Raw genomic sequence first — 57,671 nt, 5'->3', positions numbered from 1 at the left:
CACCGTCAACAAGATGTGCGGCTCCGGCATGCGCGCGGCGATGTTCGCGCACGACATGCTGGCCGCGGGCTCGGTCGATGTGATCGTCGCGGGCGGCATGGAGAGCATGACGAACGCGCCGTATCTGTTGCCGAAAGCGCGCAACGGCATGCGCATGGGCCACGGCCAGGTGATCGACCACATGTTCTACGACGGCCTCGAAGACGCCTACGAAAAAGGTCGTCTGATGGGCACCTTCGCCGAGGAATGCGCGGCCTCGTTCGACTTCACGCGCGAAGCGCAGGACGCGTTCGCCGTCGAGTCCCTGAACCGTGCAAAGCGTGCGAATGAAGACGGTTCGTTCACGTGGGAAATCGCTCCGGTAAAGGTGGAAAGCCGCAAGGGTGACGTGACCATCGATCACGACGAGCAGCCGTTCAAGGCGAACCTCGACAAGATTCCGACGCTCAAACCGGCGTTCAGCAAAACCGGCACGGTGACGGCAGCGAATTCGTCGTCGATTTCGGATGGCGCCGCAGCGCTCGTGATGATGCGTGAATCGACCGCGAAGCGTCTCGGCGTCGAACCGCTTGCCCGCGTGGTCGGCCACTCCACCTTCGCTCAGGAGCCCGCGAAGTTCACCACCGCACCGGTCGGTGCGATTCGCAAGCTGTTCGAGAAGAACGGCTGGCGCGCCGACGAAGTGGATCTGTACGAGGTCAACGAGGCGTTCGCAGTGGTCACGATGGCTGCAATGAAGGAACATCACCTGCCGCACGACAAGGTCAACGTGAACGGCGGCGCCTGCGCACTCGGTCATCCGATCGGCGCATCGGGCGCGCGGATTCTCGTCACGCTGATCGGTGCGTTGAAAAATCGCGGTCTGAAGCGCGGTGTCGCGACGCTGTGCATCGGCGGCGGCGAAGCGACCGCAATGGGCATTGAACTGGTTTAACGCGCTGCTATCAGGCGTTTGCAAGCTTGAGGTGATTCGATGAAGACAGTGTTGATCGTCGGTGCATCGCGCGGCATCGGCCAGGAGTTCGTGCGGCAGTACGTGAAAAGCGGCTGGCGCGTGCTCGCCACCGCGCGCGACGGCGCCGCGCTCGACGCGCTGAAGGCGCTCGGCGCTGAAACCTTTTCACTCGACGTCACCGCGCCCGAAGAAATCGCCGCGCTCGGCTGGAAGCTCGACGGCGAACGGCTCGACGCGGCGGTGCTGGTGTCCGGCGTGTACGGGCCCCGCACCGAAGACATCGAGACGATTACGGCGGAAGACTTCGACCAGGTCATGCATACCAACGTGCGTGGTCCGATGCAGTTGATGCCGATCCTGCTGCCGCTCGTCGAAGAAGCGGGCGGTGTGTTCGCGGTGATTTCGAGCAAGATGGGCAGCATCGGCGACGCAAGCGGCACGACCGGCTGGCTGTATCGGGCGAGTAAGGCCGCGCTGAACGACGCGCTGAAGATCGCTTCACTGGACGCCACGCGCGCAACCTGTATTTCGCTGCATCCTGGTTGGGTGCGCACCGACATGGGTGGCGCGCAAGCGGCGATCGATCCGGCGCGCAGCGTCACTGGCATGCGTGAAGTGCTCGCGCAGGCCGCAGCCGCACATGAAGCATTCAACGGCCGCTTCTACCAATACGACGGCACGGCGCTCGACTGGTGAAGACAGGCAAAAAGATTGGTGAAGAGACAGGTGGGGAGACTAATGAGGAGACCGAGCCATGGTGCTTGATCAGGATCATCTGATGGTCCGCGACGCGGTGCGCACGTTCGTCCGCGAAGCCGTTACGCCGCATGCGGCGCAATGGGACCGCGAGCGCACTTTTCCGAAGGACGTGCATCGTCAGCTCGCCGAGCTTGGCGCTTACGGCGTGCTGGTGCCCGAAGCGTATGGCGGCGCCGGCATGGACGCGCTGGCGCTCGCGCTGATCCTCGAAGAAATCGCTGCGGGCGACGGCGGCACCTCGACCGCGATCTCGGTCAACAATTGCCCGGTTTGCAGCATTCTGCTGACCTATGGCAACGACGCGCAGAAACGCGACTGGCTCACGCCGCTCGCGCGCGGCGAGATGCTCGGCGCGTTTTGCCTGACCGAACCGCAAGCGGGTTCGGACGCCTCCGCGCTACGCACCACCGCAACACGCGATGGCGACAGCTACGTATTGAATGGCGTCAAGCAGTTCATCACGAGCGGCAAGAACGGCAACGTCGCGATTGTGATGGCCGTGACCGACAAGGCGGCGGGCAAGCGAGGCATCAGCGCGTTTATCGTGCCCACCGATACGAAGGGATACGTCGTCGCACGCGTCGAAGAAAAGCTCGGTCAGCATTCGTCGGACACCGCGCAGATTATTTTCGAAGATTGCCGCGTGCCGGCCGCGAACCTGATCGGCGCGGAAGGCGAAGGTTATCGGATTGCGCTATCGGGGCTCGAAGGCGGGCGCATCGGTATCGCGGCGCAAAGCGTCGGCATGGCGCGCGCCGCGTTCGAGGCGGCATTGGGGTATGCGAAAGAGCGCGAGAGCTTCGGCCAGCCGCTGTTTTCGCATCAGGCCGTGCAATTCCGCCTCGCCGATATGGCGACCCAGCTCGAAGCCGCGCGCCAGTTGATCTGGCACGCCGCTTCGCTGAAAGACGCCGGGCAACCTTGCCTGACCGAAGCCGCGATGGCCAAGCTGTTTGCCTCCGAAGCCGCTGAGCGCATCTGCTCGGCTGCCTTGCAGATTCATGGCGGCTACGGCTATCTGAGCGACTTCCCCGTCGAACGCATCTACCGCGATGTACGCGTTTGCCAGATCTACGAAGGCACCAGTGACATCCAGAAAATTTTGATCGCGCGCGGTCTTGCCTGAAAGTCTGATGAATAAGACATTGTTGTCAACGCAACGACCGTCCGACTGCCCCTGCGGCGGCGCTGCGCCCGATCAGCGCAGTGGCGCCAAACCACCGCGCTTCGCGCAATGCTGTGGCCGCTATATCGATGGCGGTGAAGCAGCGCCGCGCGCGCTCGAACTGATGCGCTCGCGTTACAGCGCGTATGTTGTGGGCGCAACGGATTATTTGCGCGCAACCTGGGCGCCGCACACCTGCCCCGCGGATCTCGACGCCGACCCTGCCGCCCCCGACGCGCCGCGTTGGCTCGGACTGCAGATCAAAGCCTTCGCTGAAACCGGCGCCGATCAGGCGACTGTCGAATTCGTCGCACGATACAAGGTAGGTGGCCTCGCCCACCGGCTGCACGAACTGAGCCGCTTCATACGCGGTGAGGACGGACGCTGGCGCTATGTCGACGGCGACGTAAGCGAATAAGCCGCACCTTCGAAAGCCTTACATCGCTTGGCGGCGCGCAATATCACCGAGATCACATATGGCCCTCAAACGAGGGCTTTTTTTCGTGTTGGCTCGACGCCACAGCGCGCATATTTCGACAAATTACTTCGTGCAGCCAGGCGCTGCGAGGCAGGCTCTTTCGGCCTTCCGGCGGGACGAACACGCCCTGATTCGCACCCGGCAATTATTGCGTCGCGGGTTCTCCTTTATTGCACAAAACAAAATTGTCGTGCCAGGATGAGGCCGTAGGTTTGTGACGTCACGTTGCGAGAACAGGTCCATACCGCTTCCGCAAAATGCGCAGGTAGCTGCCGATAGCCCACCAGTAAGGGTTCGGCGGCGGTTCCGGGCAGCATGTGTGGCGCTCATCATCGGCGCGTGGGGTCGCGTCGGCCGTTTGGGTTCATCCCGTGCGATCTCGATCAGCGTGCGTGCGCTTGCCGCACTACGTACGCGAGTGTGTTTTTGTTTGTCGAAAACGCCGATGAAAGGCAATTGTCAGCGACGATATTCGACAGACAAAACGTCACGGTGTTAAGGGCAGGTCTTTGAGGCAGGTGCGTCAATGGTGTTCAGCAAGGTTCTGACGAAGTATGCGGTGACGTTTGCAACGGCGATGTGCGCCGTCGCACTCGCGCATGCAGAGCCGCTCGCCGACACCCAGGCAGGGCCTCTCACTCGCGCGCACGTGCCGCGTATCGCACTCGACGACGACGTCTATCTGCCCACCGCAGGCCTCAACGAACAGATCATCCGCGTGCCGGTTAACGCTTCCGGCACCGTCACACTCGAAACCACGATTTACAAACCGGACGGCGCAGGTCCGTTTCCGATGATCGTGTTCAACCACGGCAAGATTCCCGGCGACCCACGCACGCAGGAACGCAGCGACCCGCGGCCGTTCGCGCGCGAATTCGTGCGCCGCGGCTACGTGGTGGTGGCGCCGAACCGCCAGGGCTTCGGCCATTCGGACGGCACATATCAGCAGGACGGCTGCGACGTCGAACGCAACGGCATCGGCCAGGCCGGCGACGTGGCCGCGACGATCGATTTCATGTCGAAGCAGCCGTACGTGGATGCCACGCACATCGTAGTGGCCGGCACCTCGCACGGCGGTCTCGCCACGATTGCTTACGGCCCTGAGGCTGCATCGGGCGTACGAGCCTTGATCAATTTCTCGGGCGGTTTGCGGCAGGACGCGTGCGCCGACTGGCAGGGCAACCTGACGCGTGCATTCGGCGCGTACGGCGAGAAGACGAAGGTGCCGTCGCTGTGGTTGTACGGCGATAACGATTCGGTGTGGACCGCGCCGCTGGTGGCCGGCATGTATGCCGCGTATGCCGCGCACGGCGCGAGCGCGAAGATGGTGGATTTCGGCAACTACAAGAATGACGCGCATCGGCTCGTGGGTGATCGCGATGGTGTGCAGATCTGGTGGCCCGCTGTCGAGGCGTTTCTTGCGCGCGTAGGGATGCCTACGGGTGTGCAGTATCGGGTTGATGATCCTTCGGCGCCGAAAGCGAGCGGTTTTGCTGCCGTCGATGCGGTCGACTCTGTTCCGTTTGTTGATGAAGCCGGGCGTAATGGTTATCGCAACTTCTTGCATCAGTACCCTAGCCGGGCTTTTGCTGTGTCGGATTCGGGGGCATGGTCCTGGGCGGAAGGTGGTGATAATCCGATGTCTGTTGCTATTGCTAATTGCCAGAAGCAGAGTTCGGCGCCTTGCCGGTTGTATGCGGTGGACAACTCCGTTGTATGGGGGAGTGGGTCTTCGCAGACGGCGGAATCTGATTCTTCTTCCGCGGGGCGGCGGGCTATTGCTAGCCGGAATTGACGGTTTTTGATTTGGGTTTGCGGCGGTTGTTTTGGGTGCCTGTGCGGCGCTTTTTGTACTTGTTCTTAGGGTTTTGGGCTTGCCTTGATCTGGCTTTGATGCCTTTCCTTGTTCTGGCTTTCGTGCCTTTCCTTGTTTTGTTAGTGGTCTATTAGCGTTGCCCCTGTGCGGGGCGGCACCTACTTTTCTTTGCTTGCCGCAAAGAAAAGTAGGCAAAAGAAAGCGGCTCAAACCGCTAATGCTAAGTGGGCGCCGTAGCCTGCTACGGGTAGTGGTGCATCTGGAATCTGGGTTCGTGCACCTACACACGCCAGTGACAAGGGCGTCATACTTCCAGCGGCGCTCCGCGCGCCGACGAGTTCTTCATAAAACCTCCCTCTACGTTTCAACTCCCCCCGTTTCGCTCGGCACTACTGCCGCCAATACACGTCCAAAGGCACACGCACACGCACACGCACACGCACACGCACACGCACACGCGCTGCTACTGCTACTGCTACTGCTACTGCAACCGCAACCGCAACCGCAACCGCAACCGCAACCGCAACCGCAACCGCAACCACAACCACAACCGCAACCGCAATGGCAATGGCAATGGCAATGGCAATGGCAATGAGCATTGCAACGCACCGACGTGTCATTTGAAGTGGGTGTTCTTGCGTGAATGCAGAGGCGCGTCGCCGAGGCGAAGCCGACGGCCCCCACGGACCTCAACCGAAGCCGGCGGTTTCCCATGCAGACCCATCCGCGACGCACGCAGTGCGGAGTGGGAGCTGATGAGTCCTTTGTCACTAGCGCGGAATGTGCGAGAGCACGGATTCCAGTCGCACCACTACCCGCAGCAGACAACGGGACCCACTTAGCATTAGCGGTTTGAGCCGCTTTCTTTTGCCTACTTTTCTTTGCGGCAAGCAAAGAAAAGTAGGTGCCGCCCCGCACAGGGGCAACGCTAATAGACCACTAACAAATCAAGGAAAGGCACCAAACCCAGAACAAGGAAACGCACCAAACCCCAAATCCCCGCCCGAAGGGCACAACTACTTTGACGTCGTCAACTCCCCCCATCAGCGGCCTTCAAGCCAAAACAGAAACCACCTGCCGCGAACAGCGCCCAACCCCACCGCCGCAGGCAAAAACCCACCCTAAGCCCCTGATGCACAACAAGAAATAAACCGCTAATCTCGACCCCGCAAGCCTCCCCAAAGGCCGCGCGCAGCGCAAGAAACAACCGCGCCGCGAATGAAATGGCCCTAAAAAAGCCAGCCGTGCAACGGCAAAAAAAGCACCTCGGAGTACCTTTTGGAAAAGTCAGCATCCCCTGAAGACTGGATCACCCGCAGCCTGCGTGCCGTCTGGCACCCCTGCACCCAGATGAAACACCACGAACGTCTGCCGCTCATCCCGGTCGCGCGTGGTCAAGGCGCGTGGCTCTACGACCGCGCAAACAACCGGTATCTGGACGCGATCAGCTCCTGGTGGGTCAACCTGTTCGGCCACGCCAACCCGCGCATCAACGCGGCATTGAAAGATCAACTCGACACGCTCGAACACGCCATGCTCGCCGGCTGCACGCACGAGCCAGCCATCGAACTCGCGGAGCGCCTCGGCGCGCTCACCAACAACACGCTCGGTCACGCGTTCTTCGCGTCCGATGGCGCATCCGCCGTTGAAATCGCGCTGAAGATGAGCTTCCACTCGTGGCGCAATCGCGGCTTCGCGGACAAGCAGGAATTCGTTTGCATCGCCAATAGCTATCACGGCGAAACTATCGGCGCGCTCGGCGTCACCGACGTCGCGCTCTTCAAGGACGCCTACGATCCGTTGATCCGCAACGCGCACGTCGTCGCGTCGCCCGATGCGCGCCTCGCACAAGCAGGCGAAACCGCCGCCGACGTCGCACGCCGGGCGCTCGACCAGGTTCGCTCGTTGTTCGAAGCACGCGCCACGAAAATCTCGGCGCTGATCGTCGAGCCGCTCGTGCAATGCGCGGCCGGCATGGCGATGCACGACGCGTCGTATATCGCCGGCTTGCGCGCGCTGTGCGATCAGTACGGCGTGCATCTGATCGCCGATGAAATCGCCGTCGGTTGCGGTCGCACGGGTACGTTCTTCGCGTGCGAACAAGCCGGCATCTGGCCGGACTTCCTGTGTCTGTCGAAAGGAATTAGCGGCGGATATCTGCCGCTTTCGATCGTGCTATCGCGCGATGAAATCTTCGAGGCCTTCTATCACGACGACACCGCGCGTGGCTTCCTGCACTCGCATTCGTACACAGGCAATCCGCTCGCGTGCCGCGCGGCGCTCGCCACGCTCGATCTGTTCGCGAGTGACAACGTGCTCGCCGTCAACACGCAAAAATCCGCGAAGCTGAAGGCTGCGCTCGCACCGCTCGCCGAACATAAGCACGTGCGCAATCTGCGTCAGTGCGGCACGATCTTCGCGTTCGATGCAGTGATCGACGACGCTCAGCAAGCCAAAACATTCTCGCGCCGCTTTTTCGAAAACGCGTTGCAGCGCGAACTGCTGCTGCGCCCTATTTCGACCACGGTGTATCTGATGCCCCCTTACATCCTCGACGACGAAGAGATCGCGCTGCTCGCCTCGCGCACACGCGAAACTTTTGAAGCCACGCTCGCGGAGACGCGCTAATGCATCTGCTCGACACACTCACCGAAGGCCTCAAGGAAATCGACGAGCGCGGTCTGCGCCGCCGTCGCCGTACCGCCGACACGCCGTGCGCCGCTCACATGACGGTCGACGGACGCGCGATCATCGGCTTCGCGAGCAACGACTATCTCGGGCTCGCCGCGCATCCGAAACTGATCGCCGCTATCGCTGAAGGCGCACAACGCTATGGCGCCGGCAGCGGCGGTTCCCATCTGCTCGGCGGCCATTCACGCGCACACGCGCAACTCGAAGACGATCTGGCCGAATTCGTCGGCGGCTTCGTCGACAATGCGCGCGCGCTCTACTTCAGCACCGGCTACATGGCGAATCTCGCGACGCTCACCGCGCTTGCGGGACGCGGCACGACGCTCTTCTCCGACGCGTTGAATCACGCATCGCTGATCGACGGCGCGCGTTTGTCTCGCGCTGACGTGCAGATCTATCCGCACTGCGATACGGAAGCGTTGAGCGCGATGCTCGAGGCCTCGGACGCCGAAGTCAAAGTGATCGTCTCCGATACGGTCTTCAGCATGGACGGCGACATCGCGCCCCTGCCGCGTCTGCTTGAACTTGCAGAACGGCACGGCGCATGGCTGATCGTCGACGACGCGCATGGTTTCGGCGTGCTCGGTCCGCAAGGCCGTGGCGCGATTGCAGAAGCCGCGCTACGCTCGCCGAATCTGATTTCGATCGGCACGCTCGGCAAGGCCGCGGGCGTGTCGGGCGCATTCGTCGTCGCTCACGAGACCGTGATCGAATGGCTCGTGCAGCGCGCACGCCCGTACATCTTCACGACTGCGTCGGTGCCTGCTGCGGCGCATGCAGTGTCGGCGAGCCTGCGTATCATCGGCGGCGAAGAAGGCGATGCGCGCCGTGCGCACCTCCAGAAACTGATCGAACGCACGCGCGCGATGCTAAAAGCGACGCCGTGGCTGCCGGTCGATTCGCACACTGCCGTGCAGCCGCTGATCATCGGCGCGAACGATGCCACGCTCGACATCGCTGCTACGCTCGATCGTGCCGGTCTGTGGGTGCCGGCAATCCGTCCGCCGACCGTGCCCGCGGGTACGTCGCGGCTGCGCATTTCGCTTTCAGCCGCGCATTCGCAAGCGGATCTGGACCGGCTCGAAGCGGGCTTGCAACAACTCGGAGCGAAGGCGGCATGAGTAGCTCGAGTCAAAGCGCGCTGTCCCTGTTCGTCACCGGCACCGATACGGAAATCGGCAAGACCTTCGTTTCCGCTGCGTTGCTGCGCGGTTTCGTTCGCGAAGGCCGGCAAGCCGCCGCCATGAAGCCGATCGCCGCAGGCGCGTTCGAAGTGGACGGCGTGCTGCATAACGAAGACGCGGATCAACTCGACGCCGCGTCGAGCGTTCTGCTGCCGCCGAAGATTCGCACGCCGTATCTGCTGAAGGAACCGGCCGCGCCACACATCGCCGCCGCGCTGGAAAATGTTACGTTCGATATCGATCACATCGTCGATTGCCATGCGCAGGCTTTGAAGCAAGCCGAGATCGTTGTGGTGGAAGGCGTCGGTGGCTTTCGCGTGCCGCTGACCGCAACGCAAGACACTGCCGACCTCGCCGTCGCGCTGAAGCTGCCGGTTGTGCTCGTGGTCGGCATGCGCCTCGGCTGCATCAGCCATGCACTGCTCACCGCCGAAGCGATCGCCGCACGTGGCCTCACGCTCGCCGGCTGGGTGGCGAATCGCATCGATCCGGACATGACGTTCCCTGACGAAAACATCGCTTCGATTCGCGAGCATCTTGCGCGTGAATACGACGCCCCCTTGCTCGGCATCGTGCCGCATTTGAGCCCGGCTTCGCCTGAGCTCGCGGCGGATCAACTCGACATCAACCGACTCCTGCAGACGCTGCGCCACGCGCAGCGCTGAAAACCCATTACATCCATCCATGAGGATTGACGACATGACGCAACTGAACATCGCTCCGACGCCAGCCGACGCGGCCGCCGCCCACAACAACGCTGCAGCAGGCGCCAAGCCGATGGCCAAGTGGCGCGTCGCCGACATCGTCGCGTTGTACGAACTGCCGTTCAACGACCTGATGTTCCGCGCGCAGCAAACCCATCGCGAACACTTCGACGCCAACACCGTGCAACTGTCGACGCTGCTGTCGATCAAGACCGGCGGTTGCGAAGAAGATTGCGCGTACTGTCCGCAGTCGGTACATCACGACACGGGGCTGCAAGCCGACAAGCTGATGCCGGTCGATGAAGTATTGGCCGCCGCCAAGGTCGCCAAGGAAAACGGCGCGACGCGCTTCTGTATGGGCGCGGCGTGGCGTAATCCGAAGGACCGCCACCTCGAGCCGATCAAGGACATGATCCGCGGCGTGAAGGCGATGGGCCTCGAAACCTGCGTGACGCTGGGCATGCTGGAAACGCATCAGGCGCAAGGGCTGCGCGAAGCGGGTCTCGATTACTACAACCACAACCTCGATACATCGCCGGAGTTCTACGGTCAGATCATTTCGACGCGCACGTATCAGGACCGTCTCGACACGCTGGAACGCGTGCGCGATGCGGGCATCAACGTATGCTGCGGCGGGATTGTCGGTTTGGGGGAATCGCGCCGTGAGCGCGCCGGCCTGATCGCGCAACTCGCGAACATGGAGCCGTATCCGGAATCGGTGCCTATCAACAACCTGGTGCAAGTGGAAGGCACGCCGCTGACCGGCACCGAAGCGATCGATCCGTTCGAGTTCGTTCGCACGATCGCTGTTGCGCGTATCACGATGCCGCGCGCGATGGTGCGTCTGTCGGCGGGCCGCGAGCAGATGGACGAAGCGTTGCAGGCGCTGTGCTTCCTCGCCGGTGCGAACTCGATTTTCTACGGCGACCAGTTGCTGACCACCAGCAACCCGCAAGCCGAAGCGGACCGCAAGCTGCTCGAACGCCTCGGCATTCGCGCGGAAGCGGCACAGCAGATGCCGTTGGATCAGAGCGGTTGCGAGCATGGCTGTGCGCATGATCAAAACGCGCACGCTGCGCCGAACTAAATCTCGGCGTACGAAGCGCATGCGATAAATCGCACGCAATAAAAAAGGCCACCTCGTTTCCGAGGTGGCCTTTCTACTTTCAGGCAAAGATTTACTTCTTGTCGACGATGATCTGATCGAACGTCCCGCCATCGGAGAAATGCGTTTGCTGCGCTTTCTGCCAGCTACCGAACATCTCTTCGACCGTGAAGGTCTTGATCGGTTTGAACTCGCCTGCATGCTTCGCGAGCACGTTCTTGTCACGCGGGCGCAGGTGGTGTTGCGCAATGATTTCCTGCGCAGCCGGCGACCACAGATAGTCGAGGTACGCTTGCGCTTCCTTGCGCGTACCGCGCTTGTCGACCACCTTGTCGACGATCGACACCGGCGGCGCAGCTAGCAGGCTCACCGACGGATACACCGCTTCGAAATTGCCCGCGCCCACACCCGTGTCGATCAACGACACTTCGTTTTCGAACGTCACCAGCACGTCGCCGATACCGCGTTGCGTGAAGGTCGTCGTCGCGCCGCGGCCGCCCGTGTCGAGAATCGGCACGTTCTTGAAGATCGCCTTTTCGAAATCAATCGCCTGCGCATCGGTGCCGCCGTGCTGCTTGCGATAACCCCATGCGGCCAGATACGCGTAGCGGCCGTTACCCGAGGTCTTCGGATTCGCGATCACCACTTGCACGCCGGGTTTGGCGAGGTCGTCCCAGTCCTTGATGTGCTTCGGGTTGCCCTTGCGCACGAGGAACACCATCGTCGTGGTGTACGGAGCGCTGTCGTCCGGCAGACGCGCGCGCCAGTTGGCGGGCACCAGTTGGCCCTTTTCGGCGAGCAGGTCGATGTCGTTCGGCTGGTTCATCGTCACGACGTCAGCCTGCAATCCTTGCAGCACGGAAAGCGCTTGTGCGCTCGATGCGCCATGCGACTGGCGAATCGACACGGTTTCGCCACTCTTCTCTTTGTATGCCGTGATGAAGCCGGCGTTGATGTCCTTGTACAACTCGCGCGTCACGTCGTACGACACGTTGAGCAGCGACGTATCTGCGTGCGCCGTCGAGATGCCGCCGAGCGCGAGCGTGATTGCCGTCATGCCGGCTGCGAACCAGCGCGATGTCCCCGTCTTGCCTGCCATCTTGTCCCCGCCTATCGATGATGAAAACCGGTGGCCGCACAAGCGTGCAGCGTGAAGCGGGATTCTAACGGATCGCTTACTGGTTCACTTATGCTCAAACAAACGCGTGCTGCGCGACTTCGAACGACTCCTCGCGAAAACGCAGCGGCGCCGCGCAATGCACCAGCGTATCGACGAAATACTTGGCACGCGGCCACGGGCCGAATCCCGCCGCCGTGTTGATATGCCCTGCGTCGCCGAGATTGACGAATGCGCTGCCGAAACGCTGCGCGAGATCGCGCGAACCGGCAAGCGGCATCCACGGATCGGTTTCGCTGCCGATCAGAATCGACGGCACGCCGAGACGCCGCGCGTCGAACGGTCCGGCGAAGGCGAACTTCTCCGGGCTAGCAGGCGCGACGAACAGCACGCCGACCACATCGTTCGCATACGACGCCTGCTGCAACGCGTGCGCAGTCGCGAGGCAACCGAAGCTGTGAGCGGCCAGCACGAACGGCCCGCGTTCGCGGGCGAGCAGATCGCGCAGCGACTTCGCCCAGATGGCGACGTCGGGGGCGTCCCAATCGGCCTGTTCGACGCGCAGCGAACGCGCGAATTGCCGTTCGAGCCATGTTTGCCAGTGCGCGCCCTCGCTGCCGTGCAGGCCGGGAACGGTGACGAGCCGCGGCGGCCATGTCGATTTGGTGCATGAAAGCATGTCTGTCCCTCGCTGCCGGAATCCGGGAAATGATTGTCCTGCCGGGCGTCGCAAGGGCGAACCAAGTTTTTGTGCTTTGTTTATGGGGCAAACGCGCGGCCATGTCGCAGGGGAAATCGCACGCCCGTGCGCAAACGCGCGCGAATGGCGGCGAAAAAGTAGAATGAAGCCTATCCGTAAAAGGAGGAGGCCCATGCCGCAAGCGTCGTCTGAAGCGCGGCGGGCGTTGCAGCCGTTCTACCGGGCCTCTCCCGTCATCCGACTCGACAACGCACGCGCCTTCCGGACCGTATGAAAATCCTCTTCTACATGCCGCATTCCGACGCCGCCGCGTGGCTTCACGACTTCGCCCGTGCGCTGCCGGAAGCCGATTTGCGGGAATGGCAACCGGGCGACACCGAACCCGCCGATTTCGCGGTCGTGTGGCGCCCGCCGCGTGAGATGCTGGCCGGCCGCGAAGATCTGCGCGCGATCTTCAATCTCGGCGCGGGCGTCGATGCGATTCTCGGACTCGAACACGAGCAGCCCGGTACGTTGCCGCGCAGCGCCCAGTTGATCCGGCTCGAAGATACCGGTATGGCCCTGCAGATGGCCGAATATGTGACGCATGCGGTGCTGCGCTACCTGCGCCGTTTCGACGAATACCAGACGCTGCAAAGCGAACGCCGCTGGGAAGTGCTCGATCCGCATCCGCGCGAGACCTTCACGGTTGGCGTGCTCGGCCTCGGCGTCCTCGGTACGCATGTCGCGCAGGCAGTCGCGGCGTTCGGCATGCCGGTGCGCGGGTATAGCCGCAGTGCGCGGCAAATCGACGGCATCACGACCTTTGCCGGCGAAGCACAGTTCGACGCGTTTCTCGATGGCGTGAAAGTGCTCGCCAATCTGCTGCCGCATACGCCGGATACGGGCGACGTGCTGAACACGCGCACCTTCTCGAAGCTCGCGAAAGGTGCCTATCTGATCAACGTCGCACGCGGTGGCCATCTGGTCGAACAGGATCTGCTCGAAGCGTTGGCAAGCGGCCAGATCGCCGCCGCGACGCTGGACGTATTCCGCGAAGAGCCGTTGCCGCCCGATCATCCGTTCTGGCAGGAGTCGCGTATTACGATTACGCCGCATATTTCCGCGCTCACCTTGCGCGAAGAAAGCGTCGCGCAGGTCGCGCGGAAGATGACGGCGCTGATGCGCGGCGAAACGGTGAGCGGTGTGGTCGATATAGAGCGGGGATACTGAGTGCGGATACCGAGCAAAAATGTCGGGCACGGATTTGAGCACCACCGAATTCATCTGAAGGAGCGCCGCCACGCGCGGGCTCGTTGCATGGGACCGAAGTAAGCGCTAAAGCGCAAACTCCGGTCGACCGCTTTGCATGGGACCGGAGTAAGCGCTAAAGCGCAAACTCCGGTCGACACAGGAGACACATCATGGCTTTGCCTCAACGCGTCAAAATCGTCGAAGTCGGTCCGCGTGACGGACTGCAGAACGAAAAAGAATTCGTCCCCACCGCGATCAAGATCGAGTTGATCAACCGCTTGTCGGCGGCCGGCTTTCGTAACGTCGAAGCCGCCTCGTTCGTCTCGCCGAAATGGGTGCCGCAGATGGCCGACGGCGCCGACGTGATGGCCGGCATCGAGCGCCGCGCCGGGGCGATCTACTCGGTGCTGACGCCGAATCTGCGCGGTTTCGAAGGCGCACTCGCTGCGCGGGCGGACGAGATCGTGATCTTCGGCGCCGCCAGCGAAGCGTTCTCGCAGAAGAACATCAATTGCAGCATCGCGGAAAGCATCGATCGATTCGCGCCGGTCGCGCAGGCGGCGAAGGAAAATGGTCTGCGGATTCGCGGCAGCGTGTCGTGCGCGCTCGGCTGTCCGTATCAAGGCGAAGTGCCGGTCGCGTCGGTGGTCGATGTGGTCGAGCGTTTCGCGGCGCTCGGTTGCGACGAGATCGATATCGCGGACACGATCGGCGTCGGTACGCCGAAGCGCACGCGCGAAGTGTTCGAGGCCGTCACTAAGGCGTTTCCGCGCGAACGCCTGTCGGGGCACTTCCACGACACCTACGGTCAGGCGCTCGCAAACATCTACGCGGCCTTGCAGGAAGGCATCGAGATCTATCACGCGTCGGTGGCGGGGCTCGGTGGCTGCCCGTATGCGAAGGGCGCAACCGGCAACGTCGCGACCGAAGACGTGCTGTATCTGATGAACGGCCTCGGCATCGAGACCGGCGTCGACCTCGCGCAAGTCGTCGCGATCGGTGATTTCATTTCGACGTCGATCGGCCGGCCCAATGTCTCGCGCGCCGGCAAGGCCTTGCTTGCCAAAGCCCGTAGCGAACAGGCCAACTGCGTTTGACGCAGGCCACACATTTAGCCAAATCATTCAGGACCTGAACCGATGACGGATCACGCCTCCCTCGACGCCGACGATCTCAACGCATTGCCTGACTCCGCACGCCGCGTCGCGCTGTTGTTGCGCGAACGCGGCCACGCTGGACGGATCGTGATGCTGCCGGAAACCGGCAAGACTTCCGCCGAAGCCGCGGCCGGCCTTGGCTGCTCCGTTGCGCAGATCGCCAAGTCGATCCTGTTTCGCCGCCGCGAAGACGACGCGCCGGTGCTGGTGGTCGCGAGCGGCGCGAATCGCGTCGACGAAAAGAAGGTTGCGGCGCAAGTCGGTGAGATCGGCCGTGCGGATGCGAAATTCGTCCGCGAGAAAACGGGTTATGCGATCGGCGGCGTTTGCCCGATCGGCCACGCCACGGCGCCCGTCACGCTGATCGACGCCGATCTGCTGGAACTCGACAGCCTGTGGGCTGCCGCGGGTCATCCGCATGCGGTGTTCAATCTGACGGCGCAGGAACTGATTGCACTGACGGGCGCACCGGCACTCGACGTGGCGCTGCGCGAGACAGCGTGAAGCGATGACAGCGGGCATCGATAACGAAGACGACGAGGCTGCCGTGCCGTCACCGTGCATCAGCGTGTGCAGGATGGACGCCTCGACCGGCTGGTGCGAAGGCTGCTTGCGCACGATCGACGAGATCGCCAGCTGGTCGTCGTTCGACGACGACGCGAAGCGCGCCGTCTGGGACGCGATCGAGGAACGCCACGCGGAGTTCATGGCCAGGCAGGCAAAGGTGCAGCGGTGAACGCCGCGCCGCGCATCGTAACGATCGGCGAGACGTTCAGCTCGACGCTCGAGCTATCGGCGGAATCGGTGAAGTCGTTCGCCACGCTCGTCAACGATTTCAATCCCTTGCATCACGACGACGACTACGCCGCGCAAAGCCGTTTCGGCGGATTGATCGCGTCCGGCACGCAACCCACAGCGCATTTCATGGCACTGCTGGCGACCCATTTTTCGAAGTACGCGCAGCCGCTCGGCCTCGAGTTCGATATCAAGCTGAAGAAAGCCGTCCACGCGCACGACACGTTGACGATCACGTGGCGCGTGCGCGACGCGTACTGGAAGCCGAGTCTGAACGGCGATCTGACACATCTCGAAGGAAGCGTGGTGAATCAGCGCGGCGACACCATGTTGATCGGCACGTCGACAATCCTGGTGATGCCGAAACCCGAAGCATCGGCGAATGCTCACGCCAGCACAAACCCGGACACAGGCGCACCATGATCAACCTACCCGTATCGGTCCGGGTGTTCGAACGCGGTTGGCTTTCCTCGAACAATGTGCTGCTGGTCGATGAGACGTGTGCCGCTCTTGTCGACACCGGCTACGCGACGCACGCGCCGCAAACCGTCGCGCTCGTACGGCAAACGCTCGGCGCGCGGCCGCTCGATCTGATCGTCAACACTCATCTGCATTCGGATCACTGCGGCGGCAACGCGCTATTGCAGTCGACATGGCCTTGCCGCACCGCGATTCCCGCATCCGAAGCGGACGCGGTGCGCGATTGGGACGAAACCCGTCTGACGTTTCGCGCTACCGGCCAGACCTGCGAGCGCTTCACCTTCACGGAGACGATCGCACCCGGCGCGCAACTGCGGCTCGGCGCGCTCGATTGGCAAGTGCTCGGCGCACCTGGCCACGATCCACATTCGTTGATGCTGTATTGCGCGGACGAGCGCCTCCTGATCAGCGCGGACGCGTTGTGGGAAAACGGCTTTGGCGTGATCTTTCCGGAACTGGAAGGTGAAAGCGGTTTCGCCGAAGAACAGGCTGTGCTCGAAGCCGTCGCGAAGCTCGACGTGCGGCTCGTGATTCCTGGCCATGGTGCGCCCTTCACGAACGTCGAGCAGGCGCTGGAACGGGCGTTTTCACGCGTCGCGTGGCTACGGGCCGATCCGGCACGTAATGCGAAGAATGCGTTGAAGGTGCTGATCGTGTTCAAGCTGCTCGAAGTCCGCGCGATGAGCTTCGACACTTTGCTACGGATGCTCGACGATGCCGCCGCGATGCGCGCCGCCGCGACCATGCTCAAGCCGCGCGGCGAATGGTCCACATTGGTGCACGCGATCGTCGAGGAGCTGGCGGCCAAAAACGGGCCATTGGAGATCGATGGCGAGCGCATCGTCGCCCGCCAGGCTTGACGCACGCGGGGCCGACGGCCGCGCCGCTGGCAGCACGCGGTAAGCACAACACCAAAACCGTCGCCCCAAAAAGAAAGCCGCTCGACCATTACGGCGAGCGGCGGAAATTCTGTCGGACGTGATCAGCGTCGATATGAATGATACGCGTGCCGGTTTTTTGACCGCATCAGTGATTTCCCTACAGAAGCTTGACACCGCCTTTTAAACCCGCATACAGACAACATTACGAAGCTTCGTAGCTGCGCGCGTTGGGCGTCATTGGTCCGTCCATATGAACAATGTAACGCGCCGATTGCTCCGGAATCCGTACTATTGCCGGCTGATCCAGCGACATCTCAGCCATTGCCTCAGGTCGAAGACAGGCGTTTCTGCGGCACGATCCGCCAGCCGAGATTCACGCCGGCGGCCGCGAGCAGGATCAGCGCCGCACCGAGCACCTGAATCCACGCGAGTGTCTGCCCGAACGCAACCCGGTCGACGATGATCGCCACCACGGGATAGATGAACGACAACGCACCGGTCATCGAAGTCGGCAGCTTCTGGATCGCGCCGTACAGCAGCACGTACATGAGCCCCGTATTGACGATACCGAGCACGATCAGTTCGAGCCACTGCACGCCGTTGGTCGGCAGCGCATCGAAGCGCACGAACGGCGCCAGCATCACGACGCCGAGCGACACCTGGATCAGCGCGATCAGGTGCGGCGGCGTACCCTTCAGGCGCTTCGTGATAATCGACGAGACCGCGTACATCGCAGCGGCGCCCACGGCATAGGCGACCCCGACCAGATACTGGCCCGGCACCGCCAACACCGCCGGCTCGACCTTCACCACGAACACGAGGCCGATAAACGCGACCACCAGCCAGGCCACCGTCGACGCGCTGACGCGCTCGCGAAACACCAGCGCGCCAAGCGCGACCAGCATGAACGGCTGCGTGTTGTAGACGGCGGTCGCCATCGAGATCGACGCGCGCGAATAGGCCGCGAACAGCAGCACCCAGTTGATGACGATCGCTGCGCCGCCCAGCAGCGCGAGGCCGAGTATCTTCCACGAAAAGAGCTTGCGCCTGAACAGGCCGAGCACGGCGCACACGAGCGCCAGCGTCGCGCCGCCGAAAATGCAGCGAAAGAACACCACGTTGAACGGACTCTGCTGCGACGACACCACCAGCCAGCCGATGGTGCCGGACATCAGCATGGCCATGGTCATTTCCGCCGCGCCGCGGCGAATCTCATTTGACGCCATGATTCGATCCTCGAATTGATTCCTGCATGAGAAGCAGTGTAATTAATCCGATCGCCCGAATACAGGGCTAAACTTAAGTCTTCCCGCGAAGAAACCTAATAATCGAAGGCCGTCATGACCAAACGCCTTGCTCCCGCCACACCTGCGACGCTCGATGAAACCGACCGCGCGCTGCTCGCCGCGTTGGCGGCGGACGCCCGCCAGCCGGTCAGCGAACTGGCGCGCCGGGTTGGCCTCTCGGCGCCGAGTACGGCCGAACGCGTCCGCAGGCTCGAAGCGCAAGGCGTGATCGAGCGCTTCACCGTGCAGATCGATCCGCGCGCGCTCGGCTTCACGCTACAGGCAATCGTGCGCGTGAAGCCCTTGCCCGGGCAGTTGCATCTGGTGGAAGACGTGATCCGGCGAATTCCGGAGTTTGTCGAATGCGACAAGGTGACGGGCGACGACTGCTTCATCTGCCGCCTCTACCTGCATTCGATCGAACAGCTCGACGAGATTCTCTCGAAGGTGACCGAGCGCGCGGAGACCAGCACCGCCATCGTCAAGTCGACGCCGGTCGCGCGCCGCCTGCCGCCGCTAGGCTAGGCGGAACGTGCGGCAGAGCCGCGTCATCTCGCACGTCATCTCGCACGTAGACGAACGGCGGCCGCGCCGCGCGCTGCCCGAAACCACTTACTGCTCGACCGCCTCGAAAAACGACAGCATTTCCGTGACCAGTTCGTCCGACGCCTCTTCAGGAATGTAATGCCCGCACGGCAATGAGCGCCCGCTCACGTCCCGCGCGACGTGACGCCATTCCGCCAGCGCGTCGAAGCACTTCTCGATCACCCCCTGCTCGCCCCACAACACACGCAGCGGGCAGCCGATCTTGTGGCCACGCTCGATGTCGGCACGGTCGTGTTCGAGGTCGATGCTCGCGGACGCCCGGTAGTCCTCGCACATCGCATGCACGGCGCCGGGTTGCGCCAGCGCGCTGCGATACGCGTCGAGCGCTTCGGGCGCGAATGGCGCAAGACCCGCGTGACGGCTGCCCATCACCGCATCGACATACGCGGCCGGGTTCGCACCAATCAGCGTCTCCGGCAGCGGCTCCGGCTGGATCAGGAAGAACCAGTGGAAGTAATGCGTGGCGAAGGCACGGTCGGTGGCTTCGTACATTGCGAGCGTCGGTGCAATGTCGAGCAGCATCAAACGCTCGACGGCGTCGGGATGATCGAGCGCCATCCGATGCGCGACGCGCGCGCCGCGATCATGGGCACACACGAGGAATCTTTCGAAGCCGAAGTGGCGCATCACCGCGACCTGATCGGCCGCCATTGCACGCTTGGAATAGGGCGTGTGGCTGGGGTCGCTGGGCGGCTTGCCCGAGGCGGCGTAGCCGCGCAGGTCGGTGGCGATGACGGTGAAGTGCTCCACCAGTTGCGCCGCGCACCGCTGCCAGATCAGATGCGACTGCGGGTGACCGTGCAACAACAGCAGGGGCGGCCCTGACCCGCCCTTCACTCCGAAAATATCGACGTCGCCCACGGCGACACGAAAGGGCGTGAAATCCTCGAAGGCCATAGCGGGTCTCTTGTCGTTTGGGAGTCAAACCATTGTAGGAGCGCAATGTGTCGATGCGGGGTGGGATAGCCCACGCAAGCATAGAACCTGAACACTCCTTCCAACTGTTCTAAACGGACACGATCCGCCAGCTTCGCCTATAATCGAACGATCGTTCTTAAATTTTTGGGCGGCCATGGCAAACACCTGGCAAGTGCGTAGTGGGATCGTGGCGGCAGCACGGCTGCTGGCCGGTTTCGACGCACCACAGGTCATGTGCCGCTAAACTCATTATCGCCGGGCGCTCTACACCGCACCGGTCCGTTCCTCAGGAGACTCGCACCATGGCATTGCCCGCCGTCCTGCAAAAACTCGCGCTGCCCGTCGTCGCTTCGCCGATGTTCATCGTCAGCTATCCCGAACTCGTGTTGGCTCAATGTAAGGCCGGTATCGTCGGCTCATTCCCCGCGCTGAACGCGCGCCCGGCCGAACTGCTCGACGAATGGCTCACGCAGATTCAGGCACAGCTCGCCGAACACAAGGCGGCCAATCCCGACGCAATCATCGGGCCGATCGCTGTCAACCAGATCGTCCATCAGTCGAATACGCGGCTCGAGCACGACGTGCGCGTGTGCGTCGAACACAAGGTGCCGATTTTCATCACCAGCCTGCGCGCACCGGCGCGTGAGATCGTCGACGCGGTGCATAGCTACGGCGGCATCGTGCTGCACGACGTGATCAACCTGCGGCATGCGCAGAAGGCCCTGGAAGCAGGCGTCGATGGTCTGATCCTGGTGGCGTCGGGCGCGGGCGGCCATGCGGGCACGACCTCGCCGTTCGCGCTGGTCGGCGAAGTGCGGCGCATGTTCGACGGCCCGATCGTGCTGTCCGGCTCGATCGCCAACGGCGGCTCGATTCTCGCCGCGCAGGCCATGGGCGCCGACCTCGCCTATATGGGCACGCGTTTCATCGCGACCAGGGAAGCGCACGCGGTCGACAGCTACAAGCAGGCGATCGTCAATTCAACGGCTTCGGACATCATTTACACGAACCTGTTCACCGGTGTGCATGGCAACTACATCCGCGAAAGTATCCTGAACGCGGGACTGGATCCGGATGCGTTGCCGGAATCGGACAAGACCGCGATGAACTTCGGCAGCGACAAGGCGAAGGCGTGGAAAGACATCTGGGGTGCAGGCCAGGGCGTCGGTCTGATGGACGACGTGCCGAGCGTTGGCGAGCTGGTTCAGCGTTTGACGAAGGAATATGACGACGCGAAAACGCGGCTGGGAATCGCACGTTAAATGCGCGGTTAAGGCATTGTGCTGCGGCTCCCGGTTCTGGAGCCGCAGCATGTCCGGCACTTACATATTGCGGCGGTACTGTCCGCCCACTTCAAACAACGCGTGCGTGATTTGCCCAAGCGAGCAGACGCGCACGACGTCCATCAGCACCGCGAACACATTGTCATCGTCGATTACTGCGCGCTTCAGGCGCTCAAGCGCTGCGGGTGCGTCGTCACGGTGCTGCGCCTGAAAATCGCGCAGGCGTTTCAACTGGCTCTGTTTTTCTTCGTCGGTGGAACGGGCCAGCGCGATCGGCTGCGGCGCTTCATGCAGATGCGCGCTCAAGAACGTGTTCACGCCCACGATCGGATACGAGCCGTCGTGCTTTCGGTGCTCGTACAGCATCGACTCGTCCTGAATGCGCCCACGCTGATAGCCCGTTTCCATCGCGCCTAGCACACCGCCGCGCTCCGTAAGCCGATCGAATTCCGCCAGCACCGCTTCTTCCACCAGATCCGTCAGCTCCTCGATCACGAAGCTGCCCTGATTCGGATTCTGATTCTTCGCCAGCCCCCATTCGCGGTTGATGATCAACTGGATCGCCACCGCACGGCGCACCGAATCTTCGGTGGGCGTGGTGATCGCTTCGTCGAATGCGTTGGTGTGCAGCGAATTGCAGTTGTCGTAGATCGCGATCAGCGCCTGCAGTGTGGTGCGGATATCGTTGAAATCGATCTCCTGCGCATGCAGGCTGCGGCCTGAGGTTTGCACGTGGTACTTGAGCTTCTGGCTGCGTTCGTTCGCGCCGTAGCGTTCGCGCATTGCAATGGCCCAGATGCGTCGCGCGACACGGCCGAGCACCGTGTACTCCGGGTCCATGCCGTTAGAAAAGAAGAACGACAGATTCGGCGCGAAGTCGTCGATCGACATACCGCGCGCAAGATAGGCCTCGACATAGGTCAAGCCGTTCGCGAGCGTGTAGGCCAACTGCGAGATCGGATTCGCGCCCGCCTCGGCGATGTGATAGCCGGAGATCGACACCGAGTAGAAATTGCGCACGCCATGGTCGACGAAGTACGACTGAATATCGCCCATGACTTTCAGGCTGAACTCGGTCGAAAAGATGCACGTGTTCTGGCCTTGATCTTCCTTCAGGATGTCGGCCTGCACCGTGCCGCGCACGTTTTCCAGCGCTGTGCGGCGCGCGGCCGCGAGTTCTTCGCTGGTGGGTTGGCGTCCTTCCTGTTGCAGCCTGTCGTTCAGACACGCGATCTGCTGATCGATCGCGACGTTGAAGAACATCGCGAGAATCGTCGGCGCCGGGCCGTTGATTGTCATCGATACCGACGTCTCCGGAGCGCACAGATCGAAGCCGTCGTAGAGCGTTTTCATGTCGTCGAGCGTTGCGACAGAGACGCCCGAGTTGCCCACCTTGCCGTAGATATCGGGGCGCTCGTGCGGCTCTTCGCCGTAGAGCGTGACCGAGTCGAAGGCCGTCGAAAGACGTTTGGCCGGCATGCCTTCAGAGAGCAACTTGAAACGGCGGTTGGTGCGGAACGGATCGCCTTCGCCGGCGAACATCCGTGTCGGGTCTTCGTTTTCGCGGCGGAATGGAAACACGCCCGCCGTGAAGGGGAAGTAGCCTGGGAGATTGTCGAGCATCAGCCAGCGCAGGATTTCGCCATGGTCGACGAATTTCGGCAGCGCGACTTTGCGCACCTCGGATCCGGATAGCGTCGTGACGGTGAGCGCGGTGCGGATTTCGCGCTCGCGTATGCGGACGATGTGTTCGTCGCCGGAATAGGCGGCCACGGTGTGCGGCCACGCGTCGAGGAGTTTGCGTTCACGCTCGCCGAGGGCGGCGGTGCGTTGGGCGATGAGTGTGTCGAGCTGGGTTTGAGGCGTGTTCGCGGAGTTGGCCAGAGCATTGGAGTCTGAGCCTGCCGAGGTGGCGGCAGCGGCATCAAAGGATGCTCCTGCACCTGCATCACCTTCGGCGAGCATGCGGCGCGCTTCCGTAAGTTGCCAGCGCTCACGCGCCACCCGCGCTTGCGCGTCGGCACGCTCGCGGTACGCGTGAACAGTCTGCGCGACATCCGCCAGATAGCGCACGCGTGCCGGCGGCACGATGGCATTTCGACCGCTCGAAAAGCGCAACTCATCAAGCACAGGCAGACGGCCGCCGCCTGCGCGCAGGCCGTGCGTGCGCAGCGCCTCGGCGACGTGCTGATACAGTGCGGTAACGCCGTCGTCATTAAAGCGTGAGGCGATCGTGCCGAACACCGGCATCGCGTCGGGCGCCTTCGCGAAGTCGCCACGATTGCGCTGCACCTGCTTCGCGACATCGCGCAACGCATCCGGTGCACCTTTACGGTCGAACTTGTTGATCGCGACGAAGCTGGCGAAGTCGAGCATGTCGATCTTTTCCAACTGACTCGCGGCGCCGAATTCAGGCGTCATCACATACAGCGATTCGTCGACGAACGGCACGATCGCCGCATTGCCCTGCCCGATCCCGGACGTCTCGACGATGATCAGATCGAAACCCGCGGCCTTGCACAGCGTGAGCACATCGGGCAACGAATCGGTGATTTCACTTGATGCGTCGCGCGTCGCCATCGAACGCATATAGACGCGCGCGCCGCCACCCCAATCACCGATCGCGTTCATGCGAATGCGGTCGCCGAGCAGCGCGCCGCCGGATTTTCGACGCGACGGATCGATCGCCAGCACGGCGATGGTGAGGGCGTCGCCGTAGTCGAGTCGGAAACGGCGAATCAGTTCGTCGGTGAGCGAGGATTTGCCGGCACCGCCTGTGCCGGTGATGCCGAGGACGGGGACATCGATCGCTTCAGCGAGGACCGATAGTATTTCCTGTTCGGCTGATTTGACGCGGCCCGCTTCGTACGCGCTGATCAGTTGCGCGAGCCGTCGGAAGGTGGAGGCTGCGGGGTCGGGTTGTTCAGTGGTGTTTGCAGTGCTGGCGATGCCGGCGATCTCGCTGCCGTGAAGCGCTCCATCCGCCTGCCGTGCCTTGCCAGAAGAATGACGCGCGTTGGCGTGATCGTCAGCCCGCGTCTCGACGTGCGACGCAGCATGCGGCTTGAAACGCGGCAGTCCACTCGCCGACAAATCGGCCACCCACTCGCCCACCGGACTCTCCCGAACGGCGGCAGCGGCGCGCACCACTTCAGCGCAGCGCGAAATCATGTCGTCGATCATGCCTTGCAGGCCGAGTCGCTGGCCGTCATGCGGCGAGTAGATCTTTTCGACACCGTAACGCTCGAGCTCGGCAATCTCGTCAGGAACGATCACGCCCCCACCGCCTCCGAACACCTTGATACGCTCGCCGCCGCGCGCACGCAGCAGGTCGACGAGATAGCGGAAGTATTCGTTATGGCCGCCCTGATAGCTGGACACGGCGACGCCGTCGGCGTCTTCATGAAGCGCGGCGGTAGCCACTTCATCGACGGAGCGGTTGTGGCCGAGGTGGATCACCTCGACACCGCTCGCTTGCAGGATGCGCCGCATGATGTTGATCGACGCATCGTGGCCGTCGAACAGGGCAGCAGCGGTGACAAAACGCAGGCGCCGGCCCGCGGGCAGCTTGTGGCCACCGGCGCGCTGCGGCGTGGACAGATCGGTCATGTCTCCCCCAGATCGTTACGCGTATGGGTGCTGGCAACCAGTATAGCTAAATGGGTAGGAGCGGCTCGACCGGGCCGCCTACCGCACCGCGAGCGCCTTGATCTGCTCGAGCGAAGGCCACAGCGATTCGTTCGCGAACCGCTCAGCCAGGAAGTCGACAAACGAACGCACCTTGGCCGACAAATGCCGGCGGCTCGCGTAGACCACATGGATCGGTAGCTCACGCGGCGGCACGTCGTCCACCAGCAGCGGCACGAGGCGCCCCGTGGCCAGATCGTCGCCGATCACTTCGGTGCCGAGCATCGCGATGCCCGCGCCTTGCAGCACGATCACGCGCTGCGCCTCAAGGTGGTTGACGATCAGATTGCCGGACAGACGCACGCGCGGTGAGCTTTCGCCGGTTGTAGGTGCGATTTCGAGCGCGGACACGCCCGCGTACTGCAGGTAATTGTGGCGCGCGAGATCGGCGACAGTCTTCGGCGTGCCGTGCCGGCGCAGATAGGCTGGCGACGCGCACAGCACCAGATGGGCAGTCGCAATCTGCCGCGCAATCAGCGATGACGACTTCAGTCCGTTCGGCGAAGCCCTGATCGCGACGTCGAAGCCTTCGTCGATCAGCTCGACCACGCGGTCCGACAAGGTCATGTCGACGGTGACCTGCGGATACTGCGCGGCGTAGTCGGCCACCGCGGCCATCACGTGGCTCAAACCAAATGCCGACAGCGACGACACCCGCAAGCGCCCTTGCGGCACGACACTCGCCGCGCCGACCACCTGCTCGGCTTCTTCGAGTTCGCTGAGCACCTGGCTCAGGCGCTCGTAGTATTCGCGCCCCGCCTCAGTCGGCGCGACACGGCGCGTGGTGCGGTTCAGCAAACGCGCGCCAAGCTGCTGCTCGAGGTGCATCACATGCTTGCTCGCCATCGCCGCCGACATCTCCATCCTTTCGGCCGCGCCGACAAAGCTGCCGACTTCGACCACATGGCGAAACACTTTCATGCTGACCAGGGTATCCATCTCAATCGCTCGCATCAGGAATCAATCGACGCCATTTTGCCGGGTTTATCAAAGGCCGGGCGGCAAATCGGACGAATTCGGGACCAGAAACGAACGCCAGAAACGGCAAAGCCCACCTTCCGGGGAAGGTGGGCTTTGCAGGTATTGCCGGGTCCGACAGAGTTGGCGTCACGCGGCACCTGCTCCGAGGCGCCGCACGCCTTGCCTCCAGACGTTTAGAACTTCGCGCGCAGGCCCACGCCGTACGTGTCGCCGCTCGACTGGCTGCTGATCTTGTCGTACATGTAAGCCGCGTAGATATCCGTGCGCTTGGACAGCGGATAGTCGTAGCCGACCGAAGCCGTTTGACGGGTCTGGTTGAAGCCGCCACCGTCGCGCGAATAGGCGTACGACGCCATCACCGAGCCCGGGCCGGCCGGGACCGTCACGCCGCCCTGCCCCGTATTCACGTGCCAGCTCGAAACGGTCTGCTGGTTATACGTGTACATGTACTGGCCATAGAACTTCACGAATTTCAGGTCGTACGAGGCGCCGACTTGCGCGACGCTCTGGCTCTTCAGGCCCGGAACGCCCGACGTACTGAAGCTGCCGAGGTCGCCCGGCACGCTGTTGAAGTTCACGTACTGGTACACCGCGGTCGCCGCGAACGGGCCGTGGAAATACAGCACCTGGCCGCTCCACTTCTTCGAGCCGTTCTCACCGGCCGTGTTGCCGAGCGCGTACATCGCCGTCGCGGACAGGCCGTTGAAATTCGGCGACGAGTACGACACCGCGTTGTTCCAGCCCGAATCGCCCGTCACGCCCTGATCGGTCGAGTAGGTCGGGAACGTGCCGAGGCCGAGATAGGTGTGCCATACCATCGGCGAAAACTGGTACGAGTCGACAAACGGGTTGAACAGGATCGTCGAGACGAACAGCGGCGTGGTCAGACGGCCTGCCGTCACCGTGCCGTACGGAGACTCGACACCGACGTAGGCGTTACGCGAGAACATCGTGTCGCCCGTGAAGCGGCCGTACTGGCCATTCTGCGCGAGGAAGAAGCCTTCGATCGCGAAGATCGCCTTGTAGCCGTTGCCCAGATCCTCAGCCCCCTTCAAGCCCCAGTACGACGTCGACATACCGCCACCGGACACCTGGACCGCAGTCTTGCCGCCCGGGAATTTCTGCGCGCCAACCCATTCGTCGACCTGACCGTAGAGTTGCACGCTCGATTGCGCAAAAGCAGACGATGCACTGGCCAGCAGGGCGGCACACGCGGTTACCTTGAGGGTGGTCTTCAGCGCACTGCTGATGCTTGTTTTCATGGGTTCTCCTGTCTTTGTCAAAAAGGTAAGGCTGTGCGAAAGGGGGAGCTCGCGCGAATGATTGTTGTTGTCCGTTCGATCATCGAGCCAATCTGGGCGGGACCATCTTTGCGGACCATTTTTATGGACAAAAATATCGTGGGTTATTGCGGGTATAGCGATCTGATTAGTTTTGTCACTTATCGGCCTGATAAAGCAGAGGCCGGGTGCGCCCTCACTGCATCGCCGCGGACTTCGCGGTTCGGCGCAAAGCGTTACTGACATTGCGCCCGACTGGGTGATAACGGTTCAGATGACATGCGGATGACGCGCTGCGGCGAAAACGATCGAATTTGACGACGGGAGAGGGTTTGCTGCCGAATGTTTTCAAAAAAGTGTGGCGTCGAAACGTCACATTGACAGGGGCTTTTTGGACGGCAGCGACGCGCAATGCCGCAGCAATCGGTTTGAAAGCCGGCAAAGCGGATTCGGCGAAGCGAGGGAGGGGAATTCGGTGAAACGAGCCGTAAGGCGAGGAGCGTTGTCAGACCGCGCCGTGCAAGAGCAAGACTCGCGCGCTACCGCTAGTTACGGTACGGCGACCCTTCCTGCTGACGCGGATCGTCTCCTGGGCGCTGCATGGCGCGCGAGGCGCCGCGCTCTTCGTTGTAGCGGGCGACATCGGCGCGAATCGAACCGGTGCGAACCGGCGCGTTGGGCGGCGGACGCGGCACCGCGCGAGATTCGGCGCTGACAGGCGTGATCGCGCCACCGGCGTACTGCATACCGCCGCGGCCGTCGTTAGCATATCCGGCCGGCCCGGAAGCGCGATGCATGCCTGGGTTGTAACCGCCGAAGCCGTTGGCGTAGCCGCCGGTGGCGAAGTTCGCGCCGCCACGCGGCAAGCGCGCGTTGTTGTCAGCGACGTTGTTGCGAGCCGGTCTTGCATTGGCGGCGCCGTAGTAATAGCCGTTGTTGCGTACATCGCCACGCATTGCGTGGCCTGCGGCCGCATGCGAATAACCGCCGCCACCACCGCCACCGCCGTGCGGTACGCCCGGCACTTTTGCATAGGCGAACGAGCACAGCGCAGCGATAACCGCGCCCAACGCCCAGTGCTTCGTTCTCGACAACCCGTCCACCAAGTGACTCACATGCCCGAAGACCTGCCTGAAGCCCACCGTTCGAGCTGCGATGGACTTGTTCTGGGACCGGCGCGAGCGCTGCGTATCTGTCGCGGCGCGGGGCATCCCGATGGCCTTTGAGCAGTAATTTATGGGTCCCGGCAAAGGGTGTCGAGCCAAAAAGTGTTAGGCCCGGACCGCTGTTGTAACACCTTGTTACTGCGACGTTTTTCTGCGACAGAGCCCTTGCGCGAAAGCCTTGAAACAGCTTGGCTAAACGGCTTTTGCGAGATCAACTGAAGGCGCTTGCGTATGACAAATCCTGGTCGGTTTTTTCGCCGGATTGTCAAAACGGCAGTGGACCAAACAGATGCGCTCGCCAATACTGAAACTGCCCGTGAGCGCCGCATGAGACCGCCAAGGCAACGCTTCTAATGCGCGATGCTCATTAATCGATTCGGCAAATGAATTTGCATATTCAATCGGTTTTCAACAACAATAGCCGTTTCCCATAGCCTGAGGCGGGCACATCCGCGCGCCCTGCTTTCTGCATCACCGAATCGAGATTCCGCCATGGCTCGCCCGAAACTGCTTCCCGACAATTTCACCTTGTGCCTCGTGGGCACCGTGATCCTTGCCAGCTTCCTGCCGGTTCACGGGCAGGCCGCCGTCGGGTTCAACTGGGTGACGAACGTTGCGGTCGGCCTGCTGTTTTTCCTGCACGGCGCCAAGCTCTCACGCGAAGCGATCGTTGCGGGCGCGACGCACTGGCGTTTGCATCTGGTAGTGCTGCTCAGCACGTTCGCGCTGTTTCCGCTGCTCGGCCTCGCGCTTAAGCCGCTCCTTTCGCCACTTGTCACGCCGGCGCTCTATGCGGGGGTCCTCTTCCTCTGCACGCTGCCGTCGACGGTTCAATCGTCGATCGCGTTCACGTCCATTGCCAAAGGCAACGTGCCGGCCGCCGTATGCAGCGCGTCGGCCTCGAGCCTGCTGGGCATCTTCATCACCCCCGCACTCGTCAGCCTCGTCGTCACCAATCAGGCTGCGAGCGGCGGCGCCTCGCCGTGGCATACGGTGGGCAACATCGTTTTGCAACTGCTGGTGCCGTTCGTGGCCGGGCAGTTGCTGCGCCCGCTGATCGGCAAGTGGATCGAGCGTAATCGCGGCGTGCTGAAGTTCGTCGACCAGGGCTCGATCCTGCTGGTGGTGTACGGCGCGTTCAGCGAGGCTGTTGACGAGGGCCTGTGGCACCAGATCCCGTTGTCCGCACTTGGCGGCCTGCTGTTGATCAGCGTCGTGCTGCTCGCGCTCGCGCTGGCCGTGACGATCCTGGTCAGCAAGCGGCTCGGCTTCAACCGCGCCGACCAGATCACGATCATCTTCTGCGGTTCGAAGAAAAGCCTCGCCGCCGGGGTGCCGATGGCCAAGGTGATTTTCGCCTCGCATGCGGTGGGCGCCGTGGTCTTGCCGCTGATGCTGTTCCACCAGATCCAGCTGATGGTGTGCGCCGCGCTCGCGCAGCGCTGGGGGGCTCGCGACACCAGCGGCGAAACCCGCGCGGCTTCGCGCGAGCGGCCCGCCGCCGCCGTCGCGCGCCGTTGAATACGCGCGCAATGCAAACAGGACATTCATAAGCGCCCTCCCTGAGCGTCATTTGAAGAAAGCCGCCTCGTGCGGCTTTTTTGTTATTTCACGCTCAAACGCCTTTGCTGTCGCCTCAGCCGGATGGCATAGGCAAAGTCCTGGCCGCGGTAACGCCCGCCGGCAGCGGGCCCGAGGCTGCGACGCACCACTCCGGTGCAACGCGTCACTAAAATTTCACTTAACTCTGGGCAAGAAGGGTCGATAAGACGAAGGTCGATCGCTACGCCTAACTGCCATGCAACCTCGTTCGCCCTCCCGATCCGCTACGCCGCGCATCGAGGAGTTGATCGCCCGGCGTGAATTGTCCGCCGTATTCCAGCCGATCATCAATTTTGACGACGGCGCGATCCTCGGCTACGAAGGTCTGATCCGCGGCCCGGCCGGCACATCACTCGAAACGCCGTTCGCCCTGTTTTCGCAGGCGCTCGCCGAGGGCTGCGCGCTTGAACTCGAGCAGGCTGCCGCGCGCACCTGCATCAACGCGTTCGCGAAACTCGATTTCGACGGCAAGCTGTTTCTCAATTTCAGCGCGGGAGCGATCCTTCAGCTCGCCGACGCGCACGACGACACGCTCGCGCTGCTGCGTCATCGCGGCGTCGATCCGCAGCGGATCGTGATCGAGCTGACTGAGCAAAGCACGATTCTGGATGTCGCCAGCTTCCTGCCGGTGATTTCGACGTTGCGTACGGCCGGCGCGCAGTTCGCGCTCGACGATTACGGCACCGCGAACGCCAGCATGAATCTTTGGGTGCGCCTGCAACCGGACGTGGTGAAGATCGACCGCTTCTTCATCCACGGCATCGCCAGCGATTCGCTGAAATTCGAAGCCGTGCGCGCGATGCAGCACTTCGCCAACGCAAGCGGCGCGCGACTGGTGGCCGAAGGCATTGAAGACGAAGCGGATCTGATCGTGGTGCGCGACATGGGGATCGGCTGCGGGCAAGGTTTTTTCTTCGGCCGGCCGCATGCCGAGCCGGCCAGCAGCGTGACCGACGACGCCCGCGACGCACTGCGCGCCGGTCACATCGCCGTGTTTCCGGAGACCACGCGCACAGCGAGCAGCGCGTCGCCGTCGGGCGGCATGGCGTCGGCAAAAATGATGGTGCATGCGCCCGCGCTGCCTCGCCAGGCAACCAACAACGACGTGCTCGAACTGTTCAACCGCCTGCCCGATCTGCACGCGGTAGCGGTGGTCGAAAACGACGAGCCGGTTGCGCTCATCAACCGTCGCAGCTTCATGGACCGCTACGCGCTGCCTTACCACCGCGAGCTGTTCGGCAAGCGGCCGTGCCTGCAGTTTGCGAACGCGTCGCCGGTGATCATCGAGCAATCGATGACCGTCGAACAGATGGCCAAACTGCTTGCCAGCGACGACCAGCGCTATCTCGCCGACGGCTTCGTCATCACCGACAATCACGGCAAGTACGCCGGTCTCGGCACCGGCGAGAAGCTGGTGCGCGCGGTGACCGAGGTGCGCATTGAAGCCGCGCGCTATGCGAACCCGCTGACCTTCCTGCCGGGCAACATCCCGATCAGCTCGCACATCGCCCGCCTGCTGGGCAACGACGCGGGCTTCTACGCGTGCTACGTCGACCTGAACCACTTCAAGCCATTCAACGACCAGTACGGCTACTGGCAAGGCGACGAAGTGCTGAAATTCGCCGCCGCCGTGCTCGCCGACGTCTGCGACCCGACCCGCGATTTCCTGGGTCACGTTGGCGGCGACGACTTCCTGATCCTGTTCCAGAGCGAGGACTGGAAAGAGCGAGTACTGCGCGCGATTCACCTGTTCAACGAAGGCGCGCAGCGCTTCTACGCGCCCACCGACCGGCTGGCCGGCGGCATCCACGGTGAAGATCGGCGCGGCAATCCGACCTTCTTCGGCTTCGTGACGATGGCGATCGGCTGTGTGCGCGTCGAGTCGGACGGCGGCCCGTCGCTTTACAGCAGCGAGGAAATCGCCTCCGTTGCGGCGCTCGCGAAGCGGCGCGCGAAGCACGAGACGAGCGGCTTCGTGCTGATCGATGCGGATGAAAGCGTAGCGCTCTTACGGGGACAAGCCGACATGGCGGCAATGCCCGTCGACTGAGTGCACGGCGCACCGAGGGCAGTATCAGCGCCTTGTTTAGTTTATTTTACTAAACAACATAAATCAGGCCAGCAGCGCCTCCTACGGGTATTTCCGGGTACGGATCACACGTTTACGAGGCTGTTTTAGCCATGTTTTACTATACAATCGGCCGAACCCAAACACCGTGCGGCCGCCCTTGTTGCGGCCGCTTCATTCGATGGCCACAACCATCCGCGACGTCGCCCGCGCAGCCAGCGTGTCGATCGGGACCGTCTCACGCGCATTGAAGAATCAGCCCGGCCTTTCCGAGGCCACCCGCGAACGCGTGGTCGAAGCGGCGCGGCAGCTCGGCTATGACGCCGCCCAATTGCGCCCGCGCATCCGCCGCCTCACCTTTCTGTTGCATCGTCAGCACAACAACTTCGCCGTCAGCCCGTTCTTTTCCCACGTGCTGCATGGCGTGGAAGACGCATGCCGCGAACGCGGCATCGTGCCATCCGTGCTGACCGCCGGTCCGACCGAAGACGTGATCCAGCAGATGCGCCTGCATGCGCCGGACGCGGTCGCGATCGCCGGTTTCGTGGAGCCCGAAACGCTGACCACGCTGGTGGCGATGCAACGCCCGCTCGTGTTGATCGATCTCTGGGCGCCGGGCTTGCGTTCGGTGAATCTCGACAACGCCGCTGGCGCCACGCTCGCCATGCGGCATCTGTTTGAGCAGCAGCGCAAGCGCGTTGCGTTTATCGGCGGCTCGCTTGCTCACTTCAGCATCGCCCAGCGCGCGCTCGGTTACCGGCGCGCGTTTTTCGAAGCCGGCTTGCTGTTCGACCCATCGCTGGAACTCACGATCGACGCGGGTCTCGATCCCGACACCGGCGCCGCACGCGCGATGCACCAGTTGCTCGACGCGCCCGGCCCGCGACCCGACGCCGTATTTGCCTACAACGACGCCGCCGCGCTCGCCGCGCTGCGCGCGTGCCTCGCACGCGGCGTCCGTGTGCCCGAGGACATCGCGATCATCGGCTTCGACGACATTCCCGCCGCCGCTCACGCCACGCCGCCCTTGTCGACCATTTCGGTCGACAAGGAAGCGCTCGGCCGGCGCGGCGTCGAGCTGCTGCTTGAAGAAGCACCCGCTGAACTCGAAGTCCGCTTGCCCGTCCATCTCATTGCCCGTGCCAGTACTTTGGTAAAAACGCCATGACGCAATCCGATCCGCTTCACCCCGCCAACGGCGCCGTCGCGGCGCCGCCCGTCGACAGCTTTCGCAGCCGCGACTTCCTGCTCTCACATGTGCAGGACACGTTGCGCTTCTATGCGCCGAACGTGCTCGATCCGAGCGGCGGCTTCTTCCATTTCTTCCGCGACGACGGTTCGGTCTACGACAAGACCACGCGGCATCTGGTGAGCACGTGCCGCTACGTCTTCAACTACGCGATGGCGTATCGCCAGTTCGGCGACCCGCAGCATCTCGAGTACGCGCGCCACGGCCTGCGTTTCCTGCGCGACGCGCATTGGGACGCTGAGCACCAGGGCTACGATTGGGAACTCGAATGGCGCGACGGCCGCAAACGAACGCTCGATGCAACGCGTCACTGCTACGGCCTCGCGTTCGTGCTGCTCGCGTATTCCCATGCGGCGATGGCCGGCATCGAGGAAGCGAAGCCGATGATCGGCGCGACCTTCGAGTTGATGGAACATCGCTTCTGGGACGCCGCCGCCGGCCTCTACGCCGACGAAGCGACGCCCGACTGGCGCGTCAGTTCGTACCGCGGTCAGAACGCGAACATGCACACCACCGAGGCGCTGCTGACCGCCCACGAGGCAACCGGGCACCTCGTCTATCTCGATCGCGCGGAACGGGTGGCGTCGAACATCACGCTGCGCCAGGCGAAGTTGTCGCAAGGTCTCGTGTGGGAGCACTTTCACGCGGATTGGTCGGTCGACTGGCATTACAACGAGGAAGACAGCTCGAACATCTTCCGTCCGTGGGGCTTCCAGCCCGGGCACCAGACCGAGTGGGCCAAGCTGCTGCTGATTCTGGAGCGCTATCGTCCGTTACCGTGGCTGCTGCCGCGCGCAATCGAGCTATTCGACGCCGCCATGACGCATGCATGGGACGAGGACCACGGCGGCCTCTATTACGGCTTCGGCCCGGACGGCACCGTGTGCGACCACGACAAGTATTTCTGGGTTCAGGCGGAGACGTTCGCGACCGCGGCGCTGCTTGCCAGGCGCACGGGCAACGAACGCTTCTGGGACTGGTACGACGAGATCTGGCGCTACAGCTGGGCGCATTTCGTCGATCACAAGTACGGCGCGTGGTACCGCATTCTCACGTGCGACAACCGTAAATACAGCGACGAAAAGAGTCCCGCCGGCAAGACCGACTATCACACGATGGGCGCGTGCTACGAAGTGCTGGCGCACGCACTGCCCGACGGCGCGGCCGCTGCGTCCGAATCCGCGGAGTAAGCAAAATGAGCAACTTGAACGCGAACACCGAATTCCCCTTCTTCGTCTCGGCCGGCGACATCCTCACCGATCTCGTGCGGACCGGCGCCTCGCAATGGCTCTCGCGTCCTGGCGGCGCCGGCTGGAACGTCGCGCGCTGCGTGGCGCGGCTCGGTTTGCCGACCGCGTGCGCCGGCTCACTGGGCGTCGACAATTTCTCCGACGAACTGTGGAGCGCGAGCATCGCCGCAGGCCTCGACATGCGCTTCATGCAGCGCGTGGAGCGCCCGCCTCTGCTGGCGATCGTTCATCAGACGCATCCGCCTGCGTACTTTTTCATGGGTGAGAACGGCGCCGATCTCGCGTTCGATCCGGCGCGCTTGCCGGCCGGCTGGATCGGCCAGGTGAAGTGGGCGCATTTTGGTTGCATCAGCCTGGTGCGTCAGCCGCTTGGCGACACGCTTGCCACGCTGGCAGCCGAGTTGCGCTCGCACGGGGTGAAGATCAGTTTCGATCCGAATTACCGCAATCTGATGGAGCACGGCTACGAGCCCACGTTGCGGAAGATGGCCGCGCTAGCCGATCTGATCAAGGTATCGGACGAAGATTTGCGCATGCTGTTCAAGACGGACGACGAGGCCGGCGCGCTGGCCCAGTTGCGAGCGATGAATCCTGCCGCCACCGTGCTGGTCACGCGCGGGCCGGAGACCTCCATGTTGATCGACGGCGCCACGGTGGTGGAGGCCCGGCCGCCACGGGTGGAAGTGGTCGATACGGTCGGCGCAGGGGATGCGTCAATTGGCGGCCTGCTGTTCAGCTTGATGACCGCGCCGCAGCGAGCGTGGCCGGAGCACCTGGCGTTTTCTCTGGCCGCCGGCGCCGCGGCCTGCCGCCATGCCGGCGCGCATGCACCTTCTCTGGATGAGGTTGTGGCCCTGCTGTAGTTTTTTTGCCTTGTGCGGCGCGTATCGTTGTCAACACCAGTTGTCGACACCGGTTGCCAGCATCGGGTCGCCGCGCAGGCGAAAAACCGAAGCCCGGTCATCGTGCTAGGATGAAAAAACCCAACCCTTTGGAAGAAGGAGCGTCGCCATGGATGACATCACCTACACCAAAGGTATCTACACAGCCACCGCGTCGATAAGAGAAGTACAAAGCGACACGTGGCAGGGCACGGTAACCCTTTCCCGCGACGACGGCGAAGCAGGCACGGACCAGGAGACCACGGTCTACGAAGTCGAAGCCACCTCGTCCACGCCAGAGGAAGCGCTCGAGGAAGCCAAGGCGCTCGCCCACCGCATCCTCGGGGAAATCGAACTCTAGGCACAACCAGGCGCTGCGCCCATGACGCTGCGCCACTCCTGAATCAACCGGCTGGAGGCGATCATGGCTGAACAGCTCTTCCTCTACGGCGTGTATTCGATTCACGTCCGCCCTATCGAACTCAACGGTGCGCGCTGGGACGCGGAATACGAGATCCGGCACCGCGAGAAAGCGGTGAAGTCGTGGACCACCGTCGGTGGCGACAACGGCTACACGGACGAAAGCGAAGCCGTCGCCGCAGCGCACCAGCAAGCAGTCGACGACATCGAACACGGCGCCGGCATTCCAAAGCCGCGAGCATTTCCATAACCGCAAAACAGGCGCATCGGGCGGCGCGTGCGCGCGAGGCTTGGCGTAACATCGGCACACGCCGGACGCAACCCGAATCGCGCTAAGCGCCCCGCCAGGAAACCGCCCGCACTGTCTGCGCAGCACGCCGAAAATCAGCTTTAGCACGCGAGGCGGCGTGCTACGCTTTGCGCGTTTTCATTCTCACGAGCACCCGATGGCTACCGAACCGTCTGACCGCTTTTCCGCTATCGGCGACGCCGAAGCCGAAGCCGAGGCACAAGCGCGAAAACGTCGCCCGCGCGGTAGCCGCGAGATGCGTCTGGATGATCGCGTGGTCATTGCCCACGGCATGCCTACGCCGCTCTGGCAGGATCTCTATCACCGTGCGCTCGTCGTCCGCTGGCCGACGTTTTTTGTCTCGCTCGGCGTTCTGTTCCTACTGCTCAATACCTTTTTTGCCGCGCTTTACATGCTTGGCAACGCACCGATCGCCAATCAGTTTCCATCGGGCTTCGGCGGCGCATTTTTCTTTAGCGTCGAAACACTCGCGACGGTCGGTTATGGCGACATGCATCCGCAGACCGTCTACGCGCACTGGGTCGCGACGTTCGAAATCTTTGTCGGCATGTCCAGCATCGCGTTGGCGACTGGCCTGATTTTCGCGCGCTTCTCCCGACCGCACGCGAAGATCATGTTTGCCCGCTATGCGGTCGTGCGGCCGCTCGACGGCCGTATGACGCTGATGGTTCGCGCGGCCAACGCACGCCAGAATGTGATCGCCGAAGCGCGCGCGAGACTGCGCATCATGCGCCTCGACACCACCGTCGAAGGTTTTACGCTGCGCAAACTCTACGATCTGACACTGGTGCGCGACCAGCATCCCGTGTTCAAACTGGGCTGGGTCCTGATGCACGTCATCGACGAAAACAGCCCGCTGTTCGGCGAGAACGCCGAGACGCTCAAGGGCCGCGACGCGTCGCTGCTGCTCACGCTTGAAGGGGTCGACGAATCGACCTCGCAAACCATGCAGGCGCGTCACATGTGGCCCTGCGAGCAGATCCTCTGGCAACACCGCTTCGTCGACGTCATGCACGAGGAGAACGGCGTGAGTCACATCGACTACTCGCATTTCGACGAGGTCGTGCCGCTCGATTCGGCGCCTGTCGCCGCGTCTGTGGCGAAGGCGCCCGCGCCATAGGGCGCGCGGCCTAGGTGACACTGCGCGGTTCAGAACTTGTGGCGAATCCCCACGACGCCCACCACCTGCGTGTTTGAGCTCGACGGATTGCTGATCCCTTCAACCGCCGCCACCGCATTCGACGACGAGCGCTGATAGATCGCGTTTACATACAGATCAGTGCGTTTGGACAGGTAGTACTGCACACCCGCGCTGGTTTGCAGGTAGTGCACGCTCGGCTTTGCGCTTTGCGTCGTCAGAACCTGCGTGTACGTTTCGCCGATTGCAAACATCACGGACGGCGTAAAGCGATAACGGAAACTGCCTTCGTAGTTGTTGAAGCGCTGCGACGCGCCGGTCTGGAGATTGAACAACGAGCTGGTGTACAGCAGACCGAACGTCGCGTTACCGAAGTCGTACGTGCCGGCTGCGCCCCAGATCTGTTGCTTCGTGATGCCCTTCAGGAACGTGAAGTAGTTGTCCGACGGGATCGCGCCGGTCGTGTCGAGCGCCGGGTTATCGAGCACCACGTAGGCCACGCCGAGCCGTAGCGGACCTTGCGCGTAGGTGCCGCCGACGCTCCAGCTGCGGTTCGCCGCGAAGTTGGTCGCGTTGGAGAAACCGTACATCGCATTGCCCTGGAAGCCCGCGAAAGTCGGCGTCACGTACTTCACCGAGTTGTCGGTGCGAAACGAGTTGTTCAGGTCGTCGGTATCGAAGGGATGCAGCGCGTACTGCGTTAGCGACGTGCTCGCACCGATCTGCAACGGCGCCAGCGAATCTTGCGCGGCGTTGTACTGGCGCCCCATCGTAAATGTCCCCCACCGCTGGTTCGACAAACCCACCCACGCCTGACGGCCGAACATGCGGCCATTCGCGCTCGCCGTGCCGGTCTCGATGTTGAAGCCGTTCTCCAGTTTGAAGATTGCCGTGGTGCCGCCGCCCAGATCCTCCGTACCCACCATGCCCCAGCGCGTACCCTGCTCATTGCCGCCGGTCGCCTGCCAGGTCGAGCTGCCCTTCTGGTTGCTCGTGTAGGTGATGCCGGAGTCGACGATGCCGTACAGCGTCACACTCGACTGTGCCGCCGCGTTACCGCTCAACACTGCGCCGATCCCCGCGCCCGCAAGCGCCATCGCCAAACCTTTCCTGTTCATCTGCGTTTCCTTGTTGTGAGTGTGTGAGCCTGTCCCGTCGAAGCCGCCAGGGTTCTGCATGAGAGCTTCGATCACCTTGTTTTATTAGTTAAAACAACGTATCGTTTATTATTCGAAACGCAAAAATGCTTGGTCAAGGCATAAGAAAAATGCTGGTTTGCCCGCATTGACGGCACACCACTCCGCTGGGGGTTTTACTAGCCAATACACGGCAAAACCTTACCCAGCAGGGATCTGAAAATGATCAGCCCGGATAGCAAGGCTTTTGACGAGTAACTTGACCTGCAATAAGGTTCGTCGTTAAATATTGATATGCTGTTTTATTTAATAAAACACGCGAGACACTAACTCCGGCAACGACGACCCTCAACGCGCGTCGGCCACCCGAAAGGAATTTGTTTTGACGTCCGATAGCAACACTTTTGCCGCGCCCGCCGACGCGCCGTTCTTCATCACGCAACCGGCAGCGGCTTTGCTGCCGATCCTGTTCGATTCACCGCATAGCGGCATCGCGCTGCCGGCCGACTTCGGCACGTCCGCGCCGATCACTGCGATTCGCACCTCGTGGGATGCGTTCGTCGACGAACTATGGGCCGGTGTGCCGGAGCAAGGCGGGGTACTGATCGGCGCGCATTTCCCGCGCGCCTACATCGACGCGAACCGCGCAATCACCGACATCGATGCGCAATTGCTCGCCGAGCCATGGCCCGAGCCGCTCGCGCCAGAGAAGTACACGCTGCGGGGCATGGGCCTGATCCGGCGCGACGCGTTGCCGAACGTGCCGATGTACAACCGCAAGCTCCCGGTCGCCGAAGTCCAGCATCGCATCGATGCGTACTACCGCCCCTACCGCGCGGCGCTCAGCGCCGCGGCCGAACGCGCTTATGCGCAGCACGGCGCGTTGTGGCATGTCGACTGTCATTCGATGAAATCGCGCGGCAACGAGATGAATGTCGACGCAGGCGAGGCCCGCCCCGACTTTGTCATCAGCGACCGCCGCGGCACCACCGCGGATCCCGCCTTTACCCAATGGGTGGCGGACTATTTCAGCGGCGCGGGCTATCGCGTGCAGGTCAACGAGCCGTATCAAGGCGGCGATCTGCTCGCTGCCGTCAGCGATCCGGCGCGGCGCAGGCACAGCATCCAGATCGAACTGAATCGCGGGCTGTACATGGACGAGGCGGCGTTCGTCAAACACGCCGGCTTCGACACGCTCAAGCGTGACCTCGACGCCTTCGTCGCCGCGCTCGCCGACTACGTCCGCGCGCAACTTGCCGCGCCCCGCTCCGCATGACGAACCAACGAAAGAAGGAACAACCGTGAACTACATCGTCGATTCCGTCGACAGCGCGCTCAAGTTGCTGAGCCATGTCGCCGAACATCCAGGCCAGGGCGTCACCGAACTCGCCAATCAGCTCGGCATCAACAAGTCGCGCGCTTACCGGATGCTGTGCACGCTCGAATTGCACCGCTTCGTCGTGCAGGACACGCGCGCGTCGACTTACGCGCTCGGACCGCAGGCCTTCGTGATCGGCGTCGCGGCCGCGCAGCAGAACACGCTGGTGCGCTCGGCGCAGAAACACATGCTCGTGCTCAACCAGGCGATCAATGAAAACGTTGTGCTGCGCGTGCGTGAAGGGCTGGAAACGGTGTGCGTCGCGCGTTGCGAAAGCACCCACGAGATGCGCACTATCGGCGCGGTGGGCAACCGGCGCTCGCTCAACAGCGGCGCGTCCGGCAAGATCCTGCTCGCGTTCGCACCGGACGCCGTCAAGACTGAATACTTCGTCCGCCTGAAGAAACTGCCGCAGCCGCCGGACTTGCTGAAACTCGTCGATGAACTCGATGCGATCGCGCGCAAAGGCTACGCGGTGAGCGTGGGCGAAGTGACGGTGGGGGCGGTGGCAATCTCAGTGCCGATTCGAGATGTCAGCGGCGAAGCAGTGGCCGCAGTCAGCGTCTCGGGGCCGGAAATGCGCATCAGCCGGATCGAGATTCCCGATTACCTCGACCGTCTGCAAGCGTGCAGCCGCACGATCTCCGCCGAACTCGGCTACACCGCGCCGCAGATGAATCCGCTGCCGGCATGACAGGAATCCGCCCATGACCACTCTCACGCCACCGGCCCCACCCGCGGCGCCCGCCGCCGACGATGACCATCGGCAAGGCAATCATCCCGGCAACGGCAGCGACGAAAAAAAACCTCACGGCAAGATGCTGCATCCGGTGGTGATGATGATCTGGGTCGTGCTCGCCGCCGTGGTGATGACCTATCTGATCGACGCCGGTCACTTCGAGCGTCACGACAAGCTGGTGGTGCCGGGCACCTATCAGGTAGTGCCGAAGAGTCACAGCCTCGCCACGCTGGTCGCGCCGAACGTCAGCAAAAGCACGCCCGAACTGGCCGCGCCCGCGAGTCTCGTGTCGGCGTTTGTCGCTGTGCCCAATGGCCTCATCAAGAACGCACCGCTGATTTTCATGGTGATGTTCGTTGGCGGCATGTTCGGCGTGATGCGCAAAACGGGCGTGGTGGATGCGGGAATCGACCGGCTGCTGCAACTCACCGCGGGCAACATCTATGTGCTCGCGCCGCTGCTGATGGTGCTGATCGGTTTGGGCAGCACGTTGCTCGGCTTCATTTCCGAATACCTCGTCATCATTCCGATGGTGATGGTGCTGGCGCGGCGGCTCGGCTTATCGAACCTGTTCGCGGTTGGACTCGTTGCGATTGCCGCGAAGGTCGGCTATATCGCCTCGGTGACCAATCCGCTGTCGCTCGCCGTCGCGCAGCCGATCGTCGGTGTGCCGCTCTTTAGCGGTATCGCAATGCGCATCGGCGTGTTCGTCGTGTTCCTGACTCTGGGCATTCTGTATCTGCTGGCCCACGTGCGCTTGAGCGGCTACCGGCTGGCGGCGGCAAAAGCGAGTCTCGACCAACACCCACAAGCAAAGCTCTCAGGCCGCCACAAGGCGACGCTGATCGTACTGACGATCGCCGCCGCGATGCTGGTGATCGGCACGCGCGAATTGCATTGGGGCAACGTGGAGTTGTCCGCGTTTTATGTGTTCATCAGTATCGTGACGGCGGCCGTGGGCAGGCTCGATTCGCGCAGTGCAGCGGACGCTTTCGTCGACGGCATGAAAGGGATGATTCTGGCGAGCTTGCTGATCGGCCTCGCGGCATCGGTGGAACTGATTCTGCAGAACAGTCTGGTGCTCGACACGCTGATTGAACACTTCACGCGGCTCGCGCGCGGCCAGTCGGCGGTGTGGGTGGCGAACGGCCTGATGGCCGTGCAGATGGTGCTCGACGTGTTCATTCCGTCCGTGTCCGGCAAGGCCGCGGTCAGCATGCCGATCATCGGACCGATTGCGCAGCTGTCCGGCGTGAGCGGCCAGACGTCGGTGCTCGCCTTCGTGTTGGGCGGCGGCCTGACGAACATGGTGACGCCCACCTCCGGGATGCTGCTCGCGTATCTCGCCACTGCGCGGGTCGGCTTCGGCCAGTGGATCAGGTTCATCCTGCCGCTGTTCGTGGTGCTCCTGTTGCTCTCGGGTGGCGCGTTGGCGTTGGCTGTCTGGACGGGGTATTGAAACCCCAGGGCATACCCGAATGCACCTGCCGCGTGGCAGATCCACCTCAAAACTTCATTAAAACGCGCGACCCGTCGCGCTGTTTCGTTGAACGCCTCGCCAAGTAGAAAAAATTCACTCCAATTGGCGCTAAAAAATAGAGTCTCTTTCGCCGCGTCACCTTTTGTGGCCCCCACCCCACGGCGCGCGGATGCAAACCGCAATTAATTGCTTGGGATCGGAGTAAGTGCACAAGCGCCAACTCCGATCGACAAAGGAGACTCACCCATGACCGCTCGCCTGCCCATCGACGGCACGCCCGCTCTCGCCGACTACAAGCTGTCCGATAACCTCACCGCCACGCGCGGCCGGATCTTCCTGACCGGTACGCAGGCGCTGGTGCGCCTTGCGCTGATGCAGCGCGCCGCAGACCGCGCGCAGGGCCTGAACACGGCCGGCTTCATCAGCGGCTATCGCGGCTCGCCGCTCGGCATGGTCGATCAGCAACTGTGGAAAGCGAAGAAATTGCTCTCGGCGAGTGATATTCGCTTTTTGCCCGCGATCAACGAAGAACTCGGCGGCACCGCCGTACTCGGTACGCAACGAGTGGAGTCGGATCCAGAGCGCACCGTCGAAGGCGTATTCGCGATGTGGTACGGCAAAGGCCCCGGCGTGGATCGCGCGGGCGACGCGCTGAAGCACGGCAACGCGTACGGCTCGTCGCCGCACGGCGGCGTGCTGGTGGTGGCGGGCGACGATCACGGCTGCGTGTCGTCGTCGATGCCGCATCAGAGCGACTTCGCGTTGATGGCGTGGCATATGCCGGTGGTGAATCCGTCGAACATTGCCGACATGCTCGAGTTCGGTTTGTACGGCTGGGCGCTGTCGCGTTTCTCGGGCGCGTGGGTCGGCTATAAAGCGATTTCGGAAACGGTCGAATCGGGCTCGACCGTCGACCTCGATGCGCTGCAAACCGAATGGACGATTCCACAGGATTTCGAAGTTCCGGCTGGCGGCTTGCATAACCGTTGGCCCGACCTGCCGAGTCTTACGATCGAAGCGCGGATGCACGCGAAGCTCGACGCGGTTCGTCATTTCGCGCGCACCAACAGCATCGACAAATGGATTGCGCCGAGTCCGCACGCGAACGTGGGTATCGTCACGTGCGGCAAGGCGCATCTGGATTTGATGGAAACGCTGCGTCGGCTCGACCTCACAGTTGCCGATCTGGAAGCGGCCGGCGTGCGCATCTACAAGGTCGGCTTGTCGTTCCCGCTGGAAATGACGCGCATCGACGCGTTCGTGTCTGGTTTGTCCGAAGTGCTGGTGATCGAGGAGAAAGGCCCGGTCATCGAGCAGCAGATCAAAGATTATCTGTACAACCGCACGCAAGGCACGCGGCCGATCGTGGTCGGCAAGAATGCCGAGGACGGCACGATGCTGCTGTCCTCGCTCGGTGAATTGCGCCCATCGCGTATTCTGCCGGTGTTCGCGAACTGGCTCGCGAAGCACAAGCCGGCGCTGGATCGCCGCGAGCGCGTGGTCGATCTGGTGGCGCCGCAAATCCTCTCGAATGCCGCAGATAGCGTGAAACGTACGCCGTATTTCTGTTCGGGTTGCCCGCACAACACGTCGACCAAAGTGCCTGAAGGGTCGATCGCGCATGCGGGGATCGGCTGTCACTTCATGGCGTCGTGGATGGAGCGCGACACCACCGGGTTGATTCAGATGGGCGGCGAAGGCGTCGATTGGGCCTCGCATTCGATGTTCACGAAAACGCGTCACGTCTTCCAGAATCTCGGCGACGGTACCTACTTTCACTCGGGCATTCTGGCGATCCGCCAGGCCGTGGCCGCGAAAGCCACCATCACGTACAAGATCCTCTATAACGACGCGGTTGCGATGACGGGTGGCCAACCGGTCGACGGCAGCATCTCGGTGCCGCAGATCGCGCGTCAGGTGGAAGCCGAAGGCGTGTCGCGTTTCGTCGTGGTCAGCGACGAGCCGGAAAAATACGACGGCCACCACGACCTCTTTCCGAAAGGCACGACGTTCCACCATCGCAGCGAAATGGACACCGTGCAGCGCGAGTTGCGCGATACCGATGGCGTGACCGTGCTGATCTACGACCAGACCTGTGCGGCTGAAAAACGGCGTCGTCGGAAAAAAGGCGAGTTTCCCGATCCGGACAAGCGTCTCTTCATCAACGAGGAAGTCTGCGAAGGCTGCGGCGATTGCGGCGTGCAGTCGAATTGCTTGTCGGTCGAGCCGCTTGAGACTGCGTTGGGGCGTAAGCGCCGCATCGATCAATCGTCGTGCAACAAGGACTATTCCTGCGTGAACGGCTTCTGCCCGAGCTTCGTCACGGTGGAAGGCGGCAAGCTGAAGAAAGCCGCAGGCGCCGCGTTCGATCCGGTAGCACTCGCTGCACGTGTCGACGCCTTGCCGATTCCCGCGACGCATCTCGATGCCGCGCCTTACGACATTCTGGTGACGGGTGTTGGCGGCACGGGCGTCGTGACGGTCGGCGCATTGATCAGCATGGCCGCGCATCTGGAGGGCAAGAGCGCGTCGGTGCTCGACTTCATGGGCTTCGCGCAAAAGGGCGGCTCGGTGTTGTCGTTCGTGCGCTTCGCCGCGCGCGACGAGTGGCTCAATCAGGTGCGCATCGACACGCAACAGGCCGACGTGCTGCTCGCCTGCGATATGGTGGTGGGCGCGAGCGCCGATGCCTTGCAAACGGTACGTCATGGCCGCACGCGTATCGTCGTCAACACGCATGCCATTCCGAACGCGACCTTCGTGCAGAACCCGGACGCAACGCTGCATGCCGACGCGTTGATCGACAAGATGCGCCACGCCGCAGGCGACGACCGCATGTCGACGTGTGACGCTCAGGCGCTCGCCACGCGTTTTCTCGGCGACACCATCGGCGCGAACATTCTGATGCTCGGCTATGCCTGGCAACTCGGCCTCGTGCCGGTGTCGTTCGCGGCGATGATGCGCGCGATCGAATTGAACAACGTCGCGGTGCAGATGAATCAACTGGCGTTTTCAATCGGGCGTGTCGCTGCGGAAGATCCTGCTGCGCTCGAATCGCTGTGGCAGGCGCGGCATCTGGCAAAACAGGCGGTGCGCGTCGATACGCTCGACGAACTGATTGCGCATCGCGAGGGCCGTCTCCAGACGTACGGTGGTGCGAGCTATGTGAGGCGTTATCGTACGCTGGTCGATGCAGCGCGCCGCGCCGAAACCGCGGTCGATGCAAAGAGCGAGCGCATCACGCGTGCGGTGGCAACGACCTTCTATCGTCTGCTCGCGGTGAAGGATGAATACGAAGTGGCGCGCATGCATACGGATACGGCCTTCCGCGAAGCACTGGAAGCGCAATTCGAAGGTGTCGCGGGCAAAGACTTCGGCATCAAGTTCAACCTCGCGCCGCCGACGCTCACGCGTCCTCAACCAGGCGTGAATCCGACCAAGAAGACCTTCGGTCAGTGGATGTGGCCGGTGCTTGGCGTGATGGCGAAATTCAGCGGTCTGCGTGGCACGATGTTCGATCCGTTCGGCCGCACGCTCGAACGCAAGATGGAGCGTGAACTCGCTGGCGATTACGAAATCACGCTGCAACGCGCGTTCGCGAAACTCAGCGCGAACAATCTGGAAGACGTCGCGAAGCTGGCCGACCTGCATGCGCGTGTGCGCGGTTATGGTCACGTGAAGCTGGCGAATCTGGCGGGCGTGAAGCGCGGTGAGCGCGATCTCGCTGCACGCTTGCAGATCGACGCGGCTACGAGCGCATCGGTGAAGAAGTCGCTGGAAGAGATGAAGGGCGCCGGGCAGTTGCGCGGAATTCCGGTGGTTGTTGCGAAGTAACTCTTTCGCTCCATGGATGAAAAATGCCGCTTCGGGTTGAACCTCGAAGCGGCATTTTTTTGCCTGATGGATTTGTCACGCGTTGCACCCAGCAGCAGTGATTATCTTCCCGACAAATCAATCCCGCCTTTCGTCCAGCAGCGCTCTCACCCGCGCGACTTTCGCCGCATCGACCGGCGCCAGACCGTTGCCGCCAACGCGCAAACCCGAACCGAAGTGAACCGCTTGAACGTGCGTCGCACTCACGAAGCCGGCCACTGCATCGATGGTCAAACCCGCGCCTGCCAGCACCGTGCAGCGTGAGCCGGACGCTTGTCGTACCAGCTCACGCACGATCGACTCCGCCTGCAACACGGAAGGTTTTCCTCCCGAGGTCAGCACATTCGTCACGGCATCGAAGCCGAGCAGCACGTCGAGCGCTTTCTGCAGATCACGCGTTTCGTCGAACGCACGATGGAAGGTGATCGCCAGGCCATCCGCTGCATCGATCGCACGCGCGAGGCCTTCGCGGTCGATCTCACGATCCGCCGTCAGCATGCCGATCACCACGCCGTTCGCGCCCGCCGCCTTGACTGCACGCACGTCGCGCAGCATCACGGCGTAGTCGTCGGCATCATACACGAACGAGCGGCTATGCGGTCGCACGATCACGTTGACGGGTACGGCGCTCGCGGCAACCACCGCTTCGATCAGGCCAAGGCTCGGCGTCAACCCGCCCTCGCCCATCGCGGTGACGAGCTCGAGACGGTTCGCACCGGCCTCAACGGCAAGCCGGGCGTCGGCAACGGTCGTGGCGATGACTTCGAGTAGGACTGACATGAGCGCGGGTCTCGGTCGTTAAAAGCGACATGATCTCAGAACCGCCGCGCGCCCCGCCAATCGAAGCATCCGAACCGCTATTCTTCGACCCAATCGATATCGCCGCACAGCACGCACGTCTGATCACCGACGCGCGTCGCCACCGACAATGTCACACATGGCAACGCCTCGTTGATCGACAGATACGGACGTGTCACATGCACGCGCTCCGGCGCATTGATCGCCGCCCGGAAATACGGACGACGCAGCCAGTTCGCCCCTTGCGCGTCGGCAAGCGGCAAAAAGCGCGTCTCATGCGCCGCGCGATCGGCGCGCAACACGACATTGCGGCCCGCCTGCTTGCCCTTCGCATCGAGCAGAAAACAGCGCGCGGCATGGTCGAGTGCGAGGAAATTCCAGCACACTTCCTCGAGCGGTTCACCGGCGGCGAGCCGTTCCGCGGCACGCTCAAACGCCCGCAGATACGGTGTGAGACGGCTCGCGTTGCGGCGCTCGCGCGCTTCGGCCTGGTCGCGATAACGGTCTGTGACTTCGCTGATGCAAGTCGCGGCGTGCGCCGCGTCGGCCGCCCCTGGATTCGGTCGGCCGAAGAAAAACCCCTGTACGAAGTCCGCATCACAAGCGAGCGCCATCTGCGCTTCATGCTCCGTTTCGACGCCTTCGATCAGCACGAGCTTGCCCGCTTCGTGCAGCAGCGCCACCAGCCCCGGCAGAATCGTGGCCATGTCAGCGCGATGCGCTGCGTGCGACAGCATGATGCGGTCGAGCTTCACGATGTCGGGATTCAACTGCCAGATCCGCTCGACGTTGGAATGGCCCGCGCCGAAGTCGTCGAGCGCAATCAGGAAACCACGCTCGCGGAACTGGCGCACCGCGTCCGCGAGACGTTCGAGATCTTCCGCGCGTTGCTCGAGCACCTCGAGCACGATTCGCCGCGGCGACAGATCGAGCCGCTTGAGGTTGGCCAGCAAGGCGGCGGCGAGATACGGGTCGGTGAGCGCGCCGGGATGCACGTTCAGAAACAGCCATTCGCGCTCGGCGCCGAGTACCTTGAAGTTCTCCAGATGCAGGGTCTGGGCGAGCCGGTCGACTTGCAGCACGTCACCCAGACGCGCCGCCTCGCCGAAGACATCGAGCGGCGATACGGGGCGATCGAGCGCATCGTGCGCGCGCAGCAACCCCTCATAGCCCACTGCCCGCATATGCGACAGGCTGAAAATGGGCTGAAACACGCTGGTCAGCGTCAGCTCGCCATGCTGCACCGAAAAACGTTCGAGCCCCGACGTCACTTCGACATCGAAGCCATGCGGCGCGCTGGCCGTCCTTTCCTGTTGCGCAATCGTCATGCAATCCTCTCACGCGAGAGCCGGGCCGGTCCGAACGCGGAAGCGAACAACCTCGGCACCATTTCTCAAAATGTGCGTCATCGATATTCCTTAAGCAAGCTCCATGCGCACGCTGGCGCACATTCGAATGAAATTTGCATGAAAGATTGCACCGATGAACGAGCCGATGCGCCGCACGTGGGCGCATCGCGCACCGTTAAGGTGCATTGCCTTACCTGGACGCTTGCCGAGCGCGCTCGCGGGACCTTGCCGGGTTAACGATGACGTGGCACGGCGTCGGGCTAAACTTCGACCTTATGCCTCAGGTATGCCTCGTGATCGATGTGCGGCGGCATCGTCGACGATCGTAGGGGCGCACCGCTATATCTCCAGAAATAGACCGATGGATATTGTCTTTACCGTACTGATTCTTTTGCTCGCCGTCGCAGCATCCGGCATCGTGACCCGGATGCTGCGGGTCGCCTTGCCGCTGCCGCTGGTCCAGATCGCGATCGGCGCATTGCTCGCATGGCCGAGGCTCGGGCTGCACGTCACGTTCGATCCGGAAATTTTCATGATGCTGTTCATTCCGCCGCTGCTGTTCGCGGATGGATGGCGAATCCCGAAGCGCGAATTGTTCATGGCGCGCCGCTCCATCCTGATGCTCGCGCTCGGCCTGGTTTTCATGACGGTGCTGGCAGTCGGCTACTTCATCCATGCGCTGGTGCCGTCGATCTCGCTGCCGGTCGCGTTCGCGCTTGCCGCGGTGCTGTCGCCGACCGATGCGGTGGCGCTGAGCGGTATCGTCGGCAAGGGCAAGATTCCTGGGCGGTTGATGCATATCCTCGAAGGTGAGGCGTTGATGAACGACGCGTCGGGCCTTGTCGCGTTGAAGTTCGCGATTGCCGCGGCGCTGACCGGGGTGTTTTCGCTGCGCGACGCGTCGATCAGCTTCGTGATCATCGCGGTGGGCGGTCTCGCGACGGGCGCGGCGGTGAGCTGGCTGTTCAGCTTTGTGTCGGCGCGCTTTCTGAGTCTTAACGAAGAAGGCGATCCGGCGCCCGGCGTCGTCATGACGCTGCTGATTCCGTTCGCCGCGTATCTGATCGCCGAGCGCTTCGAGTTCTCGGGCATTCTGGCCGCAGTCTCGGCCGGCATGATGATGAACTACACGAGCATTGCGAACGCCGGTTCGGTGTCGTCGCGTGTGCGCGGGAACAGCACGTGGACGATGATCGAATTCGTCTTCAACGGCATGGTGTTCATTCTGTTGGGACTGCAGTTTCCACACATTCTTGGCCGCGCGCTGCTCGACGCGCATGAGACAAGCGACGTGGAGGTGGGGCGCTTGATCGGCTACATCGCCGCGGTGGCGGCGGCGCTCTACGCACTGCGTTTCGTGTGGGTGTGGTTGCTGCGCTGGTTCGCGAGCCGCGGCGCGGCGAAGCACGGCATGGCGAGTGCCGTGCCGGGGTTGCGCACGGTCACGGTGACGACGGTGGCCGGCGTGCGTGGCGCGGTGACGCTGGCCGGCGTGTTGTCGTTGCCCGAGGTGTTGCCGGGTGGCGCGCCGTTGCCGGGGCGGGACCTGGCGATTTTCATTGCCTCGGGCGTGATTCTGCTATCGCTGCTGGTGGCAGTCGTGGCGTTGCCGCTATTGTTGAGCGGATGGCGGCGGGGTAAGGATCCGCACGCCGCGGAGGAGGCGATGGCGCGCACGTTGGCGGCGCAAGCCGCGATTCGCGCGGTTGACGAAGTGCACGATCGAGATTGCGCCGATTTGGATGAGTCGGCCTCGGCATACGCCGCGGATGTCACCGCGCGAGTCATGGACATCTATCGACGACGGCTCGCCACACTGGAAGACGAACAGGAGCCGCGTGAAATGGCACGCCGTGCCGATGCGCTGGAATTCCGCATGAAGTTGGCGGCGATGCGAGCCGAGCGGAAGGTGCTGCTTGCGCTGCGCAATAGTCAGGCAATCAATGACGAGACTTTGAACAAGCTGATGCGCGAGGTGGATCTGTCGGAGACGGCGCTGACCGTGCGAAAGCGGTAGAGGGAGTAGTCAATGTTACGGTGCAGCGATGGCCTTTCTGTTGATCGCTTGAACTCTCAATCGTCAAAGAAAAAGACCATCGCCCAGTCCAATCAGGCCACCGGCCCCTGCGCCGGCTTCCTTCTCAGGAGCGCGTACAAAATGATCGCGCCAAACGTCGCGGTACCGATCCCGCCGAGTCCGAAGCCACCGAGCTTCAACGAAAAATCTCCCGCGCCCAGCACGAGCGTCACCGCCGCCACGATCAGATTCCGGTTGTCGGAGAAATCGACTTTATTCACAACCCAGATGCGCGCGCCAGTCACGGCGATCAGGCCGAACACGACGATCGATACGCCGCCCAGCACCGGCCCCGGAATGGTCTGAATCACCGCGCCGAACTTCGGCGAAAAACCCAGGACCAGCGCAATCACCGCGGCAATCACGAACACCAGCGTCGAATAGATTTTGGTGACGGCCATCACGCCGATGTTCTCGGCATACGTCGTCACCCCGGTGCCGCCGGCAAAGCCAGACAGAATCGTCGCGAGTCCGTCGCCGATAAATGCACGACCGACATAACCGTCGAGGTTCTGACCGGTCATCGCGCTGACCGCCTTGATGTGTCCAAGATTTTCAGCAACAAGAATCACCGCGATCGGCGCGAGCAAGGTCATCGCCTGCATGTTGAAAACCGGCGCGGTGAACTGCGGCATACCGAACCACGCTGCGTTCGCCACAATCGCAAAGTCGATCGGCTTGCCCATGCCGAGACCATTCGTGACGATCGCGTAAATCACGTACGCCATCAGCAGGCCGACCAGAATCAGCAAACGCTGCAGCATGCCACGCGCAAACACCGCGACCGCGCCGACGCACAGCACTGTCACCAGCGCCATCCACGAGTCGAAGTTGCTGCCGCTCACACCATGCACCGCGATCGGCGCGAGATTCAGGCCGATCACGCAGACGATCGCGCCCGTCACCACCGGCGGCATCAGCGTTTCAATCCAGCGGGTGCCGACCGCCGACACGATCAGGCCGATGATCGCGTACACCACCCCGCACGCGATGATCCCGCCCAACGCCACCGGAATGTTCATGTTCGGACCGTGGCCGCCATACCCCGTCACCGCGATCACCAGACCGATGAATGCGAAGCTCGAACCGAGATAGCTCGGTACTCGGCCGCCCACGAGCACGAAGAACAACAGCGTGCCGATCCCCGACATGAAGATGCAAAGGTTCGGATCGAAGCCCATCAGCAACGGCGCGAGCACGGTGGAACCGAACATCGCGACAACGTGCTGGATACCCATTGCAAACATCTGCGGCCACGCGAGACGCTCGTCGGTGCCGACAATACGGCCCTCGGCAGCGTTCGGCTGGGCGCGCCAGCGTGGGAAATAGGAATCGGCCATGGCGGGGGTTCTCCTCTGTCGGCGTTTTAGTGGGCGGCGCAGCGGAACTGCGCCGCCTGGGAATTACGCGCGAGTGTACGGAGAGCCACCAGGCCTGGCAAGGGTGGCAAAACGCGCGTGAAGCACGTGTGAAGCGCGCTACGCGCGCCGCGTGTCCAGCGAGAACACAGTGACCGCCGCTTGCAACTGCCTCGCCTGGTCCGCCATCGACGCCGCCGCGGCCGCCGCCTGTTCGACCAGCGCCGCGTTCTGCTGGGTCACGTCGTCCATCTGCGCAACCGCGCGGTTCACCTCTTCGATGCCGGTGCTCTGCTCCTGCGACGCCGACGAAATCTCACCCATGATGTCGGTGACGCGCTTCACCGCATGCGTGACTTCCGCCATCGTCTGACCGGCCCGCTCGGCCAGTTCGGCGCCGCTGCCCACACGCGCCGTCGAGCTTTCGATCAGTTCCTTGATCTCCTTGGCCGACACCGCGCTGCGCTGCGCGAGCGAACGCACTTCGCCCGCCACCACCGCAAAGCCGCGGCCTTGCTCACCAGCCCGCGCCGCTTCTACGGCGGCGTTCAGCGCGAGAATATTGGTCTGGAATGCGATGCCTTCGATCACCGCGATGATGTCGGTCATGCGCTTCGAGCCGGCCGCCAGTTCGCGCATCGTTTCGACCACATCGCCGACCAGGCCGCTGCCGCGCGCCGCCACTTCCGACGCGCCGTGCGCGACACCACCCGCTTGCTGAGCATTCTCGGCATTCATCTTCACCGTCGACGTCAATTCCTGCATGCTCGACGCGGTTTCCTGCAGCGCGGCAGCCTGCTCTTCGGTGCGTTGCGACAGATCGGTGTTGCCCTGCGCGATTTCGCCCGAAGCCATCAGGATCGATTCGCTCGACTCACTGATGCCCGAGACGATGCCGGCCAGCCGTTCGCGCATGTTGCGCAGCGCGAACAGCATGCTGCCGGTGTCACCCGCACGGGTGTCGACGCGCACGCTCAAGTCGCCATCGGCGATGCGATTGGCGATATGCATCGCGTAATCGGGTTCGCCGCCGAGCTGACGCGCGAGGCGTCGTGCGATCACCGTCGCGAGCAGCGTGCCCGCCGTGATCGCGCCCAACACCAGCGCGAGCATCACGACGCGCATGTGCTGATAGTCGGCGCTCGCCTCCTGCTGGGCTTCGTTGGCCTGCTGACGGCGATAGTCGATCAGCGCCGTGATGCGATCGCGCAGCGCCTCGCTCGACGCAATCGCGCGGCGCACGAGTTCGTTGTTGTCGACGCCGGCCGGAATCGGTTCGAGACCGATCTGCTGATGCACGATGCCCTCCCACACCGCCGACTTGCGCAGCACTTCGTCGAACATCTCCTGCCCCTTGGCTGTAGCGATGGTCGCGCGATACTGGTCGTAGGCGCCGTGCATCTCCTTGAGCGAGGCGACGATGCTGTCCTTCAACTTTTGACGGCCGGCGTCGTCGGCGGCATAGCCGAGATTCGCAGCGGCGAGATCGGAATCGATCTTGTGACGGTTCGCCTCTTCCATCCAGTAGAGGCCGTTCATGTGCTGGTCGCAGATGGCGTCGGTAATCGCGTGCATCGACGACAACGTCTTCAGCGAAGTACCGCCAATCACAACGCAGAATCCGATCACGACGGCAAACGCCAATAGCAGCTTCCTGAAAACGGTCATGCGGTCGAACCACTTCATCTCACCATCCTTCATAAGTCCTAAGGGGACGCTCGCGTCGCTGCGGCATGACAAACCGTTTCGCCATTTTTTAGATACGTGACGACGCTGCCACCTCTTTTACGGCGTGCGTAACAGAGACTTGATGCGATAAATGGTGGGCATAACCGGGACAGGATGATGTAAGGAATGCCTGGCACACGGGGGCCGGATCGCTACGTCAACGTGCTTTGCCTGTCGGCGCGATGATTGGGATTTGTCTGATATTTGGGGATGAGCCGCGCTTTTAGACTTTGTTTGCTGCGTTCACCCCCATGGGCGCACGTGATGTTGATGTAACTCTCCGACTTACCGCTCACGCTCCCCGGCGTGAGCGGCTTTTTTTTGTCCCTATGTTTCGTTGGCCAGCGCACTCGCCAGTACGCTCGACGCGTTCGATACATTCAATGCGCGGTTGAATTTACGGCTGCGGGACGAGCGCACCCTGAGCCAGACGCAGCGTGTGATTGCGCACATCCTCCGGCCATGCCGCGACGATGCCGTCAAATCGAGCCCGATCGTCGGCATAGAGCGCGCGCGTTGCATCTTCGTAATCAGGCAGATTGCCGGCGATCGCGGTCATGAAGCGATACACCGCTTCTTGCGCTGCGCGTTTGCGGTCCTTGTCCTCGCCCGCGAGGCGCGCCGCGTCGACCAGTTTGCGCAGCGCGACCGAAGCGCCGCCCGATTGCCCATTGAGCCAATCCCAATGACGCGGCAGTAACGTCACCTCTCTCGCCACCACACCGAGCTTGGGCCGGCCGCGGCCACGCGGGACGTCGTCCTCCCCGGCGTCAGCGCTTGGTGCAGGTTGTTCGCCGGGCGCCTCGCTTGCCAGCCGCGCCAGAATCTCGTCAGGCGTGCCGCGCAAATCAAACTCGACCGGGCGACTCGTGACGTCGTCGAAAATCAGCACGGGGGCCCGTTCGCCGCGCGCCAGCACGTCGCGTACAGCGAGCGCCACGTCGGACACGGGACCCGAGGCGATGCGGGAGTGCCCCTCGAAGGCGGTGCAGGTTGCGGTGTGGGGGGTCATGACAAACTCCAGAACGATGAATTTGTCGAATTATACCCGGGTATAAATTAAGCGCAACATATTACCCGGGTAAATTACCCGGCGCAGCGCATGCGGCCGGTTCCGCGCCAATCAGCCCCGGACCTCTGCTCGAACTCAGCGCGATCCTCGGACCGGCATACCTTTGAAATTGTCACGCCTCATTGCGCCGGCGACACCGCGGCACTCCGCCGATCCGCACGCGCCGCCACTGGATAGCAAAGCACGCGATTGCGGCCGGCGTCCTTGGCCTCGTAGAGCGCCTCGTCCGCGGCGTTGACGAGGGCGCGGCTCGTCGCAAATACGTGGCGGCTGGTGCACGCAATGCCGATGCTGATAGTCAGCACATGGTGCGAGCTCGCAACGTGGCGAAGTTCAAGCTCCTGAACCGCGGCACGAATTTTCTCGGCGATGATCGCCGCCCCGGTTTCGTCGGTATCCGGCAGGAGCACGGCGAATTCTTCGCCACCGTAGCGCGCGGCGGTATCGCCCGGGCGCCGCACGCTCTGCCCGATGCAACGCGCCACGGCGATGAGCGCATCGTCACCGGCCGAGTGGCCGTACAGATCGTTGAAGCCTTTGAACGTGTCGACGTCGATCAGCAGCATCGACAAGGGCCAGCCGTTACGTTGCGCGCGACGCCATTCCTCTTCCGCATGCTCCTCGAACGTGCGGCGATTGTTCAGGCCGGTCAGCCCGTCGGTGCGCGCGAGCACGCGCAACTCTTCTTCGGCCGCGCGGCGCTGCCGCAGTTGCTGCGAGAACAGGAGCGCAAGCGCAATGATCACCACGTCGAGCGCCGCAATTAGCGAGCCGATGAGCCACGCGCGATGCCGCCACTCCACGTAGATATCGCGCGTAGAGAGGGCTACGTCGAGAATCAACGGATACATATCGATATGGCGGAACGCGTACCAGCGCTCGACACCGTCGATTGCCGCCGTGCCGAAGAAGTCTCCGCTCGGCTGCTGGAGGAAGCGTGAATAGTTCGAGGTGCCGGTCAGACTCCGCCCGATCACTTTCGGATCGTACGGGCGCCGCATCAGCATCGTGCCGTCGCTCAGCATCAGCGCCATCGAGCCGCCCGCGCCGAGATTCATGCCGGCGAAGAGATGCCGGAAGTAAGTGAGGCGCATGGTGCCGACCACCACGCCGCCGAAGCTGCCGTCCGGCCGCGAGATACGACGGCTCAACGCAATGCTCACGTCCTTGCCGGTCAGCTTGGGCATGAACGGATGGCTAACGTACAGGCCGACATCGGGGGAATCGCGCTGCACCTTGAAATAGTCGCGCTCGGCGAGATTGACGGGACGCGGAGGCGAGGATTGCGAATCGAAGATGATGTTACCGGCTGTGTCGAGTACGAAAATCGAACCCATGTCTTTGGCGCTGGCAGAGCCGTCGAACAGCACCATCTGGCGGATCTTGGGCGGCAGATCCAGCACGCCGGGTTGTTTCAGGCCGTCGATTACCGCGCGCAGCGACAGATCGTAGATCTCGAGATTGCGTGACACGTCGCGCTCGACCAGCAGCGAGACGTTGAAGACCGAATCCTGAGCACGCCGCAACGCATCGTCGCGCATCTGCGCCAATACCCACACCGCGATCGCAAGGATCGCGCTGGCCAGCACGATACTGATGGCAATCACGATGTTCGGTCGGCGCGTCACCATGAACGTTTCATTCGAGCATGCGCTGACCTACGCGCGTGGAGAAATTGGGCGCGCCGGGAACGCGCGTCTCGTGAAACGGTAGCCTACCAGACGCTGAGGCGCGTCGAATGGGGGAAAAGACCGGTATTTGGCGGATTAAACGAAATTTTTCGACTACGAAACGTCGCGGGGCCGCGGCGCGGCGCCCGGACGCCCCCAGTCCGGGCGTTCAGCCCGCGTTCAGATCGAGCGCCGGCTCTGCTGCGGCGCGGCTCAGCGCACGGATATCAGCAACCTCGAGCACCGCTTTGGCGGCGCCATGGCGAGCAACCTCCAGCATCGCCTGACCAATGTCTTCGGTGCTCAGAATGTGGTTGGGAAACAGCGCGCGCAGCGTCGACAGAAGCGGCCTCGCCACCGTATAAAACAACCGGTACGAGCGGGTTTTCGAAACGGCGCCGTTCAGCGGCTCGATCACGCCGGGGCGGAACAGGTAGACGGCCTTGAACGGCAGCCGTAGCAGCGCATTCTCCGTCCTGCCCTTGACCCGCGCCCACATGGTGCGGCCGTGTTCGGTGCTATCGGTACCCGCGCCGGACACATAGACGAAAGTCATCTGCGGATTGAGACGGGCAAGCGTCTGCGCGGCGGCCAGCGTCAGGTCGTAGGTGAGCCGCGCATACTCGGCCTCCTGCAGGCCCGCGGACGAGACGCCCAGACAGAAAAAGCACGCGTCAAAACCCGTCAGCGCCCCCTCCACCGACCGGTAGTCCATCAGGTCCGGCTGTATCAGCTCGGTCAGACGCGGATCGAGCTGGCCGGTGCGAGTGCGGCCAACCGTCTGGACTACCTCGACGTCAGGCGCGCGCAGGCATTCGCGCAATACGCCCTGCCCGACCATGCCGGTCGCGCCGAATATCAGAACCTTCATGATGCGTGCTCCACGATTGCGCCCGGCCAGCGCGCATTAGTCAAACCTTCGGATATGTCCCACAAACGGGCGGCGACCGCTTTGTCCTGAGCGCGGCAGGCGTCCAGAGCGTCTCCCGGCGGCCGCATGCGCGTTCAGGCTTTCGCCGGTGCGCCCGGAAATTCCGGCAGCGGCGTCGGCGCGGAAAAATCGGTGGCCGCGCTGACTGCTCGCCACGCTTCGGCGGCGGCAGCGCGCGCCTTGTCACCTTCGCCGGCGAAGTGCAAGGCGTCGCTACCGAGCAGAAGATGCGCCGGCAACGAATCGTGATACGCAAGCTTCAGCACCACTTGCGCAACCTTTGCGGGATCGCCGGTTTCCTGGCCAACGTACTGGGACAGCATATTCGCGACGGCGCCGACTGACGGCACATAGTCCGGCAGCAATTCCGGCGCTTCACCCATTGCCCCCGTACCCCACTCGGTTTTCATGCCGCCCGGCTCGAGTGCAGTGACGTGGACGCCGAACGGCGCGAGTTCCTGACTGATCACCTCGGTAAAGCCGCCGACCGCCCACTTCGCAGCTTGATACGCGCCCAAACCCGCGATCCCGACACGACCACCCACCGACGAGATCTGGATCACGTGGCCGGCTCGCTGTTTCCGCAGCACCGGAAGTGCCGCGCGTGTGACGTTAACCACACCATAGAAGTTGGTGTCGATCTGCGCACGGAAATCGTCTTCGGTAGTTTGCTCGAACGGCGCCAGATGACCGAAGCCCGCATTGTTGACGACCACATCGAGCCGGCCGAATGCATC

At 62.8% G+C, this 57,671-nt stretch carries 48 protein-coding genes (2 of these 48 cut by a window edge); 30 read left to right on the top strand and 18 right to left on the bottom strand.

Going from position 1 to position 57,671, the window contains the following annotated elements; genetic code table 11:
* From R8871_RS19200 to R8871_RS19180, 5 genes are all read left to right on the top strand, one after another.
* Nucleotides 1–934, top strand: partial view of an acetyl-CoA C-acetyltransferase gene (locus R8871_RS19200; RefSeq protein ID WP_175051900.1) — the 3' portion only. It extends 275 nt beyond the left edge of the window; only the last 934 of its 1,209 coding nucleotides appear in the window; the start codon falls outside the window, past its left edge; it ends in the stop codon at nucleotides 932–934.
* Nucleotides 935–973: 39 nt separating this feature from the next.
* Nucleotides 974–1,651: an SDR family oxidoreductase gene (locus tag R8871_RS19195; protein WP_175051899.1), complete on the top strand. Its 678-nt coding sequence runs from the start codon at nucleotides 974–976 to the stop codon at nucleotides 1,649–1,651.
* A 58-nt stretch (nucleotides 1,652–1,709) separates the two neighbouring features.
* Nucleotides 1,710–2,840 carry an acyl-CoA dehydrogenase family protein gene (locus R8871_RS19190; protein WP_171925121.1) on the top strand — a complete coding sequence of 377 codons (1,131 nt, stop codon included), beginning with the start codon at nucleotides 1,710–1,712 and terminating at the stop codon, nucleotides 2,838–2,840.
* A gap of 7 nt (nucleotides 2,841–2,847) precedes the next feature.
* The gene (locus tag R8871_RS19185) at nucleotides 2,848–3,297 is read left to right on the top strand and encodes a YchJ family protein (RefSeq protein ID WP_175051898.1); all 450 of its coding nucleotides are present in this window, start codon (nucleotides 2,848–2,850) and stop codon (nucleotides 3,295–3,297) included.
* Nucleotides 3,298–3,883: 586 nt separating this feature from the next.
* Nucleotides 3,884–5,152, top strand: a complete 1,269-nt coding sequence (locus R8871_RS19180) for a dienelactone hydrolase family protein (RefSeq protein WP_175051897.1) — start codon at nucleotides 3,884–3,886, stop codon at nucleotides 5,150–5,152.
* 410 nt (nucleotides 5,153–5,562) lie between these two features.
* Here R8871_RS19180 and R8871_RS19175 read toward each other — a convergent pair whose 3' ends face one another.
* A complete protein-coding gene (locus tag R8871_RS19175; RefSeq protein ID WP_175051896.1) occupies nucleotides 5,563–5,772 on the bottom strand; it encodes a hypothetical protein in 210 nt (69 codons plus the stop codon).
* Nucleotides 5,773–6,451: 679 nt separating this feature from the next.
* On the opposite strand from R8871_RS19175, the gene bioA reads away from it, so the two are divergent.
* Genes bioA through bioB form a run of 4 tightly spaced genes read left to right on the top strand, consistent with a single transcriptional unit; the run spans nucleotide 6,452 to nucleotide 10,839 of the window.
* Entirely contained in the window at nucleotides 6,452–7,801 is a 1,350-nt protein-coding gene (gene bioA / locus R8871_RS19170) for an adenosylmethionine--8-amino-7-oxononanoate transaminase (protein ID WP_175051895.1), read from the top strand.
* Nucleotides 7,801–8,985: an 8-amino-7-oxononanoate synthase gene (bioF, locus tag R8871_RS19165; protein ID WP_175051894.1), complete on the top strand. Its 1,185-nt coding sequence runs from the start codon at nucleotides 7,801–7,803 to the stop codon at nucleotides 8,983–8,985. Before bioA ends, bioF begins: the two co-directional genes overlap by 1 nt.
* Nucleotides 8,982–9,713: a dethiobiotin synthase gene (gene bioD, locus R8871_RS19160; protein ID WP_175051893.1), complete on the top strand. Its 732-nt coding sequence runs from the start codon at nucleotides 8,982–8,984 to the stop codon at nucleotides 9,711–9,713. The genes bioF and bioD overlap by 4 nt, the downstream gene beginning before the upstream one ends.
* A 34-nt stretch (nucleotides 9,714–9,747) precedes the next feature.
* Complete coding sequence (gene bioB, locus R8871_RS19155; protein ID WP_175051892.1) at nucleotides 9,748–10,839, top strand: biotin synthase BioB; 1,092 nt, start codon at nucleotides 9,748–9,750, stop codon at nucleotides 10,837–10,839.
* A 91-nt stretch (nucleotides 10,840–10,930) separates the two neighbouring features.
* Here the strand turns inward: bioB and R8871_RS19150 are convergent, their stop codons facing one another.
* Nucleotides 10,931–11,956 (bottom strand): sulfate ABC transporter substrate-binding protein, encoded by a 1,026-nt coding sequence (locus tag R8871_RS19150; protein WP_175051891.1) that lies wholly within the window; start codon nucleotides 11,954–11,956, stop codon nucleotides 10,931–10,933.
* Nucleotides 11,957–12,050: 94 nt separating this feature from the next.
* Nucleotides 12,051–12,653, bottom strand: coding sequence for an RBBP9/YdeN family alpha/beta hydrolase (locus tag R8871_RS19145; protein ID WP_175051890.1), 603 nt, complete (start codon nucleotides 12,651–12,653; stop codon nucleotides 12,051–12,053).
* 291 nt (nucleotides 12,654–12,944) lie between these two features.
* On the opposite strand from R8871_RS19145, the gene R8871_RS19140 reads away from it, so the two are divergent.
* From R8871_RS19140 to R8871_RS19115, 6 genes are all read left to right on the top strand, one after another.
* Complete coding sequence (locus R8871_RS19140) at nucleotides 12,945–13,886, top strand: 2-hydroxyacid dehydrogenase (protein WP_175051889.1); 942 nt, start codon at nucleotides 12,945–12,947, stop codon at nucleotides 13,884–13,886.
* Nucleotides 13,887–14,077: 191 nt separating this feature from the next.
* On the top strand, nucleotides 14,078–15,004 hold the full coding sequence (locus tag R8871_RS19135) for a hydroxymethylglutaryl-CoA lyase (protein ID WP_175051888.1): 927 nt from the start codon (nucleotides 14,078–14,080) through the stop codon (nucleotides 15,002–15,004).
* Between the two features lie 42 nt (nucleotides 15,005–15,046).
* A complete protein-coding gene (locus R8871_RS19130) occupies nucleotides 15,047–15,568 on the top strand; it encodes a YbaK/EbsC family protein (protein WP_175051887.1) in 522 nt (173 codons plus the stop codon).
* 4 nt (nucleotides 15,569–15,572) lie between these two features.
* Nucleotides 15,573–15,800, top strand: a complete 228-nt coding sequence (locus R8871_RS19125) for a DUF1289 domain-containing protein (protein ID WP_054037809.1) — start codon at nucleotides 15,573–15,575, stop codon at nucleotides 15,798–15,800.
* On the top strand, nucleotides 15,797–16,282 hold the full coding sequence (locus tag R8871_RS19120) for a MaoC family dehydratase (RefSeq protein ID WP_175051886.1): 486 nt from the start codon (nucleotides 15,797–15,799) through the stop codon (nucleotides 16,280–16,282). Before R8871_RS19125 ends, R8871_RS19120 begins: the two co-directional genes overlap by 4 nt.
* Complete coding sequence (locus R8871_RS19115; RefSeq protein ID WP_175051885.1) at nucleotides 16,279–17,199, top strand: MBL fold metallo-hydrolase; 921 nt, start codon at nucleotides 16,279–16,281, stop codon at nucleotides 17,197–17,199. Before R8871_RS19120 ends, R8871_RS19115 begins: the two co-directional genes overlap by 4 nt.
* 347 nt (nucleotides 17,200–17,546) lie before the next feature.
* Here the strand turns inward: R8871_RS19115 and R8871_RS19110 are convergent, their stop codons facing one another.
* Nucleotides 17,547–18,446, bottom strand: coding sequence for a DMT family transporter (locus R8871_RS19110; protein WP_175051884.1), 900 nt, complete (start codon nucleotides 18,444–18,446; stop codon nucleotides 17,547–17,549).
* Nucleotides 18,447–18,560: 114 nt separating this feature from the next.
* Here R8871_RS19110 and R8871_RS19105 point away from each other — a divergent pair, with 114 nt between their 5' ends.
* Complete coding sequence (locus tag R8871_RS19105; protein WP_093644768.1) at nucleotides 18,561–19,031, top strand: Lrp/AsnC family transcriptional regulator; 471 nt, start codon at nucleotides 18,561–18,563, stop codon at nucleotides 19,029–19,031.
* Between the two features lie 87 nt (nucleotides 19,032–19,118).
* Here R8871_RS19105 and R8871_RS19100 read toward each other — a convergent pair whose 3' ends face one another.
* Nucleotides 19,119–20,009: an alpha/beta fold hydrolase gene (locus R8871_RS19100; protein ID WP_175051883.1), complete on the bottom strand. Its 891-nt coding sequence runs from the start codon at nucleotides 20,007–20,009 to the stop codon at nucleotides 19,119–19,121.
* Between the two features lie 323 nt (nucleotides 20,010–20,332).
* Between R8871_RS19100 and R8871_RS19095 the strand changes: the two genes are divergently transcribed.
* The gene (locus tag R8871_RS19095) at nucleotides 20,333–21,292 is read left to right on the top strand and encodes an NAD(P)H-dependent flavin oxidoreductase (protein ID WP_175051882.1); all 960 of its coding nucleotides are present in this window, start codon (nucleotides 20,333–20,335) and stop codon (nucleotides 21,290–21,292) included.
* A 60-nt stretch (nucleotides 21,293–21,352) separates the two neighbouring features.
* Here the strand turns inward: R8871_RS19095 and R8871_RS19090 are convergent, their stop codons facing one another.
* From R8871_RS19090 to R8871_RS19075, 4 genes are all read right to left on the bottom strand, one after another.
* Nucleotides 21,353–24,922 carry a methylmalonyl-CoA mutase family protein gene (locus tag R8871_RS19090; RefSeq protein WP_175051881.1) on the bottom strand — a complete coding sequence of 1,190 codons (3,570 nt, stop codon included), beginning with the start codon at nucleotides 24,920–24,922 and terminating at the stop codon, nucleotides 21,353–21,355.
* Nucleotides 24,923–25,000: 78 nt separating this feature from the next.
* Nucleotides 25,001–25,939 (bottom strand): LysR family transcriptional regulator, encoded by a 939-nt coding sequence (locus R8871_RS19085; protein WP_175051880.1) that lies wholly within the window; start codon nucleotides 25,937–25,939, stop codon nucleotides 25,001–25,003.
* Between the two features lie 215 nt (nucleotides 25,940–26,154).
* On the bottom strand, nucleotides 26,155–27,243 hold the full coding sequence (locus R8871_RS19080) for a porin (RefSeq protein ID WP_175051879.1): 1,089 nt from the start codon (nucleotides 27,241–27,243) through the stop codon (nucleotides 26,155–26,157).
* Nucleotides 27,244–27,806: 563 nt separating this feature from the next.
* Nucleotides 27,807–28,364, bottom strand: a complete 558-nt coding sequence (locus R8871_RS19075) for a hypothetical protein (RefSeq protein WP_175052179.1) — start codon at nucleotides 28,362–28,364, stop codon at nucleotides 27,807–27,809.
* A 555-nt stretch (nucleotides 28,365–28,919) separates the two neighbouring features.
* Here R8871_RS19075 and R8871_RS19070 point away from each other — a divergent pair.
* The 8 genes from R8871_RS19070 to R8871_RS19035 all read left to right on the top strand — a co-directional run bounded on the left by R8871_RS19070 (nucleotide 28,920) and on the right by R8871_RS19035 (nucleotide 37,327).
* Nucleotides 28,920–29,948 carry a bile acid:sodium symporter family protein gene (locus tag R8871_RS19070; RefSeq protein WP_175051878.1) on the top strand — a complete coding sequence of 343 codons (1,029 nt, stop codon included), beginning with the start codon at nucleotides 28,920–28,922 and terminating at the stop codon, nucleotides 29,946–29,948.
* Between the two features lie 277 nt (nucleotides 29,949–30,225).
* On the top strand, nucleotides 30,226–32,079 hold the full coding sequence (locus tag R8871_RS19065) for an EAL domain-containing protein (protein ID WP_175051877.1): 1,854 nt from the start codon (nucleotides 30,226–30,228) through the stop codon (nucleotides 32,077–32,079).
* A gap of 199 nt (nucleotides 32,080–32,278) precedes the next feature.
* Nucleotides 32,279–33,265, top strand: coding sequence for a LacI family DNA-binding transcriptional regulator (locus R8871_RS19060; RefSeq protein ID WP_175051876.1), 987 nt, complete (start codon nucleotides 32,279–32,281; stop codon nucleotides 33,263–33,265).
* Nucleotides 33,262–34,536, top strand: coding sequence for an AGE family epimerase/isomerase (locus R8871_RS19055; protein WP_175051875.1), 1,275 nt, complete (start codon nucleotides 33,262–33,264; stop codon nucleotides 34,534–34,536). Before R8871_RS19060 ends, R8871_RS19055 begins: the two co-directional genes overlap by 4 nt.
* A 5-nt stretch (nucleotides 34,537–34,541) precedes the next feature.
* A complete protein-coding gene (locus R8871_RS19050; RefSeq protein ID WP_175051874.1) occupies nucleotides 34,542–35,459 on the top strand; it encodes a carbohydrate kinase family protein in 918 nt (305 codons plus the stop codon).
* Nucleotides 35,460–35,607: 148 nt separating this feature from the next.
* Nucleotides 35,608–35,838, top strand: a complete 231-nt coding sequence (locus R8871_RS19045) for a hypothetical protein (RefSeq protein WP_175051873.1) — start codon at nucleotides 35,608–35,610, stop codon at nucleotides 35,836–35,838.
* A gap of 63 nt (nucleotides 35,839–35,901) precedes the next feature.
* Nucleotides 35,902–36,147 carry a hypothetical protein gene (locus tag R8871_RS19040; RefSeq protein WP_175051872.1) on the top strand — a complete coding sequence of 82 codons (246 nt, stop codon included), beginning with the start codon at nucleotides 35,902–35,904 and terminating at the stop codon, nucleotides 36,145–36,147.
* 196 nt (nucleotides 36,148–36,343) lie between these two features.
* A complete protein-coding gene (locus tag R8871_RS19035; protein WP_175051871.1) occupies nucleotides 36,344–37,327 on the top strand; it encodes an ion channel in 984 nt (327 codons plus the stop codon).
* 29 nt (nucleotides 37,328–37,356) lie between these two features.
* On the opposite strand, the gene R8871_RS19030 is transcribed toward R8871_RS19035, so the two are convergent.
* Nucleotides 37,357–38,463, bottom strand: coding sequence for a porin (locus tag R8871_RS19030; RefSeq protein ID WP_175051870.1), 1,107 nt, complete (start codon nucleotides 38,461–38,463; stop codon nucleotides 37,357–37,359).
* A gap of 400 nt (nucleotides 38,464–38,863) precedes the next feature.
* On the opposite strand from R8871_RS19030, the gene R8871_RS19025 reads away from it, so the two are divergent.
* The 4 genes from R8871_RS19025 to R8871_RS19010 all read left to right on the top strand — a co-directional run bounded on the left by R8871_RS19025 (nucleotide 38,864) and on the right by R8871_RS19010 (nucleotide 45,912).
* On the top strand, nucleotides 38,864–39,757 hold the full coding sequence (locus R8871_RS19025) for an N-formylglutamate amidohydrolase (protein WP_175051869.1): 894 nt from the start codon (nucleotides 38,864–38,866) through the stop codon (nucleotides 39,755–39,757).
* Nucleotides 39,758–39,782: 25 nt separating this feature from the next.
* On the top strand, nucleotides 39,783–40,553 hold the full coding sequence (locus tag R8871_RS19020) for an IclR family transcriptional regulator (RefSeq protein ID WP_175051868.1): 771 nt from the start codon (nucleotides 39,783–39,785) through the stop codon (nucleotides 40,551–40,553).
* 13 nt (nucleotides 40,554–40,566) lie between these two features.
* Complete coding sequence (locus R8871_RS19015) at nucleotides 40,567–42,057, top strand: YfcC family protein (protein WP_175051867.1); 1,491 nt, start codon at nucleotides 40,567–40,569, stop codon at nucleotides 42,055–42,057.
* Between the two features lie 267 nt (nucleotides 42,058–42,324).
* The gene (locus R8871_RS19010; RefSeq protein WP_175051866.1) at nucleotides 42,325–45,912 is read left to right on the top strand and encodes an indolepyruvate ferredoxin oxidoreductase family protein; all 3,588 of its coding nucleotides are present in this window, start codon (nucleotides 42,325–42,327) and stop codon (nucleotides 45,910–45,912) included.
* Between the two features lie 117 nt (nucleotides 45,913–46,029).
* On the opposite strand, the gene R8871_RS19005 is transcribed toward R8871_RS19010, so the two are convergent.
* Together R8871_RS19005 and R8871_RS19000 are read right to left on the bottom strand one after the other, a co-directional pair.
* Nucleotides 46,030–46,731: a copper homeostasis protein CutC gene (locus tag R8871_RS19005; RefSeq protein WP_175051865.1), complete on the bottom strand. Its 702-nt coding sequence runs from the start codon at nucleotides 46,729–46,731 to the stop codon at nucleotides 46,030–46,032.
* 77 nt (nucleotides 46,732–46,808) lie between these two features.
* Nucleotides 46,809–48,077 carry a sensor domain-containing phosphodiesterase gene (locus R8871_RS19000; RefSeq protein WP_093644803.1) on the bottom strand — a complete coding sequence of 423 codons (1,269 nt, stop codon included), beginning with the start codon at nucleotides 48,075–48,077 and terminating at the stop codon, nucleotides 46,809–46,811.
* A 382-nt stretch (nucleotides 48,078–48,459) separates the two neighbouring features.
* On the opposite strand from R8871_RS19000, the gene R8871_RS18995 reads away from it, so the two are divergent.
* The gene (locus R8871_RS18995; RefSeq protein ID WP_175051864.1) at nucleotides 48,460–50,115 is read left to right on the top strand and encodes a Na+/H+ antiporter; all 1,656 of its coding nucleotides are present in this window, start codon (nucleotides 48,460–48,462) and stop codon (nucleotides 50,113–50,115) included.
* 92 nt (nucleotides 50,116–50,207) lie between these two features.
* Here the strand turns inward: R8871_RS18995 and R8871_RS18990 are convergent, their stop codons facing one another.
* From R8871_RS18990 to R8871_RS18965, 6 genes are all read right to left on the bottom strand, one after another.
* Nucleotides 50,208–51,515 carry a solute carrier family 23 protein gene (locus tag R8871_RS18990; RefSeq protein WP_175051863.1) on the bottom strand — a complete coding sequence of 436 codons (1,308 nt, stop codon included), beginning with the start codon at nucleotides 51,513–51,515 and terminating at the stop codon, nucleotides 50,208–50,210.
* A 138-nt stretch (nucleotides 51,516–51,653) separates the two neighbouring features.
* Nucleotides 51,654–53,219, bottom strand: a complete 1,566-nt coding sequence (locus tag R8871_RS18985) for a methyl-accepting chemotaxis protein (RefSeq protein ID WP_175051862.1) — start codon at nucleotides 53,217–53,219, stop codon at nucleotides 51,654–51,656.
* Nucleotides 53,220–53,658: 439 nt separating this feature from the next.
* Nucleotides 53,659–54,273, bottom strand: a complete 615-nt coding sequence (locus tag R8871_RS18980) for a DUF2239 family protein (RefSeq protein WP_175051861.1) — start codon at nucleotides 54,271–54,273, stop codon at nucleotides 53,659–53,661.
* 179 nt (nucleotides 54,274–54,452) lie between these two features.
* A complete protein-coding gene (locus R8871_RS18975) occupies nucleotides 54,453–55,964 on the bottom strand; it encodes a sensor domain-containing diguanylate cyclase (protein ID WP_175051860.1) in 1,512 nt (503 codons plus the stop codon).
* Between the two features lie 208 nt (nucleotides 55,965–56,172).
* Complete coding sequence (locus R8871_RS18970) at nucleotides 56,173–56,874, bottom strand: NAD(P)H-binding protein (RefSeq protein ID WP_175051859.1); 702 nt, start codon at nucleotides 56,872–56,874, stop codon at nucleotides 56,173–56,175.
* A gap of 134 nt (nucleotides 56,875–57,008) precedes the next feature.
* On the bottom strand, nucleotides 57,009–57,671 hold the 3' portion of the coding sequence (locus R8871_RS18965; RefSeq protein WP_175051858.1) for an SDR family NAD(P)-dependent oxidoreductase. Its footprint extends 213 nt past the window's final position; 663 of the gene's 876 nt are visible here — the last part of the coding sequence; the start codon falls outside the window, past its right edge; its stop codon occupies nucleotides 57,009–57,011.

Origin of the sequence: Paraburkholderia sediminicola (assembly GCF_902859805.1) — a bacterium.
GTDB classification, from domain to species: Bacteria; Pseudomonadota; Gammaproteobacteria; order Burkholderiales; family Burkholderiaceae; genus Paraburkholderia; species Paraburkholderia sediminicola.
Note: the sequence above shows the minus strand (reverse complement) of the source record. Positions and strands in the feature narration are given on the sequence as shown.

Bases quoted from the DNA above. Each gene is read 5' to 3' on its own strand.
- R8871_RS19195 (WP_175051899.1), top strand. From the start codon at position 974: ATGAAGACAGTGTTGATCGTCGGTGCATCGCGCGGCATCGGCCAGGAG.
- R8871_RS19190 (WP_171925121.1), top strand. From the start codon at position 1,710: ATGGTGCTTGATCAGGATCATCTGATGGTCCGCGACGCGGTGCGCACG.
- R8871_RS19185 (WP_175051898.1), top strand. From the start codon at position 2,848: ATGAATAAGACATTGTTGTCAACGCAACGACCGTCCGACTGCCCCTGC.
- R8871_RS19180 (WP_175051897.1), top strand. From the start codon at position 3,884: ATGGTGTTCAGCAAGGTTCTGACGAAGTATGCGGTGACGTTTGCAACG.
- R8871_RS19175 (WP_175051896.1), bottom strand. From the start codon at position 5,772: ATGCTCATTGCCATTGCCATTGCCATTGCCATTGCCATTGCGGTTGCG.
- bioF (WP_175051894.1), top strand. From the start codon at position 7,801: ATGCATCTGCTCGACACACTCACCGAAGGCCTCAAGGAAATCGACGAG.
- bioD (WP_175051893.1), top strand. From the start codon at position 8,982: ATGAGTAGCTCGAGTCAAAGCGCGCTGTCCCTGTTCGTCACCGGCACC.
- bioB (WP_175051892.1), top strand. From the start codon at position 9,748: ATGACGCAACTGAACATCGCTCCGACGCCAGCCGACGCGGCCGCCGCC.
- R8871_RS19150 (WP_175051891.1), bottom strand. From the start codon at position 11,956: ATGGCAGGCAAGACGGGGACATCGCGCTGGTTCGCAGCCGGCATGACG.
- R8871_RS19145 (WP_175051890.1), bottom strand. From the start codon at position 12,653: ATGCTTTCATGCACCAAATCGACATGGCCGCCGCGGCTCGTCACCGTT.
- R8871_RS19140 (WP_175051889.1), top strand. From the start codon at position 12,945: ATGAAAATCCTCTTCTACATGCCGCATTCCGACGCCGCCGCGTGGCTT.
- R8871_RS19135 (WP_175051888.1), top strand. From the start codon at position 14,078: ATGGCTTTGCCTCAACGCGTCAAAATCGTCGAAGTCGGTCCGCGTGAC.
- R8871_RS19130 (WP_175051887.1), top strand. From the start codon at position 15,047: ATGACGGATCACGCCTCCCTCGACGCCGACGATCTCAACGCATTGCCT.
- R8871_RS19125 (WP_054037809.1), top strand. From the start codon at position 15,573: ATGACAGCGGGCATCGATAACGAAGACGACGAGGCTGCCGTGCCGTCA.
- R8871_RS19115 (WP_175051885.1), top strand. From the start codon at position 16,279: ATGATCAACCTACCCGTATCGGTCCGGGTGTTCGAACGCGGTTGGCTT.
- R8871_RS19110 (WP_175051884.1), bottom strand. From the start codon at position 18,446: ATGGCGTCAAATGAGATTCGCCGCGGCGCGGCGGAAATGACCATGGCC.
- R8871_RS19105 (WP_093644768.1), top strand. From the start codon at position 18,561: ATGACCAAACGCCTTGCTCCCGCCACACCTGCGACGCTCGATGAAACC.
- R8871_RS19100 (WP_175051883.1), bottom strand. From the start codon at position 20,009: ATGGCCTTCGAGGATTTCACGCCCTTTCGTGTCGCCGTGGGCGACGTC.
- R8871_RS19095 (WP_175051882.1), top strand. From the start codon at position 20,333: ATGGCATTGCCCGCCGTCCTGCAAAAACTCGCGCTGCCCGTCGTCGCT.
- R8871_RS19090 (WP_175051881.1), bottom strand. From the start codon at position 24,922: ATGACCGATCTGTCCACGCCGCAGCGCGCCGGTGGCCACAAGCTGCCC.
- R8871_RS19085 (WP_175051880.1), bottom strand. From the start codon at position 25,939: ATGGATACCCTGGTCAGCATGAAAGTGTTTCGCCATGTGGTCGAAGTC.
- R8871_RS19080 (WP_175051879.1), bottom strand. From the start codon at position 27,243: ATGAAAACAAGCATCAGCAGTGCGCTGAAGACCACCCTCAAGGTAACC.
- R8871_RS19070 (WP_175051878.1), top strand. From the start codon at position 28,920: ATGGCTCGCCCGAAACTGCTTCCCGACAATTTCACCTTGTGCCTCGTG.
- R8871_RS19065 (WP_175051877.1), top strand. From the start codon at position 30,226: ATGCAACCTCGTTCGCCCTCCCGATCCGCTACGCCGCGCATCGAGGAG.
- R8871_RS19060 (WP_175051876.1), top strand. From the start codon at position 32,279: ATGGCCACAACCATCCGCGACGTCGCCCGCGCAGCCAGCGTGTCGATC.
- R8871_RS19055 (WP_175051875.1), top strand. From the start codon at position 33,262: ATGACGCAATCCGATCCGCTTCACCCCGCCAACGGCGCCGTCGCGGCG.
- R8871_RS19050 (WP_175051874.1), top strand. From the start codon at position 34,542: ATGAGCAACTTGAACGCGAACACCGAATTCCCCTTCTTCGTCTCGGCC.
- R8871_RS19045 (WP_175051873.1), top strand. From the start codon at position 35,608: ATGGATGACATCACCTACACCAAAGGTATCTACACAGCCACCGCGTCG.
- R8871_RS19040 (WP_175051872.1), top strand. From the start codon at position 35,902: ATGGCTGAACAGCTCTTCCTCTACGGCGTGTATTCGATTCACGTCCGC.
- R8871_RS19035 (WP_175051871.1), top strand. From the start codon at position 36,344: ATGGCTACCGAACCGTCTGACCGCTTTTCCGCTATCGGCGACGCCGAA.
- R8871_RS19030 (WP_175051870.1), bottom strand. From the start codon at position 38,463: ATGAACAGGAAAGGTTTGGCGATGGCGCTTGCGGGCGCGGGGATCGGC.
- R8871_RS19015 (WP_175051867.1), top strand. From the start codon at position 40,567: ATGACCACTCTCACGCCACCGGCCCCACCCGCGGCGCCCGCCGCCGAC.
- R8871_RS19010 (WP_175051866.1), top strand. From the start codon at position 42,325: ATGACCGCTCGCCTGCCCATCGACGGCACGCCCGCTCTCGCCGACTAC.
- R8871_RS19005 (WP_175051865.1), bottom strand. From the start codon at position 46,731: ATGTCAGTCCTACTCGAAGTCATCGCCACGACCGTTGCCGACGCCCGG.
- R8871_RS19000 (WP_093644803.1), bottom strand. From the start codon at position 48,077: ATGACGATTGCGCAACAGGAAAGGACGGCCAGCGCGCCGCATGGCTTC.
- R8871_RS18995 (WP_175051864.1), top strand. From the start codon at position 48,460: ATGGATATTGTCTTTACCGTACTGATTCTTTTGCTCGCCGTCGCAGCA.
- R8871_RS18990 (WP_175051863.1), bottom strand. From the start codon at position 51,515: ATGGCCGATTCCTATTTCCCACGCTGGCGCGCCCAGCCGAACGCTGCC.
- R8871_RS18985 (WP_175051862.1), bottom strand. From the start codon at position 53,219: ATGAAGTGGTTCGACCGCATGACCGTTTTCAGGAAGCTGCTATTGGCG.
- R8871_RS18980 (WP_175051861.1), bottom strand. From the start codon at position 54,273: ATGACCCCCCACACCGCAACCTGCACCGCCTTCGAGGGGCACTCCCGC.
- R8871_RS18975 (WP_175051860.1), bottom strand. From the start codon at position 55,964: ATGGTGACGCGCCGACCGAACATCGTGATTGCCATCAGTATCGTGCTG.
- R8871_RS18970 (WP_175051859.1), bottom strand. From the start codon at position 56,874: ATGAAGGTTCTGATATTCGGCGCGACCGGCATGGTCGGGCAGGGCGTA.